Source organism: Micromonospora sp. NPDC049274 (assembly GCF_040678875.1).
Classification (GTDB): domain Bacteria; phylum Actinomycetota; class Actinomycetes; order Mycobacteriales; family Micromonosporaceae; genus Micromonospora.
The window spans coordinates 57,145-113,124 of the sequence record NZ_JBFAQS010000018.1; the positions used below are offsets into that span (position 1 = coordinate 57,145).

General features: G+C 72.7%; 50 protein-coding genes, 1 pseudogene and 1 riboswitch (2 of these 52 cut by a window edge). Of the genes and pseudogenes, 20 read left to right on the forward strand and 31 right to left on the reverse strand.

Translation table 11 applies throughout. The annotated features are described in order from the left end of the window. Together AB0K10_RS27260 and AB0K10_RS27265 are read right to left on the reverse strand one after the other, a co-directional pair. Nucleotides 1-281, reverse strand: partial view of a manganese catalase family protein gene (locus AB0K10_RS27260; protein WP_363688046.1) — the 5' end (the start) only. The gene continues 553 nt to the left of window position 1, outside the view; only the first 281 of its 834 coding nucleotides appear in the window; it begins with the start codon at nucleotides 279-281; the stop codon falls past the left edge of the window. Nucleotides 282-365: 84 nt separating this feature from the next. Continuing rightward, complete coding sequence (locus tag AB0K10_RS27265) at nucleotides 366-1,097, reverse strand: HAMP domain-containing sensor histidine kinase (protein WP_363688048.1); 732 nt, start codon at nucleotides 1,095-1,097, stop codon at nucleotides 366-368. A gap of 97 nt (nucleotides 1,098-1,194) precedes the next feature. On the opposite strand from AB0K10_RS27265, the gene AB0K10_RS27270 reads away from it, so the two are divergent. Together AB0K10_RS27270 and AB0K10_RS27275 are read left to right on the forward strand one after the other, a co-directional pair. Then, a complete protein-coding gene (locus AB0K10_RS27270) occupies nucleotides 1,195-1,803 on the forward strand; it encodes a response regulator transcription factor (protein ID WP_363688050.1) in 609 nt (202 codons plus the stop codon). 157 nt (nucleotides 1,804-1,960) lie between these two features. Continuing rightward, complete coding sequence (locus AB0K10_RS27275) at nucleotides 1,961-2,308, forward strand: Lsr2 family protein (protein ID WP_363688052.1); 348 nt, start codon at nucleotides 1,961-1,963, stop codon at nucleotides 2,306-2,308. Nucleotides 2,309-2,417: 109 nt separating this feature from the next. On the opposite strand, the gene AB0K10_RS27280 is transcribed toward AB0K10_RS27275, so the two are convergent. The 4 genes from AB0K10_RS27280 to AB0K10_RS27295 form a co-directional block, all read right to left on the reverse strand. Beyond that, nucleotides 2,418-3,704, reverse strand: coding sequence for a hypothetical protein (locus tag AB0K10_RS27280; protein ID WP_363688054.1), 1,287 nt, complete (start codon nucleotides 3,702-3,704; stop codon nucleotides 2,418-2,420). A 289-nt stretch (nucleotides 3,705-3,993) separates the two neighbouring features. Continuing rightward, nucleotides 3,994-4,872, reverse strand: a complete 879-nt coding sequence (locus AB0K10_RS27285; protein ID WP_363688056.1) for a hypothetical protein — start codon at nucleotides 4,870-4,872, stop codon at nucleotides 3,994-3,996. 107 nt (nucleotides 4,873-4,979) lie between these two features. Next, nucleotides 4,980-6,599, reverse strand: coding sequence for an Ig-like domain-containing protein (locus AB0K10_RS27290; RefSeq protein WP_363688058.1), 1,620 nt, complete (start codon nucleotides 6,597-6,599; stop codon nucleotides 4,980-4,982). Nucleotides 6,600-6,702: 103 nt separating this feature from the next. Beyond that, nucleotides 6,703-7,569, reverse strand: a complete 867-nt coding sequence (locus AB0K10_RS27295) for a phytanoyl-CoA dioxygenase family protein (protein WP_363688060.1) — start codon at nucleotides 7,567-7,569, stop codon at nucleotides 6,703-6,705. A gap of 186 nt (nucleotides 7,570-7,755) precedes the next feature. On the opposite strand from AB0K10_RS27295, the gene AB0K10_RS27300 reads away from it, so the two are divergent. The 3 genes from AB0K10_RS27300 (at nucleotide 7,756) to AB0K10_RS27310 (ending at nucleotide 9,932) form a co-directional block, all read left to right on the forward strand. After that, entirely contained in the window at nucleotides 7,756-8,835 is a 1,080-nt protein-coding gene (locus tag AB0K10_RS27300; protein ID WP_363688062.1) for a DUF6286 domain-containing Asp23/Gls24 family envelope stress response protein, read from the forward strand. Beyond that, nucleotides 8,832-9,392 carry a hypothetical protein gene (locus tag AB0K10_RS27305; RefSeq protein WP_363688064.1) on the forward strand — a complete coding sequence of 187 codons (561 nt, stop codon included), beginning with the start codon at nucleotides 8,832-8,834 and terminating at the stop codon, nucleotides 9,390-9,392. Before AB0K10_RS27300 ends, AB0K10_RS27305 begins: the two co-directional genes overlap by 4 nt. 147 nt (nucleotides 9,393-9,539) lie before the next feature. Next, nucleotides 9,540-9,932 carry an FKBP-type peptidyl-prolyl cis-trans isomerase gene (locus AB0K10_RS27310; RefSeq protein WP_363688066.1) on the forward strand — a complete coding sequence of 131 codons (393 nt, stop codon included), beginning with the start codon at nucleotides 9,540-9,542 and terminating at the stop codon, nucleotides 9,930-9,932. 59 nt (nucleotides 9,933-9,991) lie between these two features. On the opposite strand, the gene AB0K10_RS27315 is transcribed toward AB0K10_RS27310, so the two are convergent. Then, nucleotides 9,992-10,408, reverse strand: a complete 417-nt coding sequence (locus AB0K10_RS27315) for an STAS domain-containing protein (protein ID WP_363688068.1) — start codon at nucleotides 10,406-10,408, stop codon at nucleotides 9,992-9,994. A gap of 194 nt (nucleotides 10,409-10,602) precedes the next feature. On the opposite strand from AB0K10_RS27315, the gene AB0K10_RS27320 reads away from it, so the two are divergent. After that, entirely contained in the window at nucleotides 10,603-11,619 is a 1,017-nt protein-coding gene (locus tag AB0K10_RS27320; RefSeq protein WP_363688070.1) for an SMP-30/gluconolactonase/LRE family protein, read from the forward strand. Nucleotides 11,620-11,785: 166 nt separating this feature from the next. Here AB0K10_RS27320 and AB0K10_RS27325 read toward each other — a convergent pair whose 3' ends face one another. Continuing rightward, a complete protein-coding gene (locus AB0K10_RS27325) occupies nucleotides 11,786-13,054 on the reverse strand; it encodes an Ig-like domain-containing protein (RefSeq protein ID WP_363688072.1) in 1,269 nt (422 codons plus the stop codon). A 922-nt stretch (nucleotides 13,055-13,976) separates the two neighbouring features. On the opposite strand from AB0K10_RS27325, the gene AB0K10_RS27330 reads away from it, so the two are divergent. Further along, entirely contained in the window at nucleotides 13,977-14,945 is a 969-nt protein-coding gene (locus tag AB0K10_RS27330; protein ID WP_363688074.1) for a sugar phosphate isomerase/epimerase, read from the forward strand. Between the two features lie 21 nt (nucleotides 14,946-14,966). Further along, nucleotides 14,967-17,072: a PQQ-dependent sugar dehydrogenase gene (locus tag AB0K10_RS27335; protein ID WP_363688076.1), complete on the forward strand. Its 2,106-nt coding sequence runs from the start codon at nucleotides 14,967-14,969 to the stop codon at nucleotides 17,070-17,072. A gap of 188 nt (nucleotides 17,073-17,260) precedes the next feature. Here the strand turns inward: AB0K10_RS27335 and AB0K10_RS27340 are convergent, their stop codons facing one another. From AB0K10_RS27340 to pdhA, 4 genes are all read right to left on the reverse strand, one after another. Continuing rightward, the gene (locus tag AB0K10_RS27340) at nucleotides 17,261-18,940 is read right to left on the reverse strand and encodes a right-handed parallel beta-helix repeat-containing protein (protein WP_363688194.1); all 1,680 of its coding nucleotides are present in this window, start codon (nucleotides 18,938-18,940) and stop codon (nucleotides 17,261-17,263) included. Nucleotides 18,941-19,075: 135 nt separating this feature from the next. Then, the gene (locus AB0K10_RS27345) at nucleotides 19,076-20,533 is read right to left on the reverse strand and encodes a dihydrolipoamide acetyltransferase family protein (protein WP_363688078.1); all 1,458 of its coding nucleotides are present in this window, start codon (nucleotides 20,531-20,533) and stop codon (nucleotides 19,076-19,078) included. Beyond that, on the reverse strand, nucleotides 20,530-21,534 hold the full coding sequence (locus tag AB0K10_RS27350; RefSeq protein WP_363688196.1) for a transketolase C-terminal domain-containing protein: 1,005 nt from the start codon (nucleotides 21,532-21,534) through the stop codon (nucleotides 20,530-20,532). Before AB0K10_RS27350 ends, AB0K10_RS27345 begins: the two co-directional genes overlap by 4 nt. After that, nucleotides 21,531-22,697, reverse strand: a complete 1,167-nt coding sequence (gene pdhA, locus AB0K10_RS27355; RefSeq protein WP_363688080.1) for a pyruvate dehydrogenase (acetyl-transferring) E1 component subunit alpha — start codon at nucleotides 22,695-22,697, stop codon at nucleotides 21,531-21,533. Before pdhA ends, AB0K10_RS27350 begins: the two co-directional genes overlap by 4 nt. 169 nt (nucleotides 22,698-22,866) lie before the next feature. Between pdhA and AB0K10_RS27360 the strand changes: the two genes are divergently transcribed. Then, nucleotides 22,867-23,310 (forward strand): Lrp/AsnC family transcriptional regulator, encoded by a 444-nt coding sequence (locus AB0K10_RS27360; RefSeq protein ID WP_363688198.1) that lies wholly within the window; start codon nucleotides 22,867-22,869, stop codon nucleotides 23,308-23,310. 74 nt (nucleotides 23,311-23,384) lie between these two features. Beyond that, nucleotides 23,385-25,544 carry an acyltransferase family protein gene (locus tag AB0K10_RS27365; RefSeq protein WP_363688082.1) on the forward strand — a complete coding sequence of 720 codons (2,160 nt, stop codon included), beginning with the start codon at nucleotides 23,385-23,387 and terminating at the stop codon, nucleotides 25,542-25,544. Between the two features lie 20 nt (nucleotides 25,545-25,564). Here AB0K10_RS27365 and AB0K10_RS27370 read toward each other — a convergent pair whose 3' ends face one another. Next, complete coding sequence (locus AB0K10_RS27370; protein WP_363688084.1) at nucleotides 25,565-26,536, reverse strand: DNA primase small subunit domain-containing protein; 972 nt, start codon at nucleotides 26,534-26,536, stop codon at nucleotides 25,565-25,567. A 213-nt stretch (nucleotides 26,537-26,749) separates the two neighbouring features. Between AB0K10_RS27370 and AB0K10_RS27375 the strand changes: the two genes are divergently transcribed. From AB0K10_RS27375 to AB0K10_RS27385, 3 genes are all read left to right on the forward strand, one after another. Further along, nucleotides 26,750-27,481 (forward strand): histidine phosphatase family protein, encoded by a 732-nt coding sequence (locus AB0K10_RS27375; protein ID WP_363688086.1) that lies wholly within the window; start codon nucleotides 26,750-26,752, stop codon nucleotides 27,479-27,481. Beyond that, nucleotides 27,465-28,334, forward strand: coding sequence for an NAD(P)H-hydrate dehydratase (locus AB0K10_RS27380; RefSeq protein WP_363688088.1), 870 nt, complete (start codon nucleotides 27,465-27,467; stop codon nucleotides 28,332-28,334). Before AB0K10_RS27375 ends, AB0K10_RS27380 begins: the two co-directional genes overlap by 17 nt. A gap of 79 nt (nucleotides 28,335-28,413) precedes the next feature. Continuing rightward, the gene (locus tag AB0K10_RS27385; protein ID WP_358100694.1) at nucleotides 28,414-28,914 is read left to right on the forward strand and encodes a hemerythrin domain-containing protein; all 501 of its coding nucleotides are present in this window, start codon (nucleotides 28,414-28,416) and stop codon (nucleotides 28,912-28,914) included. 61 nt (nucleotides 28,915-28,975) lie between these two features. Here the strand turns inward: AB0K10_RS27385 and AB0K10_RS27390 are convergent, their stop codons facing one another. Beyond that, entirely contained in the window at nucleotides 28,976-29,782 is an 807-nt protein-coding gene (locus AB0K10_RS27390; protein ID WP_363688090.1) for an SDR family NAD(P)-dependent oxidoreductase, read from the reverse strand. 128 nt (nucleotides 29,783-29,910) lie between these two features. Continuing rightward, a riboswitch (ZMP/ZTP riboswitch) is annotated at nucleotides 29,911-30,000 on the forward strand. A 19-nt stretch (nucleotides 30,001-30,019) separates the two neighbouring features. On the opposite strand from AB0K10_RS27390, the gene AB0K10_RS27395 reads away from it, so the two are divergent. Beyond that, nucleotides 30,020-31,456, forward strand: a complete 1,437-nt coding sequence (locus AB0K10_RS27395; RefSeq protein ID WP_363688092.1) for a glycine hydroxymethyltransferase — start codon at nucleotides 30,020-30,022, stop codon at nucleotides 31,454-31,456. Nucleotides 31,457-31,576: 120 nt separating this feature from the next. Here the strand turns inward: AB0K10_RS27395 and AB0K10_RS27400 are convergent, their stop codons facing one another. The 6 genes and pseudogenes from AB0K10_RS27400 to AB0K10_RS27425 all read right to left on the reverse strand — a co-directional run bounded on the left by AB0K10_RS27400 (nucleotide 31,577) and on the right by AB0K10_RS27425 (nucleotide 37,910). Then, nucleotides 31,577-31,837, reverse strand: a complete 261-nt coding sequence (locus AB0K10_RS27400) for a hypothetical protein (RefSeq protein WP_007460594.1) — start codon at nucleotides 31,835-31,837, stop codon at nucleotides 31,577-31,579. Next, nucleotides 31,837-33,165: a PLP-dependent aminotransferase family protein gene (locus AB0K10_RS27405; protein ID WP_363688094.1), complete on the reverse strand. Its 1,329-nt coding sequence runs from the start codon at nucleotides 33,163-33,165 to the stop codon at nucleotides 31,837-31,839. Before AB0K10_RS27405 ends, AB0K10_RS27400 begins: the two co-directional genes overlap by 1 nt. A gap of 3 nt (nucleotides 33,166-33,168) precedes the next feature. After that, the gene (locus AB0K10_RS27410) at nucleotides 33,169-34,284 is read right to left on the reverse strand and encodes an alpha-hydroxy acid oxidase (protein WP_363688096.1); all 1,116 of its coding nucleotides are present in this window, start codon (nucleotides 34,282-34,284) and stop codon (nucleotides 33,169-33,171) included. 112 nt (nucleotides 34,285-34,396) lie between these two features. Continuing rightward, nucleotides 34,397-35,317: pseudogene (locus AB0K10_RS27415) on the reverse strand (alpha/beta hydrolase); the annotation flags it as partial. 9 nt (nucleotides 35,318-35,326) lie between these two features. Then, nucleotides 35,327-36,538, reverse strand: coding sequence for a cytochrome P450 (locus tag AB0K10_RS27420; RefSeq protein ID WP_363688098.1), 1,212 nt, complete (start codon nucleotides 36,536-36,538; stop codon nucleotides 35,327-35,329). A 67-nt stretch (nucleotides 36,539-36,605) separates the two neighbouring features. Next, nucleotides 36,606-37,910, reverse strand: coding sequence for an SGNH/GDSL hydrolase family protein (locus AB0K10_RS27425; RefSeq protein ID WP_363688100.1), 1,305 nt, complete (start codon nucleotides 37,908-37,910; stop codon nucleotides 36,606-36,608). Nucleotides 37,911-38,173: 263 nt separating this feature from the next. On the opposite strand from AB0K10_RS27425, the gene AB0K10_RS27430 reads away from it, so the two are divergent. Genes AB0K10_RS27430 through AB0K10_RS27440 form a run of 3 tightly spaced genes read left to right on the forward strand, consistent with a single transcriptional unit; the run spans nucleotide 38,174 to nucleotide 41,922 of the window. Then, the gene (locus tag AB0K10_RS27430) at nucleotides 38,174-39,733 is read left to right on the forward strand and encodes an AMP-binding protein (protein WP_363688102.1); all 1,560 of its coding nucleotides are present in this window, start codon (nucleotides 38,174-38,176) and stop codon (nucleotides 39,731-39,733) included. Further along, entirely contained in the window at nucleotides 39,730-40,977 is a 1,248-nt protein-coding gene (locus AB0K10_RS27435; RefSeq protein ID WP_363688104.1) for an MFS transporter, read from the forward strand. The genes AB0K10_RS27430 and AB0K10_RS27435 overlap by 4 nt, the downstream gene beginning before the upstream one ends. Before the next feature lie 21 nt (nucleotides 40,978-40,998). Then, complete coding sequence (locus tag AB0K10_RS27440; protein ID WP_363688106.1) at nucleotides 40,999-41,922, forward strand: aminoglycoside phosphotransferase family protein; 924 nt, start codon at nucleotides 40,999-41,001, stop codon at nucleotides 41,920-41,922. 213 nt (nucleotides 41,923-42,135) lie between these two features. Here the strand turns inward: AB0K10_RS27440 and AB0K10_RS27445 are convergent, their stop codons facing one another. Next, on the reverse strand, nucleotides 42,136-42,546 hold the full coding sequence (locus tag AB0K10_RS27445; protein ID WP_363688108.1) for a hypothetical protein: 411 nt from the start codon (nucleotides 42,544-42,546) through the stop codon (nucleotides 42,136-42,138). 282 nt (nucleotides 42,547-42,828) lie between these two features. On the opposite strand from AB0K10_RS27445, the gene AB0K10_RS27450 reads away from it, so the two are divergent. The 3 genes from AB0K10_RS27450 to AB0K10_RS27460 all read left to right on the forward strand — a co-directional run bounded on the left by AB0K10_RS27450 (nucleotide 42,829) and on the right by AB0K10_RS27460 (nucleotide 45,344). Further along, the gene (locus tag AB0K10_RS27450; protein WP_363688110.1) at nucleotides 42,829-43,773 is read left to right on the forward strand and encodes a hypothetical protein; all 945 of its coding nucleotides are present in this window, start codon (nucleotides 42,829-42,831) and stop codon (nucleotides 43,771-43,773) included. Further along, nucleotides 43,770-44,453 (forward strand): hypothetical protein, encoded by a 684-nt coding sequence (locus tag AB0K10_RS27455; RefSeq protein WP_363688112.1) that lies wholly within the window; start codon nucleotides 43,770-43,772, stop codon nucleotides 44,451-44,453. Before AB0K10_RS27450 ends, AB0K10_RS27455 begins: the two co-directional genes overlap by 4 nt. A 135-nt stretch (nucleotides 44,454-44,588) precedes the next feature. Beyond that, nucleotides 44,589-45,344, forward strand: a complete 756-nt coding sequence (locus AB0K10_RS27460) for an SGNH/GDSL hydrolase family protein (protein ID WP_363688114.1) — start codon at nucleotides 44,589-44,591, stop codon at nucleotides 45,342-45,344. A 42-nt stretch (nucleotides 45,345-45,386) separates the two neighbouring features. Here AB0K10_RS27460 and AB0K10_RS27465 read toward each other — a convergent pair whose 3' ends face one another. The 10 genes from AB0K10_RS27465 to AB0K10_RS27510 all read right to left on the reverse strand — a co-directional run. After that, nucleotides 45,387-46,745 (reverse strand): hypothetical protein, encoded by a 1,359-nt coding sequence (locus tag AB0K10_RS27465; RefSeq protein ID WP_363688116.1) that lies wholly within the window; start codon nucleotides 46,743-46,745, stop codon nucleotides 45,387-45,389. Next, a complete protein-coding gene (locus AB0K10_RS27470; protein ID WP_363688118.1) occupies nucleotides 46,742-47,710 on the reverse strand; it encodes a transketolase C-terminal domain-containing protein in 969 nt (322 codons plus the stop codon). The genes AB0K10_RS27465 and AB0K10_RS27470 overlap by 4 nt, the downstream gene beginning before the upstream one ends. A 55-nt stretch (nucleotides 47,711-47,765) precedes the next feature. Further along, nucleotides 47,766-48,737, reverse strand: coding sequence for a thiamine pyrophosphate-dependent dehydrogenase E1 component subunit alpha (locus AB0K10_RS27475; RefSeq protein ID WP_363688120.1), 972 nt, complete (start codon nucleotides 48,735-48,737; stop codon nucleotides 47,766-47,768). After that, the gene (locus tag AB0K10_RS27480; RefSeq protein ID WP_363688122.1) at nucleotides 48,734-49,525 is read right to left on the reverse strand and encodes a DUF3050 domain-containing protein; all 792 of its coding nucleotides are present in this window, start codon (nucleotides 49,523-49,525) and stop codon (nucleotides 48,734-48,736) included. The genes AB0K10_RS27475 and AB0K10_RS27480 overlap by 4 nt, the downstream gene beginning before the upstream one ends. Nucleotide 49,526: 1 nt before the next feature. Next, entirely contained in the window at nucleotides 49,527-50,435 is a 909-nt protein-coding gene (locus tag AB0K10_RS27485; RefSeq protein ID WP_363688124.1) for a phytanoyl-CoA dioxygenase family protein, read from the reverse strand. Next, nucleotides 50,432-51,523, reverse strand: a complete 1,092-nt coding sequence (hppD, locus tag AB0K10_RS27490) for a 4-hydroxyphenylpyruvate dioxygenase (protein ID WP_363688200.1) — start codon at nucleotides 51,521-51,523, stop codon at nucleotides 50,432-50,434. Before hppD ends, AB0K10_RS27485 begins: the two co-directional genes overlap by 4 nt. 72 nt (nucleotides 51,524-51,595) lie before the next feature. Further along, nucleotides 51,596-52,834: a beta-ketoacyl-[acyl-carrier-protein] synthase family protein gene (locus tag AB0K10_RS27495; RefSeq protein WP_363688126.1), complete on the reverse strand. Its 1,239-nt coding sequence runs from the start codon at nucleotides 52,832-52,834 to the stop codon at nucleotides 51,596-51,598. A gap of 22 nt (nucleotides 52,835-52,856) precedes the next feature. After that, nucleotides 52,857-54,473 carry a class I adenylate-forming enzyme family protein gene (locus AB0K10_RS27500; RefSeq protein WP_363688128.1) on the reverse strand — a complete coding sequence of 539 codons (1,617 nt, stop codon included), beginning with the start codon at nucleotides 54,471-54,473 and terminating at the stop codon, nucleotides 52,857-52,859. Continuing rightward, a complete protein-coding gene (locus tag AB0K10_RS27505) occupies nucleotides 54,470-54,964 on the reverse strand; it encodes a beta-ketoacyl synthase chain length factor (RefSeq protein WP_363688130.1) in 495 nt (164 codons plus the stop codon). Before AB0K10_RS27505 ends, AB0K10_RS27500 begins: the two co-directional genes overlap by 4 nt. Nucleotides 54,965-55,044: 80 nt before the next feature. Continuing rightward, a protein-coding gene (locus tag AB0K10_RS27510) for a beta-ketoacyl synthase N-terminal-like domain-containing protein (RefSeq protein WP_363688132.1) crosses the window boundary here: on the reverse strand, nucleotides 55,045-55,980 show its 3' portion. The gene runs 177 nt beyond the window's last position; only the last 936 of its 1,113 coding nucleotides appear in the window; its start codon lies beyond the right edge, outside the window — the gene reads right to left on this strand; its stop codon occupies nucleotides 55,045-55,047.

Here is a 55,980-nt window from a genome sequence, read left to right on the forward strand (position 1 = left end):
TCCGCGATGGCCTCCGACAGCGACAGCGGGGCGTTGTCCAGCAGGCGGGTGATCATCGTGACGATCATCTCGACGTGGCCGACCTCCTCGGTGCCGACGTCGAGCAGCAGATCCTTGTACTTGCCGGGCAGGCGGCAGTTCCACCCCTGGAACAGATACTGGTTGGCGACTGTCATCTCGCCCCACTTGCCGCCCAGCACCTCCTGCAGGCGGCGAGCGAACGCGGCGTCCGGAGCGTCCGGCTTGGCCTCGAACTGCAGGTCCTTGACGTGGCTGAACATTCGACCTCCTCGGTGCCGGAAAGCTGACACCGAGGCGATTCCCATCCCGCTGACCCGGCCGGGCCAACCCGCGTCCCAATGGGGTCAACGCAGCGGGTGGACCGCCGGCAGCAGCACCTCCAGCGCCACGCCCCGGGGCCGCAGCCGGTGCGCGCGCAGCACTCCCCCGTCGACTGCCACCAGGTGTCGCACGATCCACAGCCCCAGCCCGGACATCCCGACCGCCGGCGCCGGACGGCGTAGCGCCACCAGCAGCGCGTCGTCCACCCGCCCCTCGTCGGTGACCACGATGCTCAGACCGGGCCCGCGCTGCGCCGCGTAGATGCCGACGTGCCCGCCGGCCGGCCCGTGCCGCAGCGCGTTCTCCACGAGGTTCACCACCACCTGCCGGGTCCGACCGGCCGGCACCGGCCAGGAAACCGCCCGTCGGGTGGCGCGGGCCCGTCGCCGACCCGCCGGCACCAGCGCGGCGACCTCCCGCAGGATCCCCGCGAGCGGCACGGTGGCCTCCGGTGCGGCCGTCGGCGCCAGCACGCCGACGCCGGCGGTCGCGTTCCGCAGCAGGCCCTGCAGATGGGCGGCCTGGTCGCGGGCCAGTTCGGTGATCGCCCGCCGGTCCGCGCCGGTAAGCGTCCGGCGCTCATCGGCCAGCGCCCGGGTCAACGAGGTCAGAGCGCTGACCGGGGTACGGAACTCGTGGCACAACACCCGCAGCAGCAGGTCCGGGTCGACACCCGCCGGCGATTCGGCCCCCGCTTCCGGTCCGGTCCGGCGCAACCCTCGCAACAAGCCCTGCCAGCCATCGCGTGCCCGCATGCATCCGACTCCCCCCGTTCGGTGCGTACCGCATGATCGGTACCCGCTGGGGAACGGCGCAGACATGCCGGACGCACCCACCCTCAGACTCGCTGTCGTGGACGACCACCCCCTCTTCGTCCGCGGCCTCGAGCTGCTGCTTCCGGTGACCACCGACGGACGCGCCGAGGTGGTCGGCTCGACCGGCGACGCCGCCGCGGCCGCCGCCCTGGTCAGCCGCTGTCACCCCGACCTGGCGCTTGTCGACCTGCACATGCCACCACCCGGCGGGATCCGCGCGGTGGCAGCCATCCGGCGGACCAGTCCACGCGTACGGGTGGTCGCCATGTCCGGTTCCACCGACCCGGCACCGGCGCTGGAGGCGTTGCGGGCCGGCGCCGAGGGGTTCCTGCCGAAGACCAGCGAACCGGAGGAGCTGCTGCCCCCGTTGCTTGCCATCCTCGACGGCTGGGCGGTGCTGCCCGCGGAGTTACTGCGCGCCCTGCTGGGCCCCTCCCGCGCCGCGTCTGTCGACCTGGACGCCGAGGAGCGTCGCCTGCTGCGGGCGATCGCCGCCGGCCGCAGCACCGTCGACGTCGCCGAGGAACTGCACGTGTCGGAACGGACCGTGAAACGGATGACCGCCGCGCTGCTGCGCAAGCTGCGGGTTTCCAACCGCGCGGAGGCGGCGGCCATCGCCGGACACGCCGGCCTGCTTACCGATTGACGCGGCCCCCGAGGCCCGCGATTCCGCGGCGGTTCCCGGTTTTGTACGCCATGCAATCGCGACGCGCCGAAATGAATGGGACGCGTATTGTTGCGGATTACCGGGTTGATAGGTCAGACTTTGGACACATCCCGCCACCTACAGGGAGTAATCGGCAATGGCGAGAAAAGTAATCACGGTGCTGACCGACGACCTCGACGGCGGGAAGGCCGACCGGACGGTCGAGTTCAGTCTCGACGGCGTGGCCTACACGATCGACGTCTCGGACGAGAATGCCGGTGTCCTGCGGAAGGCGCTGGACCCGTACATCAATGCGGGTCGGCGGATCGGTCGGGGTCCGGTGGAGAACACGCGGACAGTTCGGCGGCCGGGGCGACCCAGCGGCGCCGGAATGGACCGCGAGCAGAACCGGGCGATCCGGGAATGGGCCGTCAAGAACGGCTACAAGATTTCCGAGCGGGGCCGGATCCCGGTCGAGGTCGTCGAGGCGTACAAGAGTCGCTGACACGCGGCACACAGTGACGGGGTCCCGCCGGAAACGGTGGGACCCCGTCGCTGTGTGCGCGGCCGGCCAGCCGGGGCTGTTCGCCCTGACTGGCCGGCCGACTGTCGAATCAGTTCACGTTGATGCGGATCGAGTCGAAGGCAGGGGTCTGGTTCGCCCGCTCCATCATCGGCAGGCGGTGCGAGCCGTCACCGGCCCAGACCGAGCACTGCGCCGTACCCGACTCCGGCAGGCCCGGAATCTGGATGGTCACCTCGTCCGGCTGGGCGCCACCGCGGCCGTCCTCGGTGGCGACGAAGAACGCCGGCACCTCCTGCGGCTCCGGCGGCGCGGTCAGGCTGTCCAGCATCCGGCAGGCGGTGTGGAAGTGACCCCGGACCAGGCCCTGGGCGTTGAGCAGCGAGCTCTCCACGTAGTACCCGCCCTGACCGGCCGCGAGGAAGCGGTCACGAACCAGGTTGCGGGTGCTGACCCGCAGGGTGAAGGGCTGGTTGCGACCGACCTGCTGCGGGAACTGGGTGATCAGCAGCGACGGGTTGTTGGCGGCGGCGCCGACCTCACCGAACTCGGTGCTCACGCACCGGTTGCCCTTCTGGAATCCGTCGTGCGCCTCCAACTTGCTCTCGTCGCAGTCGTTGGCCAGCACGCCCAGTCCCGCGCCGGGAGCGGTGCCGCCATTGTTTCCGCCGCTGTTGCCACCACCGTTGTTTCCGCCACCGGTGTTCCCACCGTTGTTGTTGCCACCGCCGGTGTTCCCACCGTTGTTGTTCCCGCCCCCGTTGTTGTTACCGGTGGGCTGCACCTGACACTCGGCGAGCTGCGCCAAACCCTGCGGGCGCGGACCGACCCGGTCGATAGCCGTCGTGATCCGGTCCAGCACCGCCTTACGCTTGCCGGCCAGCGGCTGCAGGATCGCATTGCGGATGAATGCGGCGCCCTTGTTGCCCTCGGCGGCCAACCGGCGATCGGCCTCGGCGATCTGGGTCTGCAACTGCGCGAGATTACGGTCGACCTCGGCTCGCGCCCGATCCGGCACCTGCGGCAGCTTGGCAGCCACATCGGGACAGGCGACGGCCGAGCCGGTGCCCACCGTGCCGTCCTTGCCGTCCTCGCACTCCGCCACCGACTCCTGACCGTCACCCCAGTGGTTGCGCACCCAGCGGCCGTTCTGCCAGGTACGGCTGGTCGAGGCGCCGCTCGGCGCGGTCGAGCCCGGGCTCGGCTCCACGCACTGGCCGGCGACCGGTCGAGGCTTGTTCGTCCGCCGGTCCTGGGCCGACGAGATCTGGGTGACGGCGACTACTCCGCCGAAGACCACGAGCGTGCCGACAACGGCCAGCAGACGCTTGCTCCGCGCGATGCCGGGTGACCGGCGCGCCCGAGTGGACCTGCGCATCGAATTGCTCTCCTTCTCGATCCGGTAGTGGATTCCTGCCCTCGGCGGACCGACGGATAGATGGCACGCCACGGCGGCGACCACCGCGACCTACCCGGTAACGTGTCGATGGCCGACGATGCCCTTTCCGCACCGTCTCCCGCGTCCGGTCGACGCGGTTGGGGAGATCCTCTTCGTTCGCGCAGGAGTACGGGACGGCGGCGGGGAAGGTTCAACAGGCGCACAGAAAATTGCTCCGCCCCCGAGCGGATCGGGTGCGGAGCAGGGTTTCAGCAGGGAAAGCGGCGGGTCAGTCCGCGCAGAGGTGGTCGAACGCGAAACCGCCCACCAGCTCGTCGCGGCGGCGGCTCAGCGCCACGATCTCCGTGGTGAGGTCCGCGCGCGCCAACAGGTCCGGGCCGTCCGGTCGCGCGGCGCGCAGCCGCTCACCCACCGCGACGGTCGCCAGGTCCTCGGCCAGCCGGGCCGCGTCGACGCCGCAGGAGAAGCGCTGCGCGGTCACCGAGACCCGCTCGACGAGGCACGCGTCCGGGCGCACCTGAACCCAGCTCCAGCCCTGCGCCGGGCCCCCGGCCCAGTGCACGTGCAGCCCGCGCACGATCGGGTCGGCGAGCTGCCCGGCCACGTACGCCTCCACCGCCGCCGCACGGGTCAGCGCGCCGAGGTCGTTCACCGGGCCGGTCCGGCCATCGGGAAGCCGCCCGAGGATGTCGCGGAAGCCCACCGGGGCGGGCTCGTCGTCACCGCCCGCCACGGCGGCGCCCGCCACGTACGCCCGCGCGTCGAGCACGTACTCCACCAGGCGCCGGCCGTGTTCGGCGGCCCGCAGCGTCGGTGACCCGATGCGCAGCACGGGCAGCCCGACGGCGGCGCTCACGGCGTCGGTGAGGCGCTCCGCGCGCTGCTCGGCCGACCCGGCGGGCGGGATCGGGCCGATCGCCACGGCGACGACGGGCCGTCCGGTGTCGGTGGCGCAGACCACGAGGTCGAACGCAGTCCGGCTGGCCGAACCCCACTGACTGCCCGTGACGCCGGGCGGCCGCCCCTGCACCAGCTCGCTGAGCCGGCGCGTCCCGTACACCAGGTGGCCGGCGCGGTCGAACAGTGCGTCGCGTCCACCGTCGGCGGGCATCGCCCGCAGCCAGCCAGGGTCGTCGCTGCTCGTCATCTGCCTGATCCATCCGCCGCTCGGTCGAACCGCGTGGAGTCTAGGCGGTCGATCACCCGTTCCGGCGGACCGGCCCGGCCGGCTGCCGCAGCGCCGTCCCCGGCGCGCTAACGGCAGACGGCCGTGACGACGACGGGCGCCTGCGGCAGGGTCGGCGGGTGGCACCTACCCGGCGCTGCCGGCCGCCAGGCCGCCGCGACGTTGTGCACCGAATCCTCCGGCCGGTACGCGGCCCACCGGGACAGGTCGTTGCCGCTGTCCAGACCAGCGGCGAGCAGCACCCCGGCGGAACCGCTGCGGACCGCGGCCAACAGCAGCCGCATGCCGACCACCGGATAGCCGAGCGCCGAGCAGGCCTCGTCACCCTCGCGCCAGCACGTCCAGGCGAGGGTCGGATCCGCGATCACCCGGTCCGGGTACGGTGCCGTGAACAGGTCGTACACCACCGTCTCGGTGCCGAGAGTCCGACCGACGCTCTCCCAGAAGTCGACGGCGTACGTGGCGTCGGGCATCGGCTTCGCGCAGACGGCACGTTCGTCCCGGCAGGTCGCCCCCGGCCCGGTGTAGCGGCCGTGGCTCCAGGCGAGCCCGACGATGGGCGTGATGCCGGCGGCCGTCAAGCGTTGCGTGTACGCGACGATCTCCTGCCGGTACGGCTCACCGCCGTAGCGGGGGTCCACGTACGACAGGCCGAGCCAGCAGGCCTCGTTGAGCGGGATGTACGCCGCCTGGACGCCGCGTGCGGCGAGCGCGGCGACGGCGGCGTCGTCGACCGGGCCGGCCCAGATGCCGCGCCCCTGCACGCAGCGGGCCTCCGCACCGGAGCGGACGAGCGGCGTCAAGGGTCGGGGGGCTGCCGCGTCGATGATCGGGGAAATGCCCCAGAGTTGGTCGCGCACCACGCTGACGTACGGCGCCTGCCGCTCCTCGCCCGGTGTCAGCACGCGCACGAACGGGGCCGCGAGGGCGCTCCGCGTCGCGCCCTGGTCGTCGTACACCTGGGCGAACACGTTGTAGGAGCCGGCCGGCAGGTCACGCCACTCGGCGGTGTACGGCGCGGTCGTGTCGATGCCGAGCGGAATGGTGTCCTGCCCGAAGCCCGAGCCGAAGAACTCGACGCGGGTGATCCGCCGGCCCGGGGCCGCAGTGGCGGCGGCTTCCACGGTGATGGTGGCCGGGGCGAAGAAGTGGTCACCGTCTTCCGGCCTCGTGATCTGGACGGACGGTCGGTTCGGGTCGGGGGTGGGGCTGGGCGACCCGCTCGGCTTCGGGCTCGGCGAGACCGGCGGCGGGCTCGACGGGGGCGTCGGCGTGGGCCTGGGCAGCGCTGTCGTGCAGGTGACGCCGTTGAGCGTGAACGTCTCTGGAGGATCGCGCCGGACCCCGTGCGTCATGAGGTACGAAAAGGACACCTGTTGGTCCGCCGGCAACGCGGCGCCGGGCAGGTTGCGGATCGTGACCTGATCGCCGTGCTGTTCCCAGCGCACGCCGTCGACGTTCTTGATCTGCTCGGTCGGGTAGCGCAGCGAGAAGGTCAGTGCCCACTCCGTGAGTGACCGGCCGACGCTCAGCACCGTGAGGTCGCCGCGCGACATCGACGGGTACTGGTAGCGGACCTGGAGCTGGGCCGCACACCCGCTGGCCGCGGACGCCGGAAGGACCACGGCGAAAGCACCCGAGGTGACGGCGAGCGCGGCGATGGCCAGACAGCCGACACGATTCTTCACCAACGACCCCCGTCATCGACGCTTATCGCTGGATACTCGCCCCGATCAACTCCGGAAGTCAAGGCCGGCGGGCCGGCCTCCGGCAAGGGCCGCCCATGGTTTTCTATTCCGCGGCGCCCATCACCAGGCCCTCGATGGTGTGCTTCTGCCGGATCGGCTCCAGCCGGTCCACCACCGGGCAGGGCAGATGCTCCCGGACGGCAGGGGACAGCCGTTCCCAGTACGCCCGGGTGACGGCCATGTCGTGGTGGGCGGCGTTGCCCGCTCCGGGCGCGTCGACGCCGAGCACCAGGACCGGGCGGGCCGAGGAGGAGTTGTTCGGGGTGCCGCGGTGGACGGTCAGCGCCGACCGGGCCGAGATGTCACCGCGCTGCGGATACTTGCGCACCGCCCGCTGCTGGTAGCGGGGGTAGCGCTCCCGGGGCGGGAACATCCCGTGGTCGAAGTCGGCCCCGTCGTCCCACTGGGTGCCCGGGGCGATCTCGAACGGCCCCATCTCCTCCACCGTGTCGACGGTGGTCAGGTTGAACGCCAGCGAGGTGAGCCGCCGCTGCCGCCGGGTCGCCACGGGCATCGGGAAGTCCCGGTGCCAGGGCTGCATCGCGGCGCCGGGAAACGGGGTGTCGAAGCCCAATTCGACGATCTCGTACTCGTCGCCGAGGACCGCCCGGCAGACCGACACCACCCACGGATGGGTGACCAGCTCGACGAAACCGGTCAGCTGCTCCGGATGGATCTCCACGTACCACCGCTGCGGGCCGCGTCCGACCGCGCCGTCGGGTCGCGAGCGCGCCTCCTCGAACGCGGTGGCCACGTCCCTGCCGACCTGGTCCACCCAGGCCCGGTCGAAGGCGCCCCGACAGGCCGTGATGCCGTCTCGGTAGAGGTCGCCGAGCGCCTCGACCGGAACGTCGCCGTCGGCCGCGGGATGCGTGGCGGGTGCCGCTGACTGTGCCGGGGATACGCGCATCGGGGGGCCTCCTCGGGCGGACGACGCATGTCTTACAACGTTGTAGAAGCGTGCCAAGGGTCGGCGAACGACGCCAGCGCCCGAGGGGCACCTGTGACCTGGATCACATGCGCCTCGTGTTCCAGGACACCCGACGAGGTGTATCCAGCGAGGTCGCCCGCAACGGACCGGCAGGGAGGTCAGAGCATGTCGCGTCAGCAGTTCGGCACCCGCGCCGCGAGCGGGCCGGCGCCTCGCCGACCCCGGACGCAGAGCCCGCGCCAGCCGCGCCCGGCCGGTGATCCGACCATTCGCCGCCGACCCAACCCGACGCGAGCGGGACGACACCACCGACTTCCCCCGCGACCCGCCGCCACCCGTTCCACAGCGAGCGCCGACCCGACCGGCGGCGGGGGATCGCGTCCCGCCGAGACGCGGACGGTGGGCGACAGCGGCGCGGCGGTGGAGGTCGGGCGGATCGCTACCGACGCGGCCAGTCGGGTGCCGGGCGTGTCCGACGTCCGTCCGACCACCGTTCGCGTGGGCGACCGGTCCGTGGGCCTCGACCTGCACCTCACCATCGAGTACGGCCACCGCGTGCCCGTCGTCGCCGACGCGGTCCGCCGGACGGTCGCCGAGCAGGTGTTCGCCGACACCGGGCGCCCGGTGGCCGCGGTGACGATCACCGTGCAAGACCTGGCGATGCCCGGCTCCGACGACGACACCGCGCCGCGCCCCCCGGCCGTACGCCCCGAGCTGACCACGGCGACCGCCAACCGGGTGGCCACCGCGCTGCTGGCCCTCGTCCTGCTCGCCGGTGGCGTCCTGCTGGCCGCGCAGGCGCTGCTGGTCACGCTGGGCCGCCCGACAGCGCTGCTCATCCGCCCCGGCTGGTACGACACGCTGACCTCCACCCGGTGGCACGATCCGGGCGTGCAGTCAGCGGCCGGCGTCGCCGTCCTGCTGGGTCTGGTCGTCCTGGCCGCCCAACTGCGCCGATGGACGCCGGTCCGACTGCGCGTGGACGAGCGCGACGGCTGGCACCTGCACCGACGGTGCGTGGAACGCCGGCTGACCGACGCGGCGGACACCGTGCCCGGCGTACGCGGAACCCGGGTGCGGATCCGACGCCACGGCGACCGCTGGCGGCCCCGGTTGCGCGCCGCCGGCGACCCGGCGGCCCGAGCCGAGGTCGAGTTCGCCGTGCGCCAGGAGCTGCGTCAGCTCGCCTCGCCACGCGCCGAGCGCATCGAGATCCGACTGCTGCCCCGCAGGCGGCCGGCATGACCGATGCCGCGCACCGCCTGCTGTGGACGATCGTCGCGCTGCTGCTGGTGGCCGTCGGGGTGACGGCGCTGGCGACCGGCGCCGGCGCGCTGCCGGGTGGCCACTCCGACGCGGTCCTGCTGGGCGGCGGTTTGGCGGACGCGTGGCGGCTCGCGACGCCCTGGAGCACCCTGGCCGCGGCGGTCGCCGGGCTCCTGATCGCCGTCACCGGTCAGCGTCTGCTGCACCGGACGCTGCGCCGACCCGACCGCGCGCTGCGGGGCACGCTGAGCCGACCCGGACGACACAGCGGTCGCACCCGACTGGCCACCGAGGTCCTCGTACGCGCGCTGGAACGGGACCTGCTCCGCGTGCCCGGGGTGCACCGGGCCCGGGTGGTGCTCACCGGCACGCCACCGCGCCCCGACGTGTGGATCCGGGTGGACCTGACCGGCGACGCCCGCGCCGCCGGAGTCCGCGAGCACGTCCACGACGCGGTCCGCCGGTTCGCCACGACGGCCGGCTGCCAACCGGCACACCTCGACGTGACAGCCCGGATCGAGCCGGTCCACCGGTGACGCCCGCCGCGACCCGCCGGTCCCGCCCATCGGTGGTCCGGTGGTCGTGTCGGGGCAGGTGGCGGGTCCGCCGCACATCGGTGACGCGCTATCCGGCAGGATCGACGGTGACCGGACACATCACCCAACACGGCAGGAGATCCCCGCATGAACCAGGCAGCAGGCGCCCGATCGGGCAAGCCCGAGGTGGGTCCGATCGAGGGTGCGCCGCCGGCCGACCTCGTGACCGAGGACATCACCGTGGGCGACGGCCCGCAGGCCGAGCCGGGCCAGTTGGTAAGCGTGCACTACGTCGGCGTGTCGCACTCCACCGGCGGCGAGTTCGACTCGTCCTGGAACCGGGGCGAGGCGTTCGAGTTCCCGCTCGGCGGCGGTCAGGTCATCGCCGGCTGGGACCAGGGCGTGGCCGGGATGCGCGTCGGCGGCCGCCGCCGCCTCACCATTCCGCCGCACCTGGGGTACGGCGACCGCGGCGCCGGCGGCGTCATCAAGCCGGGCGAGACGCTGGTCTTCGTCGTCGACCTGCTCGGCGTGCGCTGATCGACCGTGGCGGGGGCCGTTCGGCTCGATGCCGGGCGGCCCCTGGCGCGCGGTCGGCCTCAGGCGGCGAGCGCCAGGCCGCCGGCAGCGGCCGGCGGGCTGGCCTCGACCAGGTCGACAGGCACCGGGCGACGAGCCGCCTCGACCACCCGGGCGGGCTCGAGGATCGGCATCACCCGGTGCAGGCCGGTGGCGCGCAGCACCCGGGCAACCACCGGGGTGGGATCGACCACGACCAGCTCGCCGCCCCGGGCCCGGACGCGCAGATGCGCGGCGAGCAAGGCGCGCACCCCGGCCGCGGAGAGCAGGCGCAACCCGGACAGCTCCAACTGCACGACCGGCCGCGCGGGCGCGGACCACAGGGCGGACCGGAACACGGCGACGGTGGCGATGTCGACCTCGCCGGCCACCCGCACCTGGACCACCGTGTCACCCACGCTGACCTGCACGTCGATCCGGTCGCTGCGCTCTCCCATGACGTGAAATCTAGCCCCCACCACCGACAGTTTCGCCCCTCCGCGGAGTGATTCCGGGTACGCCCAGGGTCATCCCCCGAGGTGCCCCTCATCCCCCTAGGGGTGGAGGCCAGGGGCCTCGCGGTCGACCGAACGGCCCGGCCGCGTGTACGACGCTTCGGGTTCACCGGGCATCGGCGGTGGAGAATGAGCCGATGGTGATCCCCCGGCCTCGGCCGCCACGGCTGATCCGGCCCGTCCGCGAACCGGCCACCGTTCCGCCTCCGTTCAGCGGCCCGTGGGCAGCCACGGACCGCCGGCTCGACCAGGTCGACCTCCTACCCCTCCCCGAGGGGGCCGTCGGGCCGGAGGACGTGCTGGTCGACGCGGGCGGGCGGGTCATCAGCGGCGACGAGGACGGCAACCTCTGGTGGTGGCCGGTCGACGCCCCGGCCGGCACCCGGCCCCGGCTGCTGGCCGAGACCGGTGGCCGGCCCCTCGGCATCGAGGCGGACACGTCCGGGGAGGCGCTCATCGTCTGCGACGCGTACCGGGGGTTGCTTCGGGTCACGCCGGACGGTGCGGTCCACGAGCTGACCGGGACGGCGCCGCCGGTGCACCTGGCCAACAACGCGACGGTCGCCCGCGACGGCACCGTCTACTTCACCGACTCGTCGGACCGCTTCCCGGTCTCGCACTGGAAGCGGGACCTGCTGGAGCACCGCCCCAACGGCCGCGTGCTGGCCCATCACCCGGGCACCGGACGCACCGAGGTGGTGACCGACGGGCTGTACTTTCCCAACGGGATCGCGCTGACCCCCGACGAGTCGGCGCTCATGCTTGTCGAAACCACCACCCACCGACTGCTCCGCGTGGAGTTGCGCGGCGGGATACGGGTGCTCGCCGACCTGCCCGCGTACCCGGACAATCTCTCCGCCGTGGGCGACGGGACGTACTGGATCGCCCTCCCCAGCCCCCGGGTGCCCATCGCCGAACGTCTGCTGCCGCACCCGCGGCTGCGCCAGCTCGCCGCGCTGCTGCCCGACGCGATGCAGCCGCAGCCGCGCCGCTACGGGCTGGTCGCGCTTGTCGACGGCGAGGGCGCGGTCCGTCGTACGCTGCACGGCCCGTCCGGCACCTACTCGATGATCACCGGGGTACGACAACACGGCGACCAGCTCTGGCTCGGCAGCCTCATCGGGCCCGGCGTGGCCCGCGTACCCCTGGCGTGAACGCCTGACGCCCACCCGGCGCGTGTCGGGCGGTGGCCGACCCCGACGCGGCCGGTTGCTTCCGCGGCGAACGGGCCGACCCACCGCGATGGTGGGTCGGCCCGTTGTTCGGTCTCTCGGCGCCCGACGCCTCGGTGTCCGGTGTCTTGGCGCCTGGCGCCTGGCGTCAGCGACCGCTGACCGAGGGCGCCGGCGCGGGTGACCCGCCGGCCACCGCGCCCGGGTGCGCCGGGGCGACCGGCGCGGGCTTGAGCCCGGACGGCACCGGCAGGGCGCTGCCCTTGACGAACTCGTCCCAACTCACGTTCCACGCCGTCCAGCCGTTGCCCGGTTGCAGGTCGACCTCGGTGCCCTTGACGGTGACCAGGTCACCGACCTGGGTCACCCCCATCAGCCAGTCCGCTGCGGTGGCGGAGACGTTCGCGCAGCCGTGCGAGGTGTTGGTGTAGCCCTGCTCGCCCTCCGACCAGGGGGCCGAGTGGATGAACTCACCACCCCACGTCAGCCGCTGGGCGTCATCGACGTCGACCACGTAGCCGCCGTTCGGCTCACCCCGGGTGTCGAAGGTGGTCCGCTCGTGCTTCTCCATGATCACCATCTTGCCGCTGGAACTGGGCGTGCTCGGCTTGCCCAGGCTCACCGGGATACGACGCACCTGCTTGCCGTCGCGCAGCACCGTCATCTGCTTCGTGGCGTTGTCGATCTCCAGGGAGACCTGTTTTCCGATCTTCGAGGTGGCGTTCCGCTCGGCATCCCCGACCAGGTTCTTACCGATCGGCAAGCCCTCCAGCCCGGCCCGGACACTGATCGTCGTACCCGGCCGCCAGAAATCGGGCGCCCGGTAATAGACCTGGCTTCCGTCGTCCAGCCATGACCAGGCGCCCGGCTGCGGCGGATTCGTCTTCACGAACAACCGCCGCTGCACATCCGCCCTGGCCTCTTTCGGAATTGCCGGGTCGAACGCCACGGTTACCGGCATCGCCGTGCCGTACGTCCGGTTGCCGACGAAATAGAGGGTGCTGGTGATCTGCGGCTTCGTGGACCTGGCCATCGTGGTGAAGGTGGTGGTCCGCGTCGTGGTCGCACCCGAGTCACCGGTCGCGGTCACCTCCGCGGTGTACGTACGCCGAGGTTGCAGCGGAGCGCTCGGCACCCAACCCGAGCCGTCCTCACGCGGTTCCGCCTTGACCTGCACACCCTTGTCGTCGGTGAGCCGGACAGCGGTGACCCGCCCGCCCTTGACCGTCGCGCCGACCTCGGCGCTGACCGGCACGTCGCGGGTCTTGTCCCCCGGTGTCACGCTGAGCTCCGGCGCCGCGGCGTGTCCCTTCGCCGGCCCGGCCGCCGAGTCCCGGTCGGCGGTGCACCCGACCAGCACGAGCGGTGCGGCTGCGATAGTTACCGCCAACAGCGTCAATCGCCGCCTAGACGTCATCTTCAGTCCCCCCGTTTTCGGCTTCCCTCTGCCACATTCTGTCGGCCCCGACAGGAGTATCCAGGGCATTCGGAAATAATCGGCGGCGCATTTATCGGCGCATTTTCCGACGCTGCGCCGTTGACGAGAAAAGCGCACTGGTGCCGCCTCTCGGTAGGCTCCGCACTCCGGCACGGCACCCGACCCGCAACGTCCCGTCCCACCCGAACCCCGCCACGCCCGCACCTATGGCCGCCGTTGCACGAGTTGCGCCCCCGCGCCCCGCGCCCCGCGCCCCGCGCCCCGCGCCCCGCGCCCCGCGCCCAAGATCGTCGCAACATCGGGGATGTTGCTGCCTCCGACGCGCGGGAGACAGCAACATCCCCGATGTTGCGGGGATCTCCGCGAGGACCGCCGCCCTCGGCCCGACCGGCGAACAGGGCGTCGGCACCCGCGGCCCCTCAAGGTCACGCTTGATCCTGGATGTAGTGGCCTCCCCGCCGCGCCGACACCACTACATCCTGGATCGGGCGCGATCACGGGCCCGCGCGGCGGACACGCGGGGATGCGGGCGTGCGCGGGACGTGGGATGCGGGCGCGTGGGCGCGGTCGCGCCGGGCGGGGGCGCGGGCGGCTGCCGCACCTGCTGGGAGGACTTTTGTCATTTGGAGCGAAACTTCTGCTCATCGAGGCCGAGCTTTGCCTTTGTCCAAAGGCAAGGGTAAGGTCGGCTTTCAGATAGAAGGTTGCCCATTCGTCGATCAGCCTGCCTGCCTCCCTTGCCGGGTCGGCCGCGGTCCCCCTGAGGGGCGCCGACCGCAGCCACGCGTCGTCCTCACCGTCCAGCCGGAGCGTTGCCTCCGGCCGGTTCGGCGCGCCCCGGCAACGGCAGCCGGTCGACAGTTGCCGACGGCACACCAGCCGTCAGGAAGGGACCACCACCATGGATCACCAGACCAACCGCTCGGCGCCGACAGCGACCTCCGAGGCGCTCAGTCGGCGCGGGCTGCTCCGGGCCGCGACCGTCTCGGCGGCCGCCGTTGGTGCCGCCGGGCTCCTCGCCGGCCCGGCCAACGCCGCGCCGGCCGGCGAGACGGCCGGTCAGTCCCACGGCCGACGCCGGGTGCCGGTGGACCGCATCAGCATCCAGCTCTACACGCTGCGCGACCAGCTCGCCGCCGATCTGCCGGGCACCCTGACCGCCCTGCGCCGCATCGGCTACCGGCGGGTGGAGCACGCCGGCTTCGTGGGGCGTACGGCCGCGGAGTTCCGGGCCGCACTGGACGCGGCCGGGCTGCGTGCCACCTCCGGGCACACCGCCATCCCACAGCCGTTCGACGCCGCGACCTGGGAACGCGCCCTCGCGGACGCCAACACGGTAGGCAGCAAGAAGATCGTCCACCCGTACTTCGGTCGGGACGCCGAGGGGCGTGCGTACCGGGACCCGGCCGTCTACCGTGCCCTGGCCCGGGATCTCAACCAGGCGGGCCGGTTGGCCGAGCGTGCCGGGCTCGATTTCGGCTACCACAACCACCAGCTGGAGTTCGTGCCGCTGACCGACGGCTCGACCGGCTTCGAGATCCTCACCGGCCAGACCGATCCCCGGCTGGTCCACTTCGAGCTCGACCTGTACTGGACCTGGCGAGGAGCCCACGACCCGGTCGACGTGATCCGGGCGAACCGTGGCCGGATCCGCCAGGTGCACGTCAAGGACCTGGACGTCGAGGGTGGCTTCGCGGACCTCGGCGAGGGCGTCATCGACTTCGGCCGGATCTTCGCCCACGAGCGGGAGGCGGGCATCGAGGAGTACATCGTGGAGCGCGACGACGCGGGCACAACGCCGCGCACTCCCGCCGACGCCCTGGACACCGCCCGTGTCGGCTTCGACTACCTCGCCGCACTGCGGTACTGACCACCCCCGGGGGATTACCTGATGATGAACAGGACCGCTTTCGCGTCCGCACTGCTCCTGGTGTCGGCCGGCCTGGTCGCGCCGACCACGACGGCAGCCGCCGCACCGGCGGCCGCGCCGCCGGACAGCAGCTTCCAGAAGGTGACGCTCAACGATTTTCCCGGCGAGCCGATGAGCCTCGCCGTCCTGCCCGACCTGCGGGTGCTGCACACCTCCCGCACCGGCCAGGTCCGCATCCACGACCCGCGCACCGGGCTGAACACCCTCGCCGCCGACATCGACGTGTACGAGCACGACGAGGAGGGGTTGCAGGGCGTCGCGATCGACCCGAACTTCGCGCAGAACAAGTGGGTCTACCTGTACTACTCGCCGCCGCTGGACACGCCCGTGGACGACCCGGCCACCCCCGGCGTCAACGAGGGTGACGCGCCGGAGACCGGCACCGAAGCCGACTGGCAGCGGTTCAAGGGTGCGCTGCGGCTGTCCCGGTTCAAGCTGGACGGGATGAAGCTCAACCTCGCCAGCGAGCAGCAGATCATCGACGTGCCGACCGACCGGGGCATCTGCTGCCACGTCGGCGGCCAGATCGACTTCGACAGTAAGGGCAACCTGTACCTGTCGACAGGTGACGACACCAACCCGTTCGCCTCCGACGGCTACGTGCCGATCGACGAGCGGGCCGACCGCAACCCGGCGTACGACGCCCAGCGCACCGCTGCCAACACCAACGACCTGCGCGGCAAGCTGCTGCGCATCAAGGTGAAGGCCGGTGGTGGCTACACGGTGCCGGCCGGCAACCTGTTCAAGCCGGGTACGGCGCAGACCCGCCCCGAGATCTACGCGATGGGGCTGCGCAACGCGTTCCGGTTCGCCGTCGACAGGCGTACCGACAACGTGTACCTGGGCGACTACTCCCCCGACGCCTCCACCGCGAACCCGGAGCGCGGGCCGGCCGGACACGGCCGGTGGATCCTCGTCGACAAACCGGCGAACTACGGCTGGCCGTACTGCGTGACGCCGACGATCGCCTACCGCGACCGCGACTTCGCCACCGGCGAGTCCGGCCCGAAGTTCAACTGCAAGCGCCCGGTCAACGACTCACCGCACAACACCGGCAAGCGCGTGCTGCCGCCGGTCGAGCAGCCGCAGGTGTGGTACGCGGCAGCCGCCTCGGCCGAGTTCCCGCAGCTGGGCACCGGCGGCATCGCCCCGATGGGCGGCCCGGCGTACGACTACGACGGGACCAGCACGTCGCGGACCCGGTGGCCGGCGTACTACGACGGGGTGCCGCTGTTCTACGAGTGGAGCCGGGACTACATCAAGGAGTTCCGCCTCGACTCCGACGGGGACGTGACCGACATCCGGCCGGTGGCGCCGTCGCTGGTGGTGGACAACCCGATGGACATGGAGTTCGGGCCGGACGGCGCGCTCTACGTGCTGGAGTACGGGGACGGCTACTTCGCCGAGAACCCGGACGCCCAGCTGTCCCGGATCGACTTCGTCCGGGGCAACCGGACGCCGATCCCGAAGGTCAGCGGTACGCCGACCGTCGGGCAGGCCCCGCTCACCGTCGCGTTCTCCAGCGCCGGCACCACCGACCCGGACGGTGACAGGCTGAGCTACGCGTGGGACTTCGACGCGGACGGCTCGGTGGACAGCACCGACCCCAACCCGACCTGGACGTTCCAGGAGAACGGCTCGTACACGCCGACGTTGAAGGTGACCGACCGCACCGGACGGTCCGCCTCGGCGACCCTGCCGCTGCTTGTCGGCCCGACCGCGCCGGTCATCGAGTTCGTCGCCCCGGTGGCCGGGCAGCCCTTCCAGTTCGGGCAGACGGTCGCGTACGAGGTGAAGGTCACCGACGACCTGCCGGTGGACTGCTCCCGGGTGACTGTCACCTACGTGCTCGGGCACGACGAGCACGGGCACCCGCTCTCCACGGCGACCGGTTGCTCCGGGACGATCCCCACCTTCGTGGACGGTGGGCACAGCGGCGCGGACAATCTGACCGCGGTCTTCGTCGCCGAGTACACCGACGCGCCCACCGAGCCGGGTGTGCCGCCGCAGTCCGCCTCGGCCACGGTCGTGCTGGACCCGACCCCGGTGGCCGGCCTGGCCGGCTGACCGCACACCGGCCTGGCCGGCTGATCCACATGCCGGCCTGGCCGGCTGACCCCACGGCACGATGAGCGGCGGCGACCGGAGAGCATCCGGCCGCCGCCGCTTCGCGTTCCGTCCCGGCCGACTCCGAGCCGCCGCCGTCGACCGCCGATCAGCTTCGAGCCGCCGCCATTGACCGCCAGTCCGGCCGGTCAGCTCCAGTCGCTGTCGACGTGGTTGTCGCGCCAGCGTCCGCCCACCGGCGGGGTGTCCAGGCGCATTCCGTCGTCGGCGTTGCCGGCGAGGTCGTTGTCCTCGACCCGGCAATCCACGCAACTGCCCCGCTCGGTGATCCACAGCCCGTGGGTCTGGGTGCGGTTCTCGTGGTTGTCCCAGATCCGGTTGCCGCGGACGGTGGCGGAGTCGAACGCCGCGTCGATGGTGATGCCGGCCCGGCGCTCGGGCGCCGCGGACAGCTCGTACCCGCAGCCCGGTGGCGGCACGTCCCCGCTCCACGCGCTGATGCCGTCGGGCCGGACCGGCGCCAGGACGAGTTCGTCGCCGGTGTTCGAGGCGACCATGGCCACGGCCCGTCCCACCCGCAGGACCTTGCCCCGGTGTCCGTCGTGCGGCCAGTTCGCGGACCGGTCCACCATGGACCGCTCGGCGTAGCGGACGGTCTCGCCGCCACCGCTGGCGGCCTGCGCGTACTGTCGCCCGTTGTTGCGGATCCGGTTGTTCAGCAGCACGGCGTCGGTCATCTGGTGGTCGATCCGGACGGCGTCCAGCCCGTTTCCCCAGAACTCGTTGCTCTCGATCACCACGTCCCGGACCGGGCCCTGATAGCCGCGCCCGAGGTCGTGCCCGTGGTAGCCGTGCTGGCCGTTACCGCTGATCCGGTTGCCCCGGATGGTGTAGGGGCCCGGGCTGTTGCCGACGCTGACTCCGTCGCGGATGTTGCCGTCGATGACACAGTCGGTGAGCAGCCCACCGCGTCCGGCCACCTCCGCGGTGCCCTGCGCGGAGATGTCGAAGCCGGCCTCCAGGTTGCCTGTCATCGTGCAGGCGGAGACGATGAGACCGTCGGCGCCCCAGTCGGAGATGCCGAACCGGTTGCCCTGGCTGTGGCAGCCGATGATGCGGTAGCCGCAGGGTGGGACCCAGTAGTCCTTCTGCAGCTCCAGGAAGATGCCGTTGGTGCCGTTGGCGAGCGTGGTGCAGTTGGCGATGGTCAACCGCTCCATCGCGCCCCAACCGCCGATGCCCACGCCGATGCCGGCGCCGCCGATCTGCTCGCCGTTGTCGAGGCGGCCACAGCCGACGACCACCACGCCGTCGATCAACGAGTCCTGCAGGAAGTCGCAGCCCAGCCCGGTGGCCGCGGTGTGGTGGATGTAGAGGTTGCGGAAAACGCCGCGCACGACGTACTGCAGGCCCAGGCCCTTGGCGAGGTAGTTGTACTCGGCCATCGCCACCCCGGAGCCGTCGATCTGGAAGTCGGCGAAGGTGCAGTCGGCGATGTGCCGGTCCCGGTCGGCGCCGTGCTGCACGGTGGTCCAGAAGGCGAGCGGGGTCGGGTCGGCGCGGTTGCCCTCGTTGCTGAGCATGAACCGGGTCGCCGCCGGGCCTGCGCCGACAAGCGAGACGCCGCTGCGCCACACCGTTCCGGCGTCGCGGATCGAGTAGATGCCCGGCGGGCAGTAGATGACGCGGGCCCGGCCGTCCGAGGCGTACCCGGCGCCGAGGCGGTCCACGAGGGCGGCCAGCGCCGGTTGGTCGTTTGTCGCGCCGTCACCTGTCAGCCCGTACTCCCGCGCGTCGCAGTAGAGGGGAGCACCGGCAGCGGCGGGCCGCCTGACCCGTATCGAGTTCAACAGCAGCTCGTTCGCCACGGCCACGGGCGGGCTCCCTTCGACGCGTCCGGTGCGCTCCGGCGGGGCCGACTTCCCGAGAACGCGGCCGGGAAACCCCGGACGCACGCCGGCCCCGGCGCCGCGTGGGGGCGGTGCCGGGGCCGGGAGTACGCGTCAGACGGCGGCGATCAGCAGCGCCGGGCGCTCCACGCAGTCGGCGACGTGCCGCAGGAAGCCACCGGCCACCCCACCGTCGCAGACCCGGTGGTCGAACGTGAGGCTCAACTGGGTCACCTTGCGCACGGCCAACTGCCCGTCGACGACCCACGGCTTGTCCACGATCCGCCCCACCCCGAGCAGAGCCGCCTCCGGGTGGTTGATGATCGGCGTGGAGCCGTCCACGCCGAACACCCCGTAGTTGTTCAGGGTGAAGGTGCCGCCGGTGAGTCGGGCCGGCGCGAGCGTCCCGGCCCTCGCCGCGGCGGTGGTCGCCGCCAGCTCGGCGGCCAGCTCGGCAGTGGTGAGTCGCTGGGCGTCGCGCAGCACCGGCACCAGCAGGCCCCGGTCGGTCTGCGCGGCGATGCCCAGGTGCACCCCGGCGGACTGGACGATCCGCTGGCCCTCGGTGTCGACGCGGGAGTTGAGCTGGGGGAACCGGCGCAGACCGCTGAGGCAGATCCGGGCCAGCAGGGCCAGGATGCTCACCGGCGCGTCGGGCGTCGCCGCGTTGATCGCCGCCCGGGTCTCCAGCAGCCCGGTGGCGTCGACGTCGACCCAGATGGTCACCTCGGGGATCTCCCGCCGGCTGCGGGAGAGCTTGTCGGCGATCAGCTTACGCACGCCGGTGAGCGGGACGATCACGTCGCCGTCACCTTCCGGAGTCGGCGCGACCTGCGGGTCCGGCACGGCGGCGAGCCGAGCGACGGGGACGGCCAGCGCCGCCTCGACGTCGGCGCGGCGGATCACCCCGCCGGGCCCGCTGCCCCGGACCGTGCCCAGGTCGACGCCGCGCTCCCGGGCCAGCCGACGCACGATAGGCGAGATGACCAGGGCCGCAGGCCCGGGGGCCGCCACGCTCCCGGCCGCAGCCGGGCCGCCGGCAGCGAGCAGACCGGGGGCCGCAACCGGGCCAGCGCCCGCGAGCAGGTCACCGCCCGCAACCGAACCGCCGGCAGCAGCCGGGCCACCGGTCGCGGTCGGGACGGCGCCGGCGTCAGGCGCGGCGGTTTCGGCCGGTTCGGGGGCCACTGCCAGGCGCGTTCGACGCCGACGGCGCGTCGCGCCGCCGTGCCCGGTGCCGTACCCGATCAGCACGTTGCCGGAGCCGGCCCGCTCCTCCTCGCGGTAGGTGGCGTGCCCGGCGGGCTCGTCGCCGCCGTCCAGGGGCGCGATGGTGATCAACGGCTGGCCGACCGGACGGACCTCACCCGCCGCGCCGTGCAGGGTCACGACCCGGCCGGCGTACGGGCAGGGCACGTCGACGACGGCCTTGGCGGTCTCCACCTCGACCACGCTCTGGTCGACGGTGACGACGTCTCCCACGGCGACCCGCCACTCGACGATCTCGGCCTCGCTCAGCCCTTCGCCCAGATCGGGCAGGAGGAAGACCTGCGTCCGCTCGACGGTGGTCATGCCGCCGCCCAGCGCGCGTCCGGCTGGTCGTCCCACTGCAGGCGGGCCACCGCGTCGAGCACCCGGTCCACCCCGGGCAGGTGGGTGTGCTCCAGCATCGGCGCCGGATACGGGATGTCCAGCCCGGCGACCCGCAGCACCGGGGCGTGCAGCGCGTGGAAGCAGCGCTCCTGCACACGGGCGGCGATCTCGGCGCCGACACCCGCGAACCCCGGTGCCTCCTGGATCACCACGCACCGGCCGGTACGCCGGACCGACGCGGTGATGGTGGCGTCGTCGAACGGCACGATGCTACGTACGTCGACGACCTCCAGGTCCCAGCCCTCCTCGCGGGCGGCCTCGGCGGCCTCCAGCGCGACCGGGACCGCCGGCCCGTACGCCACCAGGGTGGCGTCGCGGCCCCGACGGCGCACGACGGCCCGGCCGAACGGCTCGGTACGCGCCGGCAACTCCGCGTCGGCGCTGCCGAAGTAGAGCTTCTTGGGCTCCATGAAGACCACCGGGTCGGGGTCGTCGATCGCCTCGCGCAGCAGCGAGTACGCGTCCTCGACTGTCGCCGGGGTGACGACCTTCAGGCCGGGCGTGTGCGCGTAGTACGCCTCGGACGAGTCGCAGTGGTGCTCCACCCCGCCGATGCCTCCGGCGTACGGCACGCGGATGACGATCGGCACGCTGAGCTTGCCGCGGGTCCGGTTGCGCAGCTTGGCGACGTGCGAGGCGATCTGCTCGAACGCCGGGTACGCGAACGCGTCGAACTGCATCTCGACGACAGGCCGGAGCCCGGACATGGCCAGGCCGACGGCGAAGCCGACGATGCCGGCCTCGGCGAGGGGGGTGTCGAAGCAGCGCTTCTCGCCGAAGCGGGCCTGCAGGCCGTCGGTGATCCGGAAGACGCCGCCGAGCGCACCGACGTCCTCGCCGAAGACGACCACCCGGTCGTCGGCCGCGAGGGCGTCGGCGAGCGCGGTGTTGAGCGCCTTCGCCATGGTGGTGGCCATCAGACGTCACCCTCCTCGTCGCGCGCGGCGGCCAGCTCGGCGCGGACCTGCTCGCGCTGCTCGACGAGCTGCGGGGTGGGCTCGGCGTAGACGTGGTCGAAGAGGCTCAGCGGGTCGACAGTGGGCTGGGTGTTCATCCGGGCGCGCAGGTCCGCCGCGTACGCCTCGGCCTGCTCGGCGACCTCGGCGACCGCCGCGTCGTCGAGCACGCCACGGGCGCGCAGGTACGTCTCCAGGCGGGCCAGCGGGTCGCGGTCGCGCCAGGCGTCGACCTCGGCGCCGTCGCGGTAGCGGCTGGCGTCGTCGGCGTTGGTGTGCGGCTCCATCCGGTAGGTGTGCGCCTCCACCAGGAAGGGCCCCTTTCCGGCGCGGGCGTGCGCGACCGCGCGGGTCAGCACGGCGAGCACCGCGACCGGGTCGTTGCCGTCGACCTGCTCGCTGGGCACGCCGTAGCCGACGCCCTTGTACGCCAGCGACGGCGCGGCGGTCTGCCGGGACAGCGGGACGCTGATGGCGTACCTGTTGTTCTGGACGAAGTAGACGACAGGCGCTTTGAACACGGCGGCGAAGTTGATGCCCTCGTGGAAGTCGCCCTCGCTCGTCGCGCCGTCACCGATGAAGGCCAGCGCCACTGTGTCACGCCCCTGGTACGCCTCACCGTGCGCCAGACCGGCGGCGTGCACGCACTGGGTGGCGAGCGGGGTGCACTGCGGCGCGGTGTGCACGGCGGTGGGGTCGTAGCCGCAGTGCCAGTCGCCGCGTAGCAGCGTGAGCACCTCGACCGGGTCGATGCCCCGGGCAACCAGCGCCATCGATTCGCGGTAGGTGGGGAACACCCAGTCGGTGTCGCGAACGGCGAGCACGGCGGCCACCTGGCACGCCTCCTGGCCACGCGACGACGGGTAGACGGCCAACCGGCCCTGCTTGGTCAGCGCGGTCGCCTGGGTGTCGAACCGGCGGCCGAGCACCATCCGGCGGTACAGCTCCCGCAGCGCCTCGACGGGCGGCTCCGGGTAGTCGGTGCGGGCCGGCAGCGGCGTACCGGCCGGATCGAGCAGGCGGACCGGTTCGGCGTCCGGCAGCAGCGGGCGCGCCGGGTCGGGCGGGGTGACCGTCCGACGAGCGCGCGGGGATGCCCTGCGGACCGCCTGGGGTGTGGTCGTCACGGCGGGACCTCCTGGGACGTGTGGTGTGCCTATGCTTCCGCCTGAGGGATGATTGACTCAAGATCCACGCACAAGGCGGGACGTCTGGCATGCGGGAGGCGTGTAGGTGAGCCAGGAGACCGGAGACGGAGCGGCCCGGGCGATCGGATCGGGACGATCGGCCCGAGCCATGGACGAGGTCGACAGGCGGATCCTGGACGAGCTGGTCCGCGACGGGCGCACGTCGGTCCGCACCCTGGCCGAGCGGATCCACATCTCGCGCACCAACGCGTACGCCCGTGTGGAGCGCCTGCTGCGCGACGGCGTGATCACGGGCTTCCGGGCGCAGGTGGCGCCCGAGGCGGCCGGGTTGGGCACGTCGGCGTACATGGCGTTGACGATCGAGCAGAACACCTGGCGGGAGGTGTCGGCCGAGCTGGCCCGAGTGCGCTACGTCGAGCACGTCGCGCTCCTCAGCGGCGAGCACGACGTGCTGGCCCTGGTCCGGGCTCCCGACAACGCCACCCTGCGCGACGTGGTGCTGGACCGGGTGCAGCGCATCGCCGGAGTCCTGTCGACGCGGTCGTGGCTGGTCTTCGAGGAGTTCGACGGGACACAGAGCCCGTGGCAGTAGCCCTATAACACGAACCAGTTGACAAATACCCCGATCGGCGGGTTTGGGGAATAAATCCCCGTACGCTCCGCGACGTGGCTATCGCAAACGAGTTGTGGACACAGGCCAGGGTCGTCGCCACCCCGCCCCCACCGCCCGCGCCGAGATCGACGCCCGCCGACCCGCGCTCCTTCCGCGGGGACATCGAAGGCATGCGGGCCGTGGCCGTACTGCTGGTGCTCCTCGGCCACGCCGGAGTGCCGCACCTGCCGGCCGGCTTCGTCGGTGTGGACGTGTTCTTCGTGATCTCCGGTTTCCTCATCACCGGCCTGCTGCTCGAAGAACTCGACAACAGTGGGCGGCTCTCGCTCGCCACCTTCTACGCGCGGCGGGCGAAGCGCCTCCTTCCCGCCGCCGCGACGGTGCTCGTCGCCACGCTGGTGCTCACCTACTTCTTCCTGCCTCGCGGCCGCTGGTCCACGACGGCCTGGGACGTCATCGCCAGCGCCTGCTACGCCATGAACTGGCGCATGGCCGGGCAGTCCGTCGACTACGTCGCCGCCAACAGCGCCCCGAGCATCGCCCAGCACTTCTGGTCCCTCGCCGTCGAGGAGCAGTTCTACCTCGTCTGGCCGCTGCTGCTGCTCGCCCTGGGCTGGTTCGCCCGTCGTCGGGGACGCGGGCACCGCGGCCTCTACCTGCTCGGGCTCGCCCTGATCGCGGTCCCGTCGTTCGCCTGGGCGCTGTACGCCTCGCCGACCGACCCGTCCGCGTACTACGTCACCACCACCCGGATGTGGGAGCTGGCCCTCGGCGGTGCCGTCGCCGTCACGGCGACCCGGTTGAGCCGGTCTCCGCGCCTGGTGGCCGTACCCCTGGCCTGGGCCGGGCTGCTCGCCGTCGGTGCGTCGGCCGTGCTGATCGGCTCGACGGCGGGCTTCCCCGGGTACGCCGCGCTCGGCCCCACAGTCGGCACCGCCGCCGTCATCGCGTTCGGACCGGCGGCCGGCCGCGCCGGGCCCGCCCTCCTGCTGGGCAGACAACCACTGCGCTACGTCGGCGGGATCTCGTACTCGCTCTACCTGTGGCACTGGCCGGTGCTGATCGCCGCGCAGGCGCAGTTCGGCGACCTCGGCGTCGGCGCCGCGCTCGCTGTCGTCGCCGTGTCGGCGATCCCCGCCGCCCTGACGTACCACCTCGTCGAGAATCCGATACGCCGCTCGCCGACCCTCACCGACCAGCCGGCCGTCGCCCTGCGCGTCGGCGCGGTGTGCACCGGCGCCGCCGCGCTGGCCGGCCTCGCGTTCCAACTGGCCATCCCCTCGACGGACAACCCGACCCCCGCCTCGTCGGTCATCATGGGTCAGGTGCCCGGCGCCAGTACGCAGGCGGCGCCACCGGCGGCGCCCGGGGCGGCGGCTCTCGGCTCGTCGCCCCGCACCAGCCCGGCCGGACGACCCGTCGACCGGGTCGACTCGATCACCCCCAACCCGGTGACGGCGGCGCGCGACGCACCGTCGTTCCTGACGACGAAGAGTTGCCACGTGTCGGTGGAATCCTCGACTCCCGAGGTGTGCGTCTACGGCAACAAGAACGCGGCGACCACGATCGCGCTCGTCGGCGACTCCCACGCCGACCACTGGGTTCCGGCGATGCGGCGGGCAGCGGAGACGAACGGCTGGCGCCTCGCCACCTACACCAAGTCCGGCTGCCCGTTCCTCACGGCGGAGATCACCCAGAACGACAGGCCCTACACCTCCTGCACAGAGTGGAACCGGAAGGTACGGGAGGGGATGCTCGGCGGGAACCGGCCCGACCTCCTGGTCGTCACCAACGCCGAGTACCCGGTGCGCGGCGAGCCGGGGCGGCCCGCGATGGCCCGCGAGATGCGCAAGACGTGGAGCGGCATGGTCGCGGAGAAGATTCCGGTGGTGGTGCTGCGGGACACGCCGCTGCACCTCACCGACATCGCCGAGTGCGTGTCCAAGAACCCGAAACGCCTGACCAAGTGCGCCACTCCCCGGGAGGAGGCCCTCGGCCGCGGGGGCGGTCCCGCTCAGGAGGAGGCCGCCGACGGCCTCGACGGCGTCCGTCTGGTCAACCTCAACGACTGGATCTGCCCCGCGGACCGCTGCGCCCCCGTCATCGGAGGCGTCCTCGTCTGGCGCGACGCGCACCACCTGACCGCCACCTACTCGGCGACCCTCGCACCTCGCGTGGGCGCCGCGCTCAAGCCGATAATCGCCGGGCTGTGACAGCTACAACGGGGGGAGGCTCACCGCTCGGGCGGGGCCTCCAGGCCCTCGGAGTCGGCCAGCTCCAACAGGGGCTCCAGCGAGTGCCGGTCACCGTCGAGGCCGGCGTGCGGGTCACCGCGCTCGGCGAACCGGGCCGGCACGGTGAGCACGTCGAAGTCCTCCGGTCGGGCGTCGTCCAGCTCGGCCCAGTCCAACGGCGCCGACACCAGCGCCCGGGGCGTCGGCCGGATCGAGTACGCCGAGGCCATCGTGTGGTCGCGCGACATCTGGTTGTAGTCGACGAAGACCGGCTTGTCCCGCTGCTCCCGCCACCACGTCGTGGTCACCAGCTCCGGCAGCCGGCGCTGCATCTGAAGACCCAGCGCGAGGACCGCCCGGCGACACTCGCCGAAACTCCACCTCGGCTCGATCGACAGATAGATGTGCAGGCCCCTACCGCCGGTGGTCTTCGGATAGCCGGTCATGCCCAGCTCGGCGAGGAACGCCCGCACCTCCCGGGCCACCGGCACCACCTGCTCGAAGCCGACGCCGGGCATCGGGTCGAGGTCGATGCGCAGCTGGTCGGGGCGCTCCACGTCGGCGGCCGACACCGGCCACGGGTGGAAGCGCAGGGTGCCCAGGTTGGCCGCCCAGATCACCACGGCCAGCTCGCTCGGCGCGACCTCGTCGGCGGTCCGGCCGCTGGGAAAGGTGATGTGGGCGGTCCGCACCCAGTCGGGCGCGCCCGCCGGCAGCCGCTTCTGGTAGAACGCGTCGCCGCGGTTGGTCTGCCGGGTGGCGATCGTCGCGCCCTCGAAGACGCCGCGCGGCCAGCGTTCCAGCATCGTCGGCCGGTCGCGCAGCGCGCGCAGGATGCCGTCGCCGACCGCCAGGAAGTAGCGGACCACGTCCAGCTTGGTCAGCCCGCGCTCCGGAAAGTACGGCTTGTCGGGGCTGGAGACGCGGACCAGCCGCTCCCCCACCCGGATCTCCTCCGCCGCCGTGGCCACGCCCCAGAGGGTACGGCGTGGGACACCGGCCCGGGGGCTACCGGGCGGACCAGCGTGGCGCAGTGCCGCGGCATCGGCCGGCCCGCAGAGGAGCCGGTGGCCGGGAACCCGGCACCGGCGGGCGGGCGGTCGGTCTCGGTGTGCAGGTCATCGCTCGATACCCAGCCGAGCACGGCGCGGTTACGCGGTGCGGCGCCCGGGTAGGGGGTCGGCATGGCGGAACTGTCGACGCTCTGGATCATCCGGCACGGGGAGAGCACCGCGAACGTGGCGGCCACCCGGGCCGAGGCTGACGGCGCGGAGTTGATCGGGCTCAGCCACCGCGACGCCGACGTGCCGCTCTCCCCCACCGGTGAGGAGCAGGCGCGGGCGACCGGCCGGTGGCTCGCAGGGCTACCCGAGGACCGGCGCCCCGACGTGGCGGTGGTGTCGCCGTACCTGCGGGCGGTGTCCACGGCCGAGCTGGCGCTGCACGGCACCGGGGTGCCGGTGAGCCGGGACGAGCGGCTGCGCGACCGGGAGTTGGGCATCCTCGACGGCCTCACCGGGCACGGGGTGCGCCGTCGGTTTCCGGACGAGGCCGAGCGCCGCGACCGGCTGGGCAAGTTCTACTACCGGCCGCCCGGCGGTGAGGCCTGGACCGACGTGGCGCTGCGGCTGCGGACGCTGCTCGGTGACCTGCGCCGCGACCACGAGGGCCAGCGGGTGCTGCTCTTCGGCCACGACGCGCTTGTCTTCCTGCTTCGCTACCTGGTGGAGGGGCTAACCGAGCCGGAGCTGATGGCGCTGACCCGCGAACACGTGATCGCCAACTGCTCGATCACCGACTGGACCGCCGACGACGACGGCCGACTGACGCTTGGCGGTTTCAACGAGATCGGCCACCTGCACCGGCAGGGCGCCGAGCCGACCAGGGAGGACGAGATCCATGCCGAACCGGTCTGAGGTGAAGGTGATCACGCCGGGACTGTTGCGGGACTGGGCGCTGCCGGTGCCGGCCGGCGGCAAGGAGAGCCGGGGCACCGTGCTCGTGATCGGCGGGTCCCGCTTCACCCCCGGGGCGGTCCTGCTCGCCGGGGTGGCCGCGCTGCGCGCCGGCGCCGGGGTGCTCCAACTCGCCGCCGCCGAGTCCACCGCCGCCACGCTGAGCATCCAGGTGCCCGAGGCACTGGTGGTCGGGCTGCCGGAGACCGCCGACGGCGCGGTCGCCGCCGATCGGGACGGCCAGCTCGGCGAGCTGGTCGCCGCCGCCGACGTGGTGGCGCTGGGCCCCGGCCTGAAGGGCATCGACGAGACCGCTCGGCTGTTGGATCTCGTCCTGGAGGCGGCGGGGCAGCGCACCCCGCTCGTCCTCGACGCGTACGCACTGGGCGCGCTCAGCCACGAGCCGAAGCTGTTGGCCGGCTCGGGCCGCCCGGTGGTGCTCACCCCCAACGTCACCGAGGCCGGGCACCTGCTCGGTCGGGATCCGGGCGACGACCTGGGCGCCGAGGCCGCCGAGCTGGCCGACCGGTACGAGGCCGTCGTCTCGCTCTACGGGCACGTGGCCGCCCCGGACGGGCGCGGCTGGCGGGAGGAGAGCGGGGACGCGGGGCTCGGCACGTCCGGCAGCGGCGACGTGCTCGCCGGCCTGCTGGCCGGGCTGCTCTCCCGGGGCGCCGACCCGGCGCAGGCCGCCTGCTGGGGGGCGTTCGCGCACTCGGTGAGCGGCCAGCGGCTGATCCCCCGCTACGGCCGGATCGGTTTCCTGGCCCGGGAACTGCTCGACGAGATCCCCCGCACCCTGGCGATGGTCTGAGGCGGTTTCATCTGTTTCCCCGTTCGGCGTGGGGGTACCGGATCCCCACCAGCCAAGAATTTTCACGGAGGTCATGCCGGTGTCGACCGATGCCATCGTCCTGCTCAAAGAGGACCACAAGGAGATGCGCCGCCTGTTCAAGGCCTTCCAGGATGCCGAGGAGGGGCCGGCGAGCAAGCGGCAGAAGCTGGTGGACCAGATCCTGGAGGCCCTCACGGTCCACACCTACCTGGAGAACGAGGTGATGTACCCGGAGGTCCGCCGGCTTCTGCCCGACCTGGAGGACGACATCCTCGAGTCGTACGAGGAACACCACGTCGCGGACGTGCTCTGCCTCGAACTGGCCGCCATGAACGCCGACGACGAGCGCTTCAACGCCAAGACGACAGTGCTGATCGAGAACGTCACCCACCACGTCGAGGAGGAAGAGGAGGAGTGGTTCCCCAAGGTCCGCGAGGCGTTGGGCCGTAAGCAGCTCCAGGAGATCGGCGAGAAGATGATCGCGCTGCGTGCGGACGCGCCGCGTACCCCCACCCAGCCGAAGGCGATCAAGAAGGCACGCGATGCGGTGACGGCCTGAGCCCACCACCGTCTGACGAGGGGCCCGGCGCGATGCCGGGCCCCTCGTCGCGTACCGCGGATCAGTCGCCCGAGCCCGGCTCGGCCATCCGACGGTGCTGCTCGGCCTTGAGCTTGTCCGGGATGATCTTCCCTGCGGCCGTCTGCACCTTGTTGACCAGCGAGCCGGCGGTGACGGTCTGGTCACCCTTCATCAGCGCGGCGAAGCCCTGCGCGGCGACCTCGGCCGGGTCGTCCTTCTTTCCGGCGCCCACCCGGGTGTCCTGCATCTCGGCCCGCTCGAAGAACGCGGTGTCGGTCGGCCCGGGCATCAGCGCGGTCACCGTGACGCCGGTGTCCTTCAGCTCGTTGCGCAGCGCCTCGGCGAAGGACTGCACGAACGACTTCGACGCGTTGTAGACCGCCTGGAACGGTCCCGGCATGGTGGAGGCGATCGACGAGGTGAACAGCACCCGGCCCGCGCCCCGCTCGACCATGCCGGGCAGTAGTCGCTTGGCCAGGTGCACGGTCGACCGCACGTTGAGATCGACGATCTCCAACTCGTCGCGCAGGTTGGTGCCGCCCACGAACGCGCCGCCGGCTCCCCGACCGGCGTTGAGCGCCAGCGCGTCCAGGGGGCGTCCGGTTCTGGCGACCGCGCTCACCAGCTCCTCGACGCCCCGCTCGGTGGACAGGTCGACGCGGACCGGCTGGATCTGGGCGCCTCCGTCGCGGCGCAGCTTGTCGGCCGCCGCGGCGATACCGTCGTCCTCGGCGGCGACGACCAGGTCGAAACCGTGCTCGGCGAACTGCACGGCCAACTCGTAGCCGATTCCGCTGGACGCCCCGGTGACCAGTGCGAGCGGCCGGCCGGTGGTCGGTGTGGTCATGGTTGTGGACTCCTCTCCTACGGGTGCGGCAGACCTCATTCGAATGCCCTCCCACGGGCGGTCCAACCACCTCGGCGTGTCACGTCGGTAGGTCGGCCGGGTCCGCCCTGGCCCACCCCGGTAGGATCGGCGCGGGCCGTTACTGGCGCGTGGGGATGGAGAACCATCGGGGAGCGGCCCCGTCACACGGACGTTTGCCGAGCGCCTGGGCCTTCCCGCACGTCTGTTGGAGGTCGCATGTCGCACAACGCCGAATCCACCGCATTCCGGAGCGCCCTCGAGGTGATCCGGGCTGTCGAGCCGCGGGTGGCCGACGCCATCGGCGCCGAGCTGACCGACCAGCGGGAGTCGCTCAAGCTCATCGCCAGCGAGAACTACGCCTCCCCGGCGACGCTGCTGGCCATGGGCAACTGGTTCAGCGACAAGTACGCCGAGGGCACCGTCGGCCGCCGCTTCTACGCCGGCTGCCAGAACGTCGACACCGTCGAGGCGCTCGCCGCCGAGCACGCCCGGGAGCTGTTCGGCGCGGCGCACGCCTACGTGCAGCCGCACTCGGGCATCGACGCCAACCTGGTCGCGTTCTGGGCGGTGCTCGCCGACCGGGTGGAGTCCCCCGCGCTGAAGAAGGCCCAGGTCCGCCAGGTCAACGACCTCACCGAGGCGGACTGGTTCGCGCTGCGCCGCGAGCTGGGCAACCAGCGGATGCTCGGCATGTCGCTGGACGCCGGCGGTCACCTCACCCACGGTTTCCGGCCGAACATCTCCGGCAAGATGTTCGACCAGCGCAGCTACGGCACCGACCCGGCGACCGGCTTGATCGACTACGACCGGGTGGCCGAGGCGGCGCGCGAGTTCAAGCCGCTGATCCTGGTCGGCGGCTACTCGGCGTACCCCCGGAAGGTGAACTTCCGGATCCTGCGGGAGATCGCCGACTCGGTCGGCGCCACCTTCATGGTCGACATGGCGCACTTCGCGGGCCTGGTGGCGGGCAAGGTCTTCACCGGCGACTTCGACCCGGTGCCGCACGCGCACATCGTCACCACCACCACCCACAAGTCGCTGCGCGGCCCGCGTGGCGGCATGGTTCTCTGCCAGCCGGAGCTGGCCGACCAGGTGGACCGGGGCTGCCCGATGGTGCTCGGCGGTCCGCTGCCGCACGTGATGGCCGCCAAGGCCGTCGCCCTCGCCGAGGCCCGCCGGCCCGACTTCGCCGACTACGCCCAGCGGATCGTGGACAACTCGCAGGCCCTCGCCGAGGGGCTGCTGCGCCGGGGCGCGACGCTTGTCACCGGCGGCACCGACAACCACCTGGTGCTGATCGACGTGTCCGGCTACGGGCTCACCGGCCGGCAGGCCGAGCAGGCCCTGCTCGACTCGGGCATCGTCACCAACCGCAACTCGGTCCCGCAGGACCCGAACGGCGCCTGGTACACGTCCGGCATCCGGATCGGCACCCCGGCGCTCACCACCCGCGGGCTGGGCACCGCCGAGATGGACCAGACCGCGGAGCTGATCCACACCGTGCTGACCCAGACCACGGCCGGCGCCAACGCCGACGGCACCCCGTCCAAGGCGAAGTACACGCTCGACGCCGACCTGGCCGACAAGATCGCCCGCCAGGCCACCGACCTGCTGGCCCCGTACCCGCTCTACCCGGCCATCGACCTGGCCTGACGGTCGCGCCGGCCGAGCGGTCGGCGGCACTCGCCCCCACGAGCGGTATACCGCGGCGTCGTAGTTATGACTCCGCGGTATACCGCTCAGCGGTGTACCGCCCCGGCGGGCGGCCGGGGGTCAGTTCAGGGGACGCTTGAGGTGGTAACGGTGGACCTCGGTGCTGCCCTGCACGTTGTTCACGTCCTCGGCGGCCGAGACCAGCTCCCAGCCCTCCCGGCCGGCCCGGTTGAGGTGCGCGATGGCCGTGTCGCCGTAGGCGGTGATGTCCTTACGCGACCCGTCCGGGCCGTACCAGACGAACGAGACGGTGAAATTGCGGCCCTGTCCCTGATAGCGGCGGACGAGCAAGGCGTACTCCCAGGCAACCATGCGGCCCATTATGACCGTCCACGCAGGAGCTCGTCGGTGATGAGGGCGGCGAGCCGGTCCAACCCCGTGTCGATCTGCTCGGGCGTCACCGCGCTCACCGACAACCGCAGCGCGCACACCGGCGCCGTGTCGTCGTAGAAGTGCGCCATCGGCGTCCAGAGCACCCCGTAGTCCCGCGCCGAGCGGTCCAGCAGCGCGTCGTCGACCACGAACGGCACGGTCACCACCACGAAGAACCCGCCGGCCGGCACCGTCCACCGCACCACCGCCGGCTGGCCGGGCCGGTCCGGGAAACGCCGGGCCAGCCCGGCGACGAGATGGCGCAGATTGCGGGCGTACGCGGCCCGCTCCCGGGTGTTCGCGGGCACCAGGCTGCACCCGTGCTCCAGCAGCCGACCGCCGATCACCGCCTGCGCGATCGGCGAGGTGTTCACCGTGACCATGCTCTTGATCATGGCGAGCTGGTCGGCGAGCGGGCCGACCCGACCGTCCGGCCCGGCCACCCGCTGGTCGGCGACCACGTAACCGACCCGCGCGCCGGGCAGCACGGTCTTGGCGAACGAGCCGAGGTAGACCACCCGACGGTCGGTGTCCAGCGCCTTGAGGGTGGGCGGACGCGGCCCGTCCTCGACGGGAAACAGCCCGTACGGGTTGTCCTCCAACAGCAGCAGATCCTCCTCGGCGGCCAGCGCCAACAGCCGCCGTCGGTCGGCGACGTCGATGCTGACCCCGGACGGGTTGGCGAAGTCGGGCAACACGTAGCAGGCGCGCGGCCGGCGGCCCTCCGCCCGGGCCCGACGCACCTGTGCCCGCAGGTCGGCGAGGTCCACCCCGGACGATCCACCCGCGACCGGCCACACCGGCAGGTCCACCAGGCGGGCCGCCCCGGTCAGCCCGACGTAGGTCGGGGCGACGGCCAGCAGCACGTCCGCCGGGCTGGCCCGCAACGCCCGCAGCACCAGGAACATCGCCTCCTGGCAGCCGACGGTCACCACGACGGCCTCCGGGTCGACGGTGATCCCCTCGTCGATCGCGAGGTTGCGGGCGATGAGGTGGTGCACGATGCCCTTGGTCCGGCCGTACTGCAGCAGCAGCCGTCGCGCCTGCTCGGGCGTGTGACCCCGCTCATCGACGAGGTGCCTGTGGAACGTGTCCAGGTGCCGGTGCACCGCCGCGACGTCGAAGAACTCCTCGTACGGGCGTCCGGCCGCGAGCGACACCGCCGCCGGATAGCGTTCGGACACCTCGTTGAGGAAGTTCATCGAGGTCAGCGCCGGGTCACCCAGCGCAGGGTGCAGGTCGGCGACGCGCAGGTCGGCAGGCTCGGTCGCGGCCACCGCTCAGCCCACCCCGAGCGTCCGCAGCTCGGCCGCCCCCGCCGGGTCCGCGCAGCCGGCCAGGGTCAGGGCGTCGCGCACCTCGGCGGCGAGCACCGCCAACGCGTCCTGCGCGCCGCGCCGCCCGCCGACGGCCAGCGCCCAGAGCAGCGGACGACCCACCAGGACACCCGCCGCGCCCAACGCCAGTGCTCGCAGCACGTCGGTGCCCCCACGGATGCCGCTGTCCAGCAGCACCTGCGCACCGTCGCCGACGGCGTCGACCACCTCCGGCAGCATGGTGACGCTTGCCGGCGCTCCGTCCAACTGCCGGCCGCCGTGGTTGGACACCACCACCGCGTCCGCCCCGATGCGTACCGCCTCGACCGCGTCGCGGGGATCCAGCAGCCCCTTGACGACCAGCGGCAGGTCGACGTGCTCCCGCAGCCAGGCCAGATCCGCCCAGCCCAGGGCCGACTCGAACGACGCGTCGGTGTGCGCGGCGATCGCGGACACACCGGGGGCGCCGGCGTGCGCCAACGCGTCCCGGCCGTGCGGCAGGTTCGCGGCGACGACGTCGGCCGGGAGGCGGAACGCGTTGCGCAGGTCACGCGGGCGACGACCGAGCACCGGAACGTCCACGGTGACCACCAGCGCGTGGCAGCCCGCCGCGACGACCCGGTCCAGCAGGTCGCGGACCAGCGCCCGATCCCGCAGCCAGTAGAGCTGGAACCAGACCACCGCGCCGGCCGCGGTGATCTCTTCGATCGGCGTGCTGCTCAACGTGCTCGCCACATACGGCACGCCGGCCGCGCCGGCCGCCGCCGCGAGGCCGACTTCCCCGTCCGGGTGTACGAGCCGCTGGTACGCCATGGGGGCCACCCCGACCGGCATCGCGTACGGGCGGCCGAGCAGTCGGGTGCCGAGATCCACGGCGTACCCCCCGCGCAGCACCCGGGGCAGCACGGCGACCCGGTCCAGCGCGGCTCTGTTGGCCGCCAGGGTCACCTCGGCCGCGCTGCCGCCGGCGACGTAGTCCCACACGTCCGGGGCCAGCACGGCCCGCGCCCGCTGCCCGTAGTCGGCGAACGTCACCGCCGGCACCCCGGTCGGCAGGTCGGCCAGCACCGGCTCAGCCACCCCCCACCCCCGCGTCGGCCGGCGCGCCACCCGGGCCGCCGACCGGACCAGCGTCGGCCGGACCAGCGTCGGCCGGGTCGGCTAACGTTTCCTCCCGCAGCGGCGGCAGCCCGAAGCGTTCCCGCAGGAACGCCGCCGCGCTCGCCTGCGCCCGCCGGCCGTCGGTGAACACGCCGGGCATGGCGAAGAACCCGTGGATCATCTGCGGATAGTGGTCGAGGCGGGTGGGCACACCGGCCGCGTGCAGCCGCTGCGCGTAGCGATGCCCCTCGGCGCACAGCGGGTCCAGCTCGGCGGTCACCACAAGTGCCGGAGGCAGGCCGGACAGGTCGTCGGCGAGCAGTGGCGACGCCAGCGGATCCCGGGAGTGCTCCGGGTCGGCCAGGTAGTGCGTGCGGTACCAGGCCACCGAACGGCGGTTGAAGAGCGCCGGGTCGTCGTCGACCGGGCCGGACGGCTCGGCGCTGACGTCGGTGTTCGGATAGACCAGGAGCTGCGCCACGAGCGCGGGCCCGCCGGAGCGGCAGAGCAGGCTCACCGCCGCCGCGAGGTTTCCGCCCGCGCTGTCCCCGCCCAACGCCAGCCGGGTCGGATCCACGCCGAACCGGTAGGCGTTCCCGGCGATCCACACGGTGGCGGCGTGGCAATCGTGCACCGCGGCCGGGAAGGGGTGCTCCGGGGCCAGCCGGTAGCCGACGGTCACCACCTGACAGCCCACCGCGTTGGCCAGTCGTCGGCAGATACCGTCGGCGGTGTCGATGCTGCCGAGCGTCCACCCGCCGCCGAAGAAGTAGAGCAGGGTGGGCAGCGGCCCCGGCCCGGCCGGCCGGTACACCCGGATCGGTAGGTCCCCGCCGGGGCCGGGGATGCGCTCGTCGCGTACCTCGAAAACCTGCTCGACCGCGCCGCCGCCGGCGCGGATCGCGGCCAGGTCCGCGGCGCGCGCCTCGGTGAGGGTCTGCGTGTACAGCGGCGGCGTGCCGGCCGCGGCGCGGGCGGCGCGGTAGGCCGCCACCTCCGGGTGCAGGGCCATGCGGGTCTCCTATCCGCCGGTGCTGACCAGCAGCTTGTCGATGCCGCGCAGGAAGAGACTGCCGCTGTACGTCGGGGTCTCGGTGACCGCGAGCCGGGGGAACCGGGCGAACAGGCGGGGCAGCGCGAGGCGGCCCTCCAGCCGGGACACCGCCGCGCCGAGGCAGAAGTGCAGGCCCACGCCGAAGGCCAGCGACGGTGGGCCGGGACGGGTGGGGTCGAAGGCGTCCGGGTCGGGAAACCGCGCCGGGTCCCGGTTGGCGGCCCCGACGATGATGAGCACGTTGTCGTCGCGGGCGACAGGCACACCGGCCAGCACGATGTCCTCCGGCGCGGCCCGGGCGAGGAAGTGCACCGGGCTCTGCAGGCGCAGCACCTCGTCGACGCAGCCCCGGGCGAGGTCGTCGTCGGTGGGCAGCGCGGTGACCGCGCCCGGATGTGCCAGCAGCAGGGGCAGGCCGTTGCTGAACATGTAGACGGTGGTGACGAAGCTGGCGTTGAACAGGACGATCAGGTTGCTGATCAGCTCCTCCTCGGTCAGCTCCACCTCGCCCGAGCCGACCGCCTCCACGAGGCCGCTGATCAGATCCTCGCCGGGGGTGCGGCGGCGGTGGGCCAGCAACTCCCGGTAGAACGCCCGCAGCTCCTGCGCTGCGGTGTTCGCGGCGGCCAGCCGCTGCGGCGTCTTCCCGGCCACGTCGAGGAACTCGTCGATGCGCTCCACCCGGTCCCGGTACCAGGGCAGCTCCGCCGCCGGGATGCCGATGAACTCCGCCATCACCAGGGCGGGAATGGGGTACGCGAAGTCGGCCACGAAGTCGACGACAGCGTCCCCGGCGTCGGCCATCCGGTCCAGCAGCTCGTCGACGACCCGCACGATCACCGGCTCCAACGCGCCGAGGCGGCGCGGGGTGAAGGTGCGGGAGAAGACCTGCCGCATGCGGGTGTGGTCGGGCGGGTTGATGAACATCATCGAGGTCTGGAAGGTCCGCAGGATCTCGTGGTCCTCCCAGCCCGGCGGGGGCTGCTTGGTCCACTGCGGATCGCGCAGCAGCCCGTCGATCAGGTCGTAGCCGACCGCCACCGCCGACACCGTACGGTGCTCGGCGCGCGGCGGCACGGCGCTGACCGGCCCGAGCCGGTGCAGCTCGGCGTACCACGGGTACGGATTCTGGCGGCCCTCTTCGCTGTACAGGCCGGTGAGCAGATCCTGCACCGTCACGACGTTCTCCTCCCCAGGATGTCGGCGCCCGGGGACGGCGGGATCGGCCGCCGCCCCCGGGCCGGTGTCACAGGCCGAGCAACCGCAACGGCACGGCGTCGGCCATCGCCTGATTGCCGCCGTCGTTCGGGTGGATGTGGTCCCCCGAGTCGTACGCCGGCAGCAACTGGCTGGGCCGGGCCGGGTCGCGCAGCACCCGGTCGAAGTCGAGCAGCCCGTCGAACTCTCGGCTGCCGCGCAGGTACGCGTTCACGGCCTGCCGGGTCGCCTCCTTCTCCGGCGTCCACACCCCTGGGGCGCCGTGCCCCTCGTACGGGGTCAGCGTGGCCACCAGGCTGGTCAGCCCGCGCTGCTGGAGCTGCTGGTTGATCTGCCGGAGGGTGGCGATGATCGCCTCCGGCGAGTCGTTGGACATCCAGATGTCGTTGATGCCCAGGTGCGTGACGACCGTACGGACCCCGGTCTGACCAAAGACGTCCTCGTTGAGGCGGGCCGCCGCGTTCGGGCCGAGCTGGAAGTAGCCGGGGTAGTCGCCGGCGCCCGGCTCGGTGCCCTCGTGGTTGAGGCGGTTACCGGCCAGGCTCAGGTTGAGCACGCCGGGGGTGCGCCGGTCCGGCCGGTCGGCGAGCAGCCGGTCGGAGAGCAGGTCGGGCCAGCGCCGGTTGGCGTTGACAGTGCTGCCGTTGCCGTCGCCGATGGAGTCGCTGAGCACCACCAGCGCGCCGGGGCTGGCCTTACGCTGCACGTCCACACCGGACAGGAAGAACCAGCAGCAGGCGGGTCGGATGGTGAACCCGGTGCCGTCGGCGGCCCCGGTCAGGTCCCCCGCGCCGATGAAGTTGGTCTGCTGGGACTGCCCGTGGAAGGTGGTCGGCCCGGTCGGTGTCGGGAAGTGCAGGGTGACCACCAGGTCGCTGTCGTCCGCGACGGTGAAGGTCAGCGGGTCGCTGAGCAGCTCGGCGCCCCGATTCATGGTGGCCGAGGCGGCGCCGGTGAACGTCAGCGCCCGCAGCGACGCCGGGTCGATGTCGGAGACGTCGTCGACGGTAGCGGTGTTCGGCCGGGCCACTGTGGCACGGCCCACCCGCACCGCCTGCTCGCCGTAGAGGTTGCTCAGCCGTACGCGCACCGCCGGGCCGCCCACCGAGACGTGCACGACCATCCGGACGCTCTGGTCGTTCAGGCCGGTGTTTGTCAACCCGACCGAGTTCCCCCGGGTCACCGCGGCGGCCCAACTGCCCGCCCACTCGCCCCGATCCGCCCGGGCGGCGACGGTCGGGGATCCGCCGGCGCTGGCGACGACGGCGGGTGTGGCCGTGACCAGCAGCGCCGCGGCCGCGGCGACGACATGCCATCTCTTCGGGGTCGACATTGAACCTCCATCGTGTGGCAGCCCAGGGCCGTCCGCTGACAGCTCCCGCCTGGACGATGGTCCAGAAACCTAGCCGCCGCTGATGACGGGCGTCAATCAACCTGATCGACGCGATCAAATGTCCACCGGGCCTGGCAGATCGCCCTTCTCACCCGGTCCCGCCCCGCCCTCGCCGGCCTAGGCTCGCAGGCGGCGGCGGTGCGGTCGTCTCGTCACCGCCGAAGCGGCCCGGGGCCGCCGCTTTCTCGGATGGGGGCTGCCGAATGACTGACGGACCCGGGCACACGACGACGTACGTGGACAGGGCACTGGATCTCTTCGCCGACTTCGGCGACCGGGAGGCGCTGGTCGGTGGCGACCGCCGCATCACGTACACCGAGGCGGCCGCGCTGGTGCGCGCGATGGCCGCGGCCCTGACCCGACACGGCGTGCGGCCCGGCGCGGCGGTGCTCGTGACAGTGGCGAACGCGGTGGAGGGGCCGCTGCTCCAGCTCGCCCTGCACCTGCTCGGCTGTCGGACGATGTGGGTCGCCCCGGTCACCGCCCGCCGGGAGGTCGACGAGTTCATCCGGCTGGCCCGCCCCGACGCGCTTGTCTACGACGCGCGCGACCCGGCCAGCCTGGGGCCGGAGCTGGCCGCCGCGCTGCCCGGCGTGCCGGTGTGCTGCCTGGGGCCCGACGGCGCCGGACCCGACCTCACCGGCGAGACCGATCTGACGGACCCGCCGGCATCCGCGCCGGCGCCGGAGTCGTTCCTGCAGACCAGCGGCACCACAGGCGCTCCCAAGCTGGTGCACCACACCGAGAGCTTCTACGCCCAGATCCTCACCCTCGCGGCCGACTTCCGGGCCGCCGGGTTCCCGCTGCTGCGACACCTGTCGCACTCGCCGATGTGGCTGGCCAGCGGCCAGATCACCACCCTGTTCAACCTGTTCACCGGCGGGGTGCTGTTCCTGCGCGACGACTGGGACCCGGTCGCGTTCGTGGCCACCGTGCAGCGGGAACGGATCAACTCCACCTTCGTCACCCCGCCGATGCTCTACGAACTGCTGGACCATCCGGCGCTGGTGGGCGCCGACTTCTCGGCCATGTTCATGTTCAACGTGGGCGCCGGTCCCGCCGCGCCCGCCCGGCTGCGCCAGGCCATCGCGCGGTTCGGCCCGGTGCTGCGCATCGTGTACGGCCTCAGCGAGGCCGTGGTCATCACCGCGCTGCCCGGGCTGACCGACGATCCGGAGCACCCGCAGCGGCTGCGCTCCTGCGGGCGGCCCTACGGCGACGTCCGCATCGAGATTCGCGACGACGACGGCACGGTGCTCCCGACGGGCCGCGACGGCGAGGTGTGGGTGCACACCCGGCTCAGCTTCGCCGGCTACCACGGCCAGCCCGAGTTGACCGCGCAGACCCTCGTCGACGGGTGGGTGCGTACCCGCGACATCGGCCACCTCGACGACGACGGTTTCCTCTATCTGGTCGACCGGGCGCACGACATGATCGTCACGACCCGGCGGAACTGGGCGATCTTCTGCCGGCCCATCGAGGATGTGCTGGCCGGGCACCCGCAGGTGCGGGCCGCCGCCGTGATCGGCGTACCGGACGAGACGGTGGGCGAGGTGCCGTACGCGTACGTGGTGACCGCGCCCGGCGCGACGGTCACCGAGGCGGAGCTGATCGACCTGGTGACCGCCGAGCTCAACGAGATGTGGGCGCCGGCCGCTGTGGAGTTCGTCGACAGGTTGCCGGTGAACCGGTCGGTGAAGGTGGACAAGCGGGCGCTGCGCGAGCGGTACGCCGCGCGCCGGGCGGCGGCGGTCGGGGCGTGACGCCCCGCCGGCAGCTGGTCGTCCTGGTCGGCGCGGACCTGGTCTCCAACCTGGGCACCCGCATCTCGGTGGTGACCATCCCCTGGCTGGTGCTGGTCACCACCGGCAGCCCCACCAAGATGGGCCTCGTCGCGTTCGCCGAGACGCTGCCGTACCTGCTGTCCAGTGCTCTGGGCACGCCCTGGGCGGACCGCATCGGCCTGCGCCGCACCTCCATCCTGTGCGACGCGGGCAGCGCGGTGGCCATGGTGGTCGTCGCGTTGACCCCGTGGCTGGGCTTCGCACCCCTGGTGGCGCTCGTCGCGGTGGCCGGTGGGCTGCGCGGCATCTCCGACCGGGTCAAGCACGTCATGTTCCGACCGGTCGCCGAGGCCGCCGGGGTGCCGCTGATCCGCCTGACCTCGGCGTACGACGGGTTGAGTCGGGTGGTGACGCTGTTCGGCGCCGCCGTGGGCGGGCTGTTGATCGCCGCGTTCGGGGTGAGCCAGGCGATCCTCATCGACGCGGCCAGCTTCGCGATCTGCGCGCTGTTGATCGGTCTGCTGGTCCGGCCGCCGGCCGCCCCGGCGCAGCCCACCGCCCCGGTCGGCTACCTGCGCGCGCTGCGCGACGGGTTCGGCTACCTCGGTCGGGACCGGCCGCTGCTGGGCATGCTGGTGGTCGTCTCGGCGCTGAACATGGTCGCCAACGCCAGCGTGGCCGTCTACATCCCGTTCTGGGTCGCCCGGGAACTGCACGGCCCGCGCGGGCTCGGTCTGGTGCTGGCGGCGTTCTCGGCGGGCGCGCTGCTGGGCAACGTGCTGTTCACCGCGCTCGGCCCTCGGCTGCCCGGCCGGCTGACGTTCCTGCTCGGGGCGACTGTCGCCGGCGCTCCGCGGCTGGTAGCCCTGGCGATCAGCGACGAATTGCCTGTCGTGCTCGTGGTGACGTTCCTGTCCGGGATCGGAATCGCGGCGGTCAACCCGCTGCTCGGGGTGGCGCTCTACGAGCGGGTGCCGCCGGATCTGCAGACCCGGGTGCTCGGCATCGCCGGTTCGCTGGCCTTCGTGGGCCTGCCGGTCGGCGCGCTGCTCGGCGGCTGGTCGGTGGACGCGCTCGGGCTCACCCCGGCACTGCTGGCCATGGGCGTGGCATGCCTGCTCGTCACCGCGTTCCCGCTGGTGGCCAGGACGTCCAACCCGAAGACGCCGACACCACCGGCCCCCGTCGCCTACCCGCCGCGCAAATCGGTTGCGGGCGGCTAGCGGTGCCCGCAGGCTCGGCGGATGAGCGCACAGCCCGCACCCGACGTGCCGCACGTCGACGAGGCGACGGCCACTCGCATCGATGTCGAGCTGGTCCGTCGACTGGTCGCCGAGCAGTTCCCCCGGTGGGCCGAGCTGCCGGTGCGCCCGGTCGAGGTCGGCGGTTGGGACAACCGCACCTTCCACCTCGGCGAGGACATGACCGTGCGGCTGCCCAGCGGCGAGGGGTACGCGTTGCAGGTCGCCAAGGAGCAGCGCTGGCTGCCGTGGCTCGGCGCGCGGCTGCCGCTGGAGATCCCCGTTCCGCTGGCCCACGGCCGGCCCGGCGCGGACTATCCGTACCCGTGGTCGATCTATGGCTGGATCGACGGCCGGACCGCCACCGCGGAGCGAATCGAGGACCTTACCCGGTTCGCGACCGACCTCGCTGCCTTCCTGCGCGCCCTGCGCGCCGTCGACGCCACCAACGGTCCGGTGGCCGGCCCGCACAGCGCCTGGCGCGGTGGGCCGCTGTCCACGTACGACCCGGAAACGCGGGCGGCGATCGAGGCGCACCGCGACCGGCTGCCCGTCGACGTGGTCACCGACATCTGGCAGGCCGCCCTCGATGCCACCTGGGAGGGGCCGCCGGTCTGGTTCCACGGCGACGTCGCGGACGGCAACCTGCTGGTCCGCGACGGACGGCTGACCGCCGTCATCGACTTCGGCTGCTGCGGTGTCGGTGACCCCGCCTGCGACACGGTGATCGCCTGGACCCTGCTGCGCGGCGCCTCCCGAGCGGCGTTCCGCGACGCGCTCGACGTCGACGCGGCCACCTGGGCGCGCGGACGCGGCTGGGCGCTGTGGAAGGCGCTCATCACGCTGGACGCCTCGGCGCCGGCTGCGGCGGCCTGGGCCCGGCAGGTGCTCGACGAACTGCTCGCCGAACACGCCGTTCCTCGCTGATCACCGCACGATGCCAATCACTCGCCAATTGAAACGGCTTCCGCCGAATCGCGTTGCCAAGACCACCGGACGTGCCCGCGCGAAGGGCCTCGCCGACCGTGCGGCCGTGGCGTGCCTGCTCGTCACCGCGTCGCCGATCCTGGCCCGCGCCCCCGGATCCCGAACCGCCGTACCAAACCCCCACCCGAGGGTGATCACGAGGAGGCCCCGCCGTCAGTTCGGAGCGGGGCTGACGGCGGGCTGGCCCGCTCCCGGGTCGCACACCGTCCAGCGCTTCTCGTGCTTGCGGAAGTGCAGCGTCACCGGCTCCTGACCGGCCACGGTGACCTGCGCGGTGGCGGTGTCGCCGGTGATGCTGACCGCGGTCGTGGAGACCCGCATCCGGTGCTCGGCGGGCATCTCGATCGGGTCGTTCGCCTCCGGGTGGAGGTCGACCTCGTCGTCATCGAGCGCGGCGGCCTCCTCCGGGCAGAGCAACTCGGCCAGCTTCGGCTGGTCGGCGGTGTCGATGGCGGCGGCGAACTCGGTGACCAGGTTGCTGATCGCGCGTTCGTCGCTGTGCTCGTCGACGCGCTGACGCAGCGTGGTGACGACGACCACCGCGACCACGGCGAGGACGACCACGGCGGCCGCACCAGCGATCAGGATGACCCGACGCCGCGGGCCGCGCGACCGTTCGGTGGGAGGCGGTCCGGCCGGTGCTGGCGGCCCGGCCGGTGCTGGCGGCCCGGTCGGTACTGGCGGCCCGGTCGGTGACGCTTCGCTCGACGCTCGCGGCTCGGGAGTTGGCTCGACGGAGGCGTCCGGATGGTCGGTCATTTCGCCCCTTCGCCTCGCTCGGACCTGCGTCAGGCCCCACCAGCATAGGCGGTTACTGATATCCGGCGTACACCCGCCTATGCTCCGATGGAGACAGACGGGATCCACGGACGTAAGGGCGGTGCGGTGTTGCCGACCACCAGCAGGTTCAAGCCGATAGCTCGCGTCGTCACCGCGCTGACGTTGCTGGTCGCCCTGGTGACGGCAGTGCCCGCGCCGGCGTCGGCGGCGCCCTGGGACAAGGATGCCTGCGCCGGGCAGGAGCGCGCCGTGGAGCGGGTCCTGGCCCAGATCAAGGTGCACAACGCGAAGCCGCACGTGTTCCTCCTGCCGAGGCAGGCCGCCGCCTACAACGCGTACAACGCCGAGGCGGCCGCCCTCGGCGCGGCGCGTACCCAGGCCGCGGCCGCGCTCACCGCCTGCACCTCCGCCATCGCCGCGATGGCGGACCAGCGGCCCGGGTCGCCGACGTTCACGCCGCCGACGGCGCGCGAATTGAGAGACCTGACGGAGGCGCTCAAGAAGATCCCGCCGAATTTCCCACCCCGCACCACCCCGGTCGGGGGTGGGAACACGTGGAGCGTCCCGAGGACCGGCCCCGAACGCCCGCTCTTCGATGTCCTTCGCAACTACTCGCCGGGAGACCCGCGGAACTGGCGTGCCTCCACCCTGCAGGGTCAGCGGATGCCCACGATCGGTGCCACCGACCCGTCGGCCCCCGGCCGGGTCGTCGGCGTCTGGTCGAGGTCCGGAGCACCGGGCGTGTCGCCCGACCACATCGTCCCGCTCTCCCGCATGATCTACATGCCGAACTTCATGAAGCTCACCCCACAGAACATGTTCCGGGTGGCGTCCGCGCCGGTGAATCTCCAGTGGATGTCGAGATGGGCCAACACGAGCAAGGGATCACGGAGCGTGGGAGCGCTGACCAAGTTCGACCCGGCGTGGCAGGCGGCTCAGGTCCGGCTGGAGGCCCGGGTCTTCCGGCAACTTCAGGACATCATCAACAAACTGGTGAAGAGTCAAGGGTGAGCGAGCTGCCCGGCGTCACCGATGACGCGATCCTGGACGCCGCCTTCGCCCCGGCGCTCAGCCTCGTCACCGGCATCCCGGACGACCTGCATCCGGAATGGCTCCCCGTGGTCACGGCGCCCGCCGCCGAAGAGCGGATCGCGGCGGCTCTGGCTCGCTGGACCCCGGACTTCACCGACCTACTGCCGCAGTTCTTCGGCGAGTTCCGCATTCGGCTGCTGGACGTCCGGCTCGGGCGGGCAGCCGGTGAACTGGCGCTGATCTACGTCGTTCGCGGCCGAGACGACGAACTGGTCCTCTGGATGGGTTGGGACCCACGGCGGTTCCGCGAACCACGATTCTGGAACCGGTTCCCCGCCGCCGCACGGACGTTCCTCCAGACCGTGCACGCAGGCTTCAGCCACCCCGATGGCGTCTCCGGCGGGTTGGCGCACGTGGACGAGATGAGCACGTACGCGGAGTGGGCCGAGGAACCCGATGGTCTGGCGGACTGGGACGAGGAGCAGGAGATCGCCTCGACCCGCCTGCTGGTCGTCACCAGCAACGGGACCAACCTGCTCTATTGTCTCTCGCCCGACCTGCCCACCGGCACCATAGCCCTGGTATACGAGGGCGACATCGATCCGCAGCCGTTCGCCGCCAGCATCGACGCCCTCATGGTGCGTCCCCTGGAAAACTGAGGTCGGGTCGCCGTAGGACGCGCGTCAAAGCCCTGTCGACCGAGGACCGTCCGGTGGTTCGTCGGCGCGTGGCCAGTGGCGCGTGGCCAGTGGCGCTGCTGGCCGGCGGCGTGTGGTTCGGTTAGCGTGCCGGGCATGCCATCGACGCTCACCGAATCGGCTGATCCGTACTGCCTTCGTCCCGGGGAAGCCGCCGAGCTGCTGCGCGGGCACCCGTGGCGGCGGTTCGTGGCGATCGGCGACAGTGTCGTGGAGGGCATGTGCGAGCCGACCCCGGGCTACCCGGACGTGCAGTGGGTCGACCGGATCGCCGCCGAGCTGAGCGCCGCCCGCCCCGGGCTGGCGTACCGCAATCTGGGTCGGCGCGGGCTGCGCGCGCACCAGGTGCGGGCCGAGCAGCTCGCCCCGGCGCTGGCCTTCGCGCCGGACCTCGCGCTTGTCGTGTGCGGCGGCAACGACGCCTTCCATCCGAAGTACGACGCCGACGCGGTGGACGCCGAGCTGACCGCAATGATCACCGCGCTGCGCGACGCCGGCGCGGACGTGCTCACGGTGGGCATGTTCGACGTGTCGCACAGCCCGGCGGTGCCCGACGCGCTGCGGCCCGGCCTGGGCGAACGAATGCGCCGCCTGTCAACACACACGGCGAGCCTGGCCCGGCGCCTCACCACCATCCACGTGCACCTGACGGACCACCCGCTGACAGCCGACCCCACCCTCTACAGCACCGACGGCCGCCACGGCAGCGCCCGCAGCGACGCCATAGCGACAACGGAAACCCTCCGCACCCTCTCCCACCACCTCCACCCCTCTACGCCTCCCCCGCCTCCCCCGCCCAGCCCCGTTGATCATGAAGTTATCGCCACGACACGCCGCTGCGGAGGGCAATAACTTCATGATCGACGAGGAAAGGGGTGGGGTGGGCCTGGGGGGTTAGTTGGACAGGAGGATTCCGGTTAGGAGGACTCCGTGGGCCAGGTTGAGGATGCCGTCGCCGCCGGGGTAGCCGACCCTTGCCAGGCCGCCGGAGGCCGTTCGGCCGAACAGGTACGGGGCCAGGGAGTACGGGACGGCGGCCGTCACCGTCTCGCCGGTCTCGATCTGCACGAAGTCCATCGGCACCCGGTCGGCGGGCAGGTACTGCTGCAGGATCGCCCCGCCCCGGTCGACGGCGGCGCGCAGGCCCTCGGCCCAGTCCGTCGGGCTCAGGTCGGGGCCGATCAGCACACCGAGCCCGGCTGAGCCGTCCGCCGGTTTCGCCACCAGCTCGGCCTGCTCGGCGAGCGCCCGGTCGAGCAGCGCGGCGGTCAACGGCACCGTGTACGGCACGTGCCGGCGGATCAGCGTCTGGTCGTCGGCGGGCAGGGCGTCCACGTCCTCCCACAGCCAGGCGAAGGTGGTCTTGTTGCCCAGCAACCAGGCCGCCGCCGACACGTACATCGGCAGCGTGCCGGCGGCCAGCGCGCCGGCCACCGCGTCCAGGCCGGCGGTCGGGGTGACCCGGTTGGGCACGAAGAGCCGGAAGAGCGCGTCGACAGGCGCGCCGTCGACCACGAGCCGGCGCTCGGCGTCCAGGGTGGCCGTGGACAGGGGCGCGATGACCAGGTCGATGCCGAAGTCGCGGGCCCGCACGGCGAGGGGGTCGAGGATCCGGATGAACGTCTCCGGGTCGTCCAGCCCCGGGTAGTCGGCGTCGAAGTCCATCAGCAGCGCCAACCGGGCGCCGTCGGGCAACCCCAGCTCCTCGCGGATCGCCACGAACCGCTGGTCCAGCAGCGACGGCGCGGCGCGTACCGGAAGATTGTCGAGGATGCCGTGCTCGGCGTAGAGCTGCGCGAACCGCTGGATGACGGTGTCGGCGTCGAATCCTCCTCCGAGGCTGCTGTCGATGTTGTACTCGACGAACTTCGGCACGCCCTCGGTGAAGATCACATCGGGCCGGTACGCGGCCAGCAGCGCCTCGGTCAGCGGCTCCGACTCGTCCAGCAGCCGGGTCTCCCCCGCCGGGACGCCGAGCAGCCGGCGCAGCTCACCCGCGGTGGCCACCCGCCGCCGGCAGGCGTCCAGGACGAGTTGGGCGAGCCGGTCGCAGACCTCGTTCAGCTCCCGCCAGGCGTCGGCGGTCAGGACCGGGGGACGGGCCAGCCGCCACTGCTTGTTGTAGGTGGCCCGGCCGTGGAAGACGCGTTCCCAGGCGGCCGCGCCGCTGGCCACCATGGCCCGGCGGGCCGGCTCCGGCAGGTCGGTCCAGGCCCCGTCGGCAGACGGCCACGAGTAGTTCGGGTCAATCATGATGAGTCCTTCATGGTCAGGTGGATGGCGGTGGCGAGCTGCTCCCGGGAGGGCTGCACGGCGCGGTCCAGGGCGGGCGCGAACGGCAGCACCGCGCCGTCCGGGCGGGTGACCCGGCGCGGCGGGGCGAGCAGCCGGACCCGCTCCACCACCGAGGCGATGATCTCGGCGGCGATGCCGCAGGAGCGGTTGCCGTCGTCGAGGACCACGAGCCGCCCGGTGCGGGCCACCGACTCGGTCAACCCGTCGATGTCGAAGGGGTACAGGGTGCGCGGGTCGAACACCTCCACCGAGACCTGGCCGGCCAGCTCCTCGGCCACGGCGAGCGCGTCGTGCACGAGGTGCCCGATCGCGACCACCGTGACGTCGTCGCCGAAGCGGTGGATGCGGCCCCGGCCCAGCGGCACCGGCGCGAGGTCGGCCACGTCGTCGCGGACGTCCATGGCGCCGGCCGGTGCGAACACCACCACCGGGTCGTCGTGGCGGATCGCGGTGACCAGCAGCCCGTACGCGTCGGCCGGGGTGGCCGGCACGACGGTGACCACGCCGACGTGGGCGAAGAGGCTGTACGGGTGGTCGGAGTGCTGCCCGGCCCAGCCGGTACGCGACCCGGAGCCGGGCACCAGGTAGGTGACGGGAACACTGCACTGCCCGCCGGTCATCAGCGGAAACTTGTGCGCGTGGTTGACGATCTGCTCGAAGACCAGGAACAGCAGCGACGGGATCTGGAACTCGATCACCGGCCGCAGCCCGGCCAGCGCCGCCCCGGTGGCGAAGCTGGTGAACGCCTGCTCCGACAGGGGGGTGTCGCGGACCCGGTCGGTCCCGAACCGCTTCGCCAGGCCGGTGGTCACCAGCGACGCCCCGACCTGGACGTCCTCGCCGAGCAGGAACACCGCCTCGTCGCGAGCCAGCTCGTCGGCGAGTGCCCGGGTCAGCGCCCGGCGGTACGACAGTCGGGGCACCTCAGCCACCTCCGGTGCGCGGGGACATCCAGCCACCTCCGGTGCGCAGGGACATTCAGCCACCTCCGGTGCGGGCGGTCAGGCCGCTGGCGTACAGGTAGGTCAACGCGTCGGCCGGGTCGGGTTCCGGGCTGTCCAGGGCGAAGCGCACCGCCGCGTCGAGTGTCGACTCGACCTCGGCGTCCACTGCGACACGGTCGACGTCGGAGAGGCGTTCGCCCTGGATGCGAACCGGGTCCCGGGACCGACCCCGGCGCACCTCGTCGGGTGGGCGGTAGTCGAGGCGTACCGCGTGTTCGAAGGTGTGGTGGGCGTCGAAGCGGTAGGTACGGGCCTCGATCAGCTCGGGGCCGCCGCCGGCGCGCATCCGGCCGACGACGGCGGCCGCCGCGTCGCGTACCGCCTCGGGGTCCTGGCCGTCGACCTGGACGGCCGGGATGCCGAACGCGGCGGCGCGGCCGGCGATGCTGCCGGCCACCGCGCCGGCGACCGGCATGGTGGTGGCGTAGCCGTTGTTCTCGCAGACGAACAGCACCGGCACCCGCCACAGCGCGGCCAGGTTGAACGCCTCCAGCAGCATCCCCTCGTTTACCGCGCCGTCGCCGAAGAAGCTCACCCCGACGGTGTCGTGGCCCTGCCGTCGGCGGGCCCACACAGCGCCGGTGATGATCGCCCCGGAGGCGCCGACGATGGCGTTCGCGCCGAGCACGCCGATGCTGAAGTCGGCGGCGTGCATCGAGCCGCCCCGTCCGGCGTTGAGACCGGTCAGCCGGCCGCACAGCTCGGCGAACATCCGCGCCGGGTCGGCCCCGCGCGCCAGCACGTGCCCGTGGCCACGGTGAGTGCCGGCGAGCACGTCGTCGACGCCCAGGGCGGCGCAGACGCCGGCGGCGATCCCCTCCTGACCGAGGTACGGGTGGATGCCGCCGACGATCTGCCCGCCGTGGACCAGCTCCACCGCACGTTGTTCGAACCGGCGGATGAGCCGGACGGTGCGGTAGAGCCGGACCGGGTCGGCGTCGGTCACGCCGGCCCCTTGACCGCGGCGAGGATGTCGTCCCAGAGCCGGGCGCGGGCGGCGAGGGCGGTGTTGACGGTGTCGGCGCACTCCTGCCACTTGGCGTCGTCGTCGCCGCACAGGTCGGCGAGCATCTGCATGGCCATCGGGGTGTGCTGTTCGCCGTCGACCTCGATGTGCCGTTCCAGGTAGTCGACGAATGTGTGCAGCCGGTTGCTGCGCTCGTTGACCGCGACGACCTGCGTGAACATGTCCGGGATGAGGTCCTCGCGGCCGAACGCGAAGGCCGCCGCCTGGCAGTGCACAGGGGTGGACTCGATGATGTGCCAGGTGGTCGCGGCGAACGTCGCGGACGCGGCCGGCGCCCCCGCCTCGGCGAGCGCGTCGGTCACCGGCCGGCCGGCGCGCAGCAGATCGACGAGGGCGTTCACCGCTGTGGTGTCCGCGCCGGCCTCGACCATGCCCCGCACGTACAGCTCGAAGTGGCTGATGTAGCCCTCGCCCAGCTCGTCGCTCTCCTCCACCATGACGATGTCGTTGATGAGGCGGCGGCTGCCGGTCGGGCCGGTCGGGATCCACGGGACTGTCACGCAGGTCAGCTGCCGCTGCAACGACTTCAGCAGGGACATGAAGTCCCAGACCGCGAACACGTGGTGCTCCATGAAGGTGACAAGCGCCTCGTGGGTGTCCAGGTTGGCGTAGAGCGGGTGCTTCACCACGGCGTCGCGTCGCTCGGTCACCGCCCGTTCCAGCCGTTCGATGCCCGGGTGCGTCCTACCCCAGTCGTAGCGTGACATGTCAGCCTCCCTGCGGGGCGCGGTGGCGCCAGATGACGGGGCAGTAGTCCGGGTCCGCGTAGTCCGGCCGCCCCTCGTGGGTGCGACGGACCAGCACGTCGTGGTTGTACGCGGCGAGCGAGCCGTCGGAGAGCGGGTACTCCCGCCAGGCGTTGTCGCCGTCCTGCAGGTGCAGCGAGATCGCCTGCCGGGGGCGACCGCTGACGTTGGGGCCGCTGCCGTGGTAGGTGCGGCAGTGGTGGAAGCTCACATGTCCTTTGGGGATCACCATCGGGATCTTGCGGATCTCCGCGCCGTTGTACGCGGCGTTCTCGGCCAGCATCTCCTCCAGCTGGCTGCGGTCGCGGTCGGCGAAGTGCCGCACCACCGTGTCGTCCGCGCCGATCTCCTTCCACCGGTGCGAGCCGTCGACCATGGTGATGGTGCCCATCTCCTCCCCGCAGTCGTGGAAGGGGATGAACGCGGTGAGCATCTTCTCCGACGACGACGACGCCCAGTAGTGCTTGTCGAAGTGCCAGGGCACGATGTTGCTCGGCTCGCCGGAGATCGGCGGCTTGTAGATCAGCGTGGACTGGAAGACCCGGATCTCGTCGGCCTCGGCGAGCCGGGCGGCCACCGCGCCGACAAGCGGTTTGCGCAGAATCGCGCCCAGCCCGTCGTGCTCGTGGTGGACGTAGTCGTTGTGCCGCTGCACCGGCCCCCTGGCGGGCTCCCAGTAGGCGAGCTTCGGCGGGCGTACCGGCAGCCGACGGTCGCGTTCGCCGTCGTAGTAGCGCTGCGCGGCGGCGGCGAGGGCGTCCACCTCGTCGTCGGTGAAGACTTTCTTCGACAGGTACCAGCCGTGCTCGGCGTAGTGCCGCACGTCGTCGTCGGAGGGCAGCAGCGCCTGCTCCTCGGGGGTCAGGCTCACGCCCCCACCCCCTGCGGCGTGGCCGCCGCGGCGGCCAGTTCCCGCTCCTTGGCCTCGTAGAGCGCCTTGATGTTGCCGCTGCCGAAGCCGCTCGCCCCGCGCCGCTCGATCAGCTCCAGGAAGAGCGTGCGGCGCACGTGCATCGACTCGGCGAAGATCTGCAACAGCTGGCCGCCGTGGTCGGAGTCGACGAGCACCCCCAGCTCGCGCAGCCGCTCCAGCGGCGCGTCCACCCGGCCGACCCGCGCCTCCAGGGCGTCGTAGTAGCTGGCGGGGGTGCCGGCGAAGCGGACACCGCCTCGGCCCAGCGACTCCACGGCGGCGACGATGTCGTCGGTACGCAGCCCCAGGTGCTGCACTCCCCCACCGGCGTGCTGGTCGAGGAACGCGTCGATCTGCCCCGGCCGGCGGGCCCGATCCGGCTCCAGCAGGACCACTGTGACCTGCCCGGACGGGCTCTGCACCACCTTGGAGTTCATGCCCTGCCCGTCGACCTCGATGTGTTCCTCGAAGATCTGCGCGAAGTCGAACAGCGCCTCGAAGTGCCGGACCGTCTCGTCCAGCTCACCGGACGGCACGCAGACCGCCAGATGGTCGACCTCGGCGAGGACCGGCTTCCCCTCGTCCGCCGCGAACGGCGTCGGTGTGATCACGCCGGGTAGGAAGTCGGCGCGGCTCCCGGTGCGCTGCACCAGGCGGTGCCGCACGTCGGCGAAGCCCTCCACCTCGGCGGTCACCACCTCGGCGTCCGCGCCGGTAAGCGTGGTCGGTGGCGTCACTCCCGTCGCGCCCCGGCCCACCAGCTCGGCGTACGCCTCGGCGACGTCGCCGACCTCGACGGCGACGACCGCGATGCCGTCGCCGTGGCGCTGCACGTACCGGGCGGCCGGATGCTCGGCGCTCAGCCCGGAGGTGAGCAGCAGGCGAATGTCGCCGTGGCAGAGCAGCAGTGAGCGCTGCCCGGTCAGGCCGGTCTCCGGGCCACCCTGGCCGCAGATCTGGAAACCGACGGCGGTGCTGAAGTAGAAGGCCGCCTGCCGGGCGTCGCCTACGTAGAGTTCGATGTGGTCGATCCCACGGATGTCCATCTTCTCAGTGCCCTTCCCCATGCTTCCCCCGTGTTGCCGGCCGGACGCCCCCCGTCCGGGATGCCGCGTCGCTCACCTCCTCGGCTCGGCGACCCGCGCGAGCAGCAGGCTCACGTTCTGGCCGCCGAACCCGAACGAGTTGGTGAGCGCGTACTCCGGGTCGGCCTTACGGGGCGTGCCACGGATGTGGTCCGCCGGGCAGGCCGGGTCCGGGTCGTCGAGGTGGTACGTCGGTGGCAGCAGCCCCCGACCGAGCGCCAGCGCGGTCACCGCCGCCTCCAGCACCCCGGAGGCGCCGAGCAGGTGACCGGTGAGCGCCTTGGTGGAGCTGACCGGCACGCCGCCGTCGCCGAAGACGTCCGCGAGGGCGGTGGTCTCGGCGATGTCGCCGAGCTTCGTGCCGGTGCCGTGCGCGTTGACGTAACCGACCGCCGCCGCGGGCACGCCCGAGCTGCGCAGCGCGCCGCGCATGCACGCGGCCGCGCCGGCGCCGTCGGGGCGCGGGGCGGTCGGGTGGTACGCGTCGGTGGTCGCGCCGTAGCCGGCCACCTCGGCGTACGCGGTGGCGCCGCGTGCGGCGGCGTGCTCGGCGCTCTCCAGCACCAGCAGCGCCGCCCCCTCCGAGAGCACGAACCCGGAGCGGGACGTGTCGAACGGCCGACTCGCCCGGGACGGGTCGTCCCCGGCGCGGGCCAGCGCCCGCGCGTTGCCGAAGGTGTCGGCGAAGGTGGGGAACAGCGGCGCCTCGCTGGCCCCGCAGACGACCACGTCGGCCTCCCCCGTCCGGATCAACCGGACCGCGTCCGCGACCGCCTGCGCGCCGGACGCGCAGGCCGTGCCGACCGACGAGCTGTAGCCCCGGATGCCGTGCGCGATGGCGATCCGCGCCGCCGGCATGTTCGGCAGGATGCCGGTGAGCAGGTACGGGCTGACCGCCGCGCGGCCCCGGGCGGCGCGGGCGAGCACCTGGGTCTCCAGGGTGGCCATCCCGCCGACCCCGCCGACGATCACGCCGATCCGGCCGGGGTCGATGTCGCGGCCCACCTCGATGCCGGCGTCTGCCAGCGCGTCCGCGGCGGCGAGCAGCGCGAGCACCACGATCCGGTCCAGCACGCGGCTCTCCGGGCCGGACACGACACTGCGCGGGTCGATGTCCGGCAGCAGGCCGGCGACGTCCAGCGACGCGTGCGCCGGATGGCCGCCGGGTGGCCGGGCCAGCCCGGACCGGCCGGTGGTCAGCGCGTCGAAGGTCTCCTCGACGCCCCGCCCGACCGGGGTGAACAGGCCCATCCCGGTGATCAGCGCGGTCACGACAACACCCCGGATCGGCCGCTCACGACGACGCCTCGGTCAGGTAGCGCTCGCGCAGCGCCACCTTGCGGACCTTGCCGGTCACGGTGACCGGTATGTCGTCCGAGCGCACCGGCACCACCCGGCGCAGCGTGGCGCCGACGTCGGGGCCGAGCGCGGCACGGACCCGTTCGGTGCGGTCCTCGGCCTCGTCGGCGCCGGCGGCCAACTCCAGCAGCACGTCGGTGACCACGCCGCCGGCCTCGGCGACGATCACCACTGTGCAGTCGGTGACGTCCGGGCAGGTGGCGAGGATCTGCTCCTCGGACAGGGCGGTGAAGAATCGCCTGCCGTCACCGGCGTCGACCGAGTCGATCGCCCGGTCCAGGTGGTAGTAGCGGCCGTCGGCGTCGACGCGGACCAGGTCGCCGGTGAGGTACCAGCCGCGCTGGCGGAACCGGTAGGTGGTGACCGAGTCGTTCCAGTAGCCCCGGAACAGCGACGGCGAATCCACGCCCAGGAAACCCACCTCGCCGACCGGCACCGGTTCGCCCTCGGCGTCGAGCACCGCCACCCGGGCGAACTCGTACGGCCGGCCGATGCAGCGGCCGTACCGGTCGGTGTCGGCGCGGTGGGTGATGTGGAACATGGAGTGCCCCATCTCGCTGGAGCCCAGCCCGTCGATGAAGACCGAGCCGGGCACCCGGGCCACCCCGTCGCGGGTGACCGTGTCCCGCCAGCCGACGGCGACGAGCCGGCGGATGTGCGGCTCGTGCGAACAGTCGCCGGTGTTGAACCACAGCCGCACCGAGTCCAGGTCGTACCCGGACAGGTCGAAGCGGGCCAGCTCGGCCCAGGTGACCGAGAAACCGAACACCCCGTCGGGGCGCCAGCGTTGGATGGCGTCGAGCACCCGATCGCCGCCCTGCTCGGACAGCAGGAACATCTCCGCGCGGTTGCCCAGCGCCTGGTTGACCATCAGCACGGTGGCGGTGTGCGGCGCGGGCAGCGCGTTGAGGATCCGGCGGGTGCCCTGCGCCTGCGGCATGGTGAGCAGGTGCCGGGTGGCGGCGAAGAGGCTGGCGTGCGAGTGCAGCACCGCCTTGGGCACCCCTGTCGTCCCGGAGGTGTGGGTGATCACGATCGGGTCGTCGCTGTGGTGCCGGTAGTGCGCCGGAGCCTGCCCCGGGTCGCCCGTGCCGGCCTGCGCGGGCGTGCCCAGCAGCGGTACGCCGAGGTCGTGCCCGGCCAGCAACGCGGTGTGCGCGTCGTCGGCGAGCACACCGACGCCCCGCAGCCGACGGATGTACTCGGCGGCGATCTCCGGACGGAGCTTGCCGTTCATCAGCGCCGGGATCGCCCCGAGCCGGGCCAGCGCCAGGAAGCTCAACACCATGTCGGCGGCGGCGGTGGCCCAGACGGCCACCGGGTCGCGGGGGCGTACTCCCCGCTTGTGCAGCCAGGCGGCGCGGGCAGCGACCCGCTCGTCGAGCTGGCCCAGCGTCAGTGGCGTCTCGGCCGGGTGCCCGTCGACGGCGGTGTCGAAGGTCAGGCCGGGCCCGTCCGGGTCGGCGCCGTGCGCCAGCACCCGGGCCAGCATGTTGCCCGCGCCCACCTCGGTGTCGGCGGCCAACGCGCCGCGCAGTCCTGGTGTCCTCATGGTCGTGCTCCTCCCCCCAGAAGCACCGCGACCGCCTCGGTGGACGTGTCGGGCGCCTGTTCGATCAGGACCAGCAACACCTCGTCGGCGTCGCCGTCGTCGCACAGCAGGGCCGCCTCCGCGGTGCCGTCGGCGTACGGGTCGCCGGTCGGGCTGAGGCAGACCACCGGGCCGCGCAGCCCCCAGCGGGCCGCGACGTGCCCGGCGACGCTGTTGGGCACGGACTGGTAGAAGAACAGCGGGCCGACCCGCCCGCCGGCCTCGACCGTGGCCCGCACGTGCTCGGCGCTGGCCCGGTCACCGCTGGCGCTGACCAGCACGATCGCCGTCCGCGTGTCGGCGGGCACCGGCCCCGTCCCGTACCGTCGCCGCAGACACCGCTCGGCCACGGCGACCACCAACGGAGCGAACGCGGAGTGCACGAACCCCGGGACCCCCGGCGCGTCCCCGTCTCCGGCCTCGGGCCAGCAGGCCCGCGCGAGCTCCCGCATGGTGGTCTGGGTCGTTGTCTCGGGCGCCTCGCCGGCTCCGTCGGGGTCGACAGCGCACGATCGCGGGGCGGCGGGGTTGGTCACGGGGTGCCGACCAGGAGGGCGGTGTTGGCGCCACCGAAGGCGGCGTTGAGGGTCAGGGCGTGGGTCGCGGTCGTCCGGCGCGGACGGTCCGTGATGACGTCCAGGGGGCACGCCTCGTCCGGGGCCCGCCAACCGGCGTTGACGGGCAGTTCGCCCCGGCGCAGCGCCAGCGCGGTGACCACCAGTTCGAGCAGCCCGGACGCCTCCAACGCGTGTCCGTGCAGCGCCTTCGTGGAGCTGATCGGCACCCGAGCGGCGTACCCGTCGAGGGCCTGTCGCAGCGCCGCCGCCTCGGCGGCGTCGCTCTGCGCGGTGCCTGTGGCGTTGGCGTTGACGTAGCCGACAGCCTGCGGTGGCAGCCCGGCCCGGCGCAGCGCGGCACCCACCGCGTGCGCCAGCCCGGTGCCGGACGGGTCCGGCTGGCAGGGGTGGAACGCGTCCCCGGCCCGGCCCCAACCGACCACTGTGGCCACCGGCTCACCGCCGCGTCGACCGGCCACCGCGCGGGACTCGAGCACCACGGCGGCCACGCCGTCGCCGAGCAGCAAACCACGTCGACCAGCGCTGAACGGGCGGACCGCACCGTCGTCGGCGAGGGCCCTGCCGGCGTCGAAGAGCGCGAACTGGTCCGGCTCGACCAGGTAGCCGGCGGCCACCACCGCCCGGTCCAGGTCACCCCGGACGATCAGGGACGCGGCGTCGGCCACCGCCGTGCTCGCCGACACGCAGGCGCTGGTGTAGACGCGGATCGGACCGGACAGTCCGGCGCCCAGCGCGAGTTTGCCGGCGAGCGCGGCCGGGGTCGGCCCCGCGGCCGGCGCCGGTCCGCCGTGCACGGCGAGCAGCAGGGCGCACCCCGCCCGGCGTACGTCGTCCAGGCCGGCCGCCGCGCAGGCCGCGTCGATCGCGGCGGCCAGCTCGTCGGCGAGGGT

What these genes read in the sequence shown, in the direction of transcription:
- AB0K10_RS27265 (WP_363688048.1), bottom strand. Translation starts at nt 1,097, where the DNA reads ATGCGGGCACGCGATGGCTGGCAGGGCTTGTTGCGAGGGTTGCGCCGG.
- AB0K10_RS27275 (WP_363688052.1), top strand. Translation starts at nt 1,961, where the DNA reads ATGGCGAGAAAAGTAATCACGGTGCTGACCGACGACCTCGACGGCGGG.
- AB0K10_RS27280 (WP_363688054.1), bottom strand. Translation starts at nt 3,704, where the DNA reads ATGCGCAGGTCCACTCGGGCGCGCCGGTCACCCGGCATCGCGCGGAGC.
- AB0K10_RS27285 (WP_363688056.1), bottom strand. Translation starts at nt 4,872, where the DNA reads ATGACGAGCAGCGACGACCCTGGCTGGCTGCGGGCGATGCCCGCCGAC.
- AB0K10_RS27295 (WP_363688060.1), bottom strand. Translation starts at nt 7,569, where the DNA reads ATGCGCGTATCCCCGGCACAGTCAGCGGCACCCGCCACGCATCCCGCG.
- AB0K10_RS27300 (WP_363688062.1), top strand. Translation starts at nt 7,756, where the DNA reads ATGTCGCGTCAGCAGTTCGGCACCCGCGCCGCGAGCGGGCCGGCGCCT.
- AB0K10_RS27305 (WP_363688064.1), top strand. Translation starts at nt 8,832, where the DNA reads ATGACCGATGCCGCGCACCGCCTGCTGTGGACGATCGTCGCGCTGCTG.
- AB0K10_RS27310 (WP_363688066.1), top strand. Translation starts at nt 9,540, where the DNA reads ATGAACCAGGCAGCAGGCGCCCGATCGGGCAAGCCCGAGGTGGGTCCG.
- AB0K10_RS27315 (WP_363688068.1), bottom strand. Translation starts at nt 10,408, where the DNA reads ATGGGAGAGCGCAGCGACCGGATCGACGTGCAGGTCAGCGTGGGTGAC.
- AB0K10_RS27320 (WP_363688070.1), top strand. Translation starts at nt 10,603, where the DNA reads ATGGTGATCCCCCGGCCTCGGCCGCCACGGCTGATCCGGCCCGTCCGC.
- AB0K10_RS27325 (WP_363688072.1), bottom strand. Translation starts at nt 13,054, where the DNA reads ATGACGTCTAGGCGGCGATTGACGCTGTTGGCGGTAACTATCGCAGCC.
- AB0K10_RS27330 (WP_363688074.1), top strand. Translation starts at nt 13,977, where the DNA reads ATGGATCACCAGACCAACCGCTCGGCGCCGACAGCGACCTCCGAGGCG.
- AB0K10_RS27335 (WP_363688076.1), top strand. Translation starts at nt 14,967, where the DNA reads ATGATGAACAGGACCGCTTTCGCGTCCGCACTGCTCCTGGTGTCGGCC.
- AB0K10_RS27345 (WP_363688078.1), bottom strand. Translation starts at nt 20,533, where the DNA reads ATGACCACCGTCGAGCGGACGCAGGTCTTCCTCCTGCCCGATCTGGGC.
- AB0K10_RS27360 (WP_363688198.1), top strand. Translation starts at nt 22,867, where the DNA reads ATGGACGAGGTCGACAGGCGGATCCTGGACGAGCTGGTCCGCGACGGG.
- AB0K10_RS27375 (WP_363688086.1), top strand. Translation starts at nt 26,750, where the DNA reads ATGGCGGAACTGTCGACGCTCTGGATCATCCGGCACGGGGAGAGCACC.
- AB0K10_RS27380 (WP_363688088.1), top strand. Translation starts at nt 27,465, where the DNA reads ATGCCGAACCGGTCTGAGGTGAAGGTGATCACGCCGGGACTGTTGCGG.
- AB0K10_RS27390 (WP_363688090.1), bottom strand. Translation starts at nt 29,782, where the DNA reads ATGACCACACCGACCACCGGCCGGCCGCTCGCACTGGTCACCGGGGCG.
- AB0K10_RS27395 (WP_363688092.1), top strand. Translation starts at nt 30,020, where the DNA reads ATGTCGCACAACGCCGAATCCACCGCATTCCGGAGCGCCCTCGAGGTG.
- AB0K10_RS27400 (WP_007460594.1), bottom strand. Translation starts at nt 31,837, where the DNA reads ATGGGCCGCATGGTTGCCTGGGAGTACGCCTTGCTCGTCCGCCGCTAT.
- AB0K10_RS27425 (WP_363688100.1), bottom strand. Translation starts at nt 37,910, where the DNA reads ATGTCGACCCCGAAGAGATGGCATGTCGTCGCCGCGGCCGCGGCGCTG.
- AB0K10_RS27430 (WP_363688102.1), top strand. Translation starts at nt 38,174, where the DNA reads ATGACTGACGGACCCGGGCACACGACGACGTACGTGGACAGGGCACTG.
- AB0K10_RS27440 (WP_363688106.1), top strand. Translation starts at nt 40,999, where the DNA reads ATGAGCGCACAGCCCGCACCCGACGTGCCGCACGTCGACGAGGCGACG.
- AB0K10_RS27450 (WP_363688110.1), top strand. Translation starts at nt 42,829, where the DNA reads ATGGAGACAGACGGGATCCACGGACGTAAGGGCGGTGCGGTGTTGCCG.
- AB0K10_RS27460 (WP_363688114.1), top strand. Translation starts at nt 44,589, where the DNA reads ATGCCATCGACGCTCACCGAATCGGCTGATCCGTACTGCCTTCGTCCC.
- AB0K10_RS27465 (WP_363688116.1), bottom strand. Translation starts at nt 46,745, where the DNA reads ATGATTGACCCGAACTACTCGTGGCCGTCTGCCGACGGGGCCTGGACC.
- AB0K10_RS27480 (WP_363688122.1), bottom strand. Translation starts at nt 49,525, where the DNA reads ATGTCACGCTACGACTGGGGTAGGACGCACCCGGGCATCGAACGGCTG.
- hppD (WP_363688200.1), bottom strand. Translation starts at nt 51,523, where the DNA reads ATGGACATCCGTGGGATCGACCACATCGAACTCTACGTAGGCGACGCC.
- AB0K10_RS27500 (WP_363688128.1), bottom strand. Translation starts at nt 54,473, where the DNA reads ATGAGGACACCAGGACTGCGCGGCGCGTTGGCCGCCGACACCGAGGTG.
- AB0K10_RS27505 (WP_363688130.1), bottom strand. Translation starts at nt 54,964, where the DNA reads ATGCGGGAGCTCGCGCGGGCCTGCTGGCCCGAGGCCGGAGACGGGGAC.